Annotated in this window: 34 protein-coding genes; 23 read left to right on the top strand and 11 right to left on the bottom strand. The window is 30.6% G+C overall.

The annotated features are described in order from the left end of the window. The first annotated feature begins 163 nt into the window (after nt 1–163). On the top strand, nt 164–3,109 hold the full coding sequence (locus tag ACLVEP_RS08805) for a glycoside hydrolase family 2 TIM barrel-domain containing protein (RefSeq protein ID WP_412584282.1): 2,946 nt from the start codon (nt 164–166) through the stop codon (nt 3,107–3,109). Then, nucleotides 3,109–3,696 carry a histidine phosphatase family protein gene (locus ACLVEP_RS08800; RefSeq protein WP_412584280.1) on the top strand — a complete coding sequence of 196 codons (588 nt, stop codon included), beginning with the start codon at nt 3,109–3,111 and terminating at the stop codon, nt 3,694–3,696. Before ACLVEP_RS08805 ends, ACLVEP_RS08800 begins: the two co-directional genes overlap by 1 nt. A 35-nt stretch (nt 3,697–3,731) precedes the next feature. Here the strand turns inward: ACLVEP_RS08800 and ACLVEP_RS08795 are convergent, their stop codons facing one another. The 3 genes from ACLVEP_RS08795 to ACLVEP_RS08785 form a co-directional block, all read right to left on the bottom strand. After that, nucleotides 3,732–4,517: a hypothetical protein gene (locus tag ACLVEP_RS08795; RefSeq protein WP_320096973.1), complete on the bottom strand. Its 786-nt coding sequence runs from the start codon at nt 4,515–4,517 to the stop codon at nt 3,732–3,734. Between the two features lie 60 nt (nt 4,518–4,577). Beyond that, on the bottom strand, nt 4,578–5,156 hold the full coding sequence (locus tag ACLVEP_RS08790; protein ID WP_412584277.1) for an RDD family protein: 579 nt from the start codon (nt 5,154–5,156) through the stop codon (nt 4,578–4,580). A gap of 128 nt (nt 5,157–5,284) precedes the next feature. Beyond that, nucleotides 5,285–6,004 carry a 6-phosphogluconolactonase gene (locus ACLVEP_RS08785; protein WP_032091554.1) on the bottom strand — a complete coding sequence of 240 codons (720 nt, stop codon included), beginning with the start codon at nt 6,002–6,004 and terminating at the stop codon, nt 5,285–5,287. 237 nt (nt 6,005–6,241) lie between these two features. Between ACLVEP_RS08785 and ACLVEP_RS08780 the strand changes: the two genes are divergently transcribed. The 4 genes from ACLVEP_RS08780 to ACLVEP_RS08765 all read left to right on the top strand — a co-directional run bounded on the left by ACLVEP_RS08780 (nt 6,242) and on the right by ACLVEP_RS08765 (nt 11,967). Then, nucleotides 6,242–7,612, top strand: coding sequence for a PTS sugar transporter subunit IIC (locus ACLVEP_RS08780; protein WP_412584275.1), 1,371 nt, complete (start codon nt 6,242–6,244; stop codon nt 7,610–7,612). Between the two features lie 152 nt (nt 7,613–7,764). Further along, nucleotides 7,765–8,373, top strand: a complete 609-nt coding sequence (locus ACLVEP_RS08775) for a TetR/AcrR family transcriptional regulator (RefSeq protein ID WP_412584273.1) — start codon at nt 7,765–7,767, stop codon at nt 8,371–8,373. Nucleotides 8,374–8,437: 64 nt separating this feature from the next. Further along, complete coding sequence (locus ACLVEP_RS08770; protein ID WP_412584270.1) at nt 8,438–10,234, top strand: ABC transporter ATP-binding protein; 1,797 nt, start codon at nt 8,438–8,440, stop codon at nt 10,232–10,234. Beyond that, a complete protein-coding gene (locus tag ACLVEP_RS08765) occupies nt 10,234–11,967 on the top strand; it encodes an ABC transporter ATP-binding protein (RefSeq protein WP_412584268.1) in 1,734 nt (577 codons plus the stop codon). Before ACLVEP_RS08770 ends, ACLVEP_RS08765 begins: the two co-directional genes overlap by 1 nt. Nucleotides 11,968–12,133: 166 nt before the next feature. On the opposite strand, the gene ACLVEP_RS08760 is transcribed toward ACLVEP_RS08765, so the two are convergent. Then, complete coding sequence (locus ACLVEP_RS08760) at nt 12,134–13,723, bottom strand: IS1182 family transposase (RefSeq protein ID WP_412582448.1); 1,590 nt, start codon at nt 13,721–13,723, stop codon at nt 12,134–12,136. 190 nt (nt 13,724–13,913) lie between these two features. Here ACLVEP_RS08760 and ACLVEP_RS08755 point away from each other — a divergent pair, with 190 nt between their 5' ends. Together ACLVEP_RS08755 and ACLVEP_RS08750 are read left to right on the top strand one after the other, a co-directional pair. After that, a complete protein-coding gene (locus ACLVEP_RS08755) occupies nt 13,914–15,155 on the top strand; it encodes an ammonium transporter (RefSeq protein WP_412584267.1) in 1,242 nt (413 codons plus the stop codon). 12 nt (nt 15,156–15,167) lie between these two features. Then, nucleotides 15,168–15,512 carry a P-II family nitrogen regulator gene (locus tag ACLVEP_RS08750; protein ID WP_318000830.1) on the top strand — a complete coding sequence of 115 codons (345 nt, stop codon included), beginning with the start codon at nt 15,168–15,170 and terminating at the stop codon, nt 15,510–15,512. Nucleotides 15,513–15,541: 29 nt separating this feature from the next. Here ACLVEP_RS08750 and ACLVEP_RS08745 read toward each other — a convergent pair whose 3' ends face one another. Beyond that, nucleotides 15,542–16,651 (bottom strand): aldo/keto reductase, encoded by a 1,110-nt coding sequence (locus ACLVEP_RS08745; protein ID WP_412584265.1) that lies wholly within the window; start codon nt 16,649–16,651, stop codon nt 15,542–15,544. Nucleotides 16,652–16,768: 117 nt separating this feature from the next. Here ACLVEP_RS08745 and ACLVEP_RS08740 point away from each other — a divergent pair, with 117 nt between their 5' ends. Together ACLVEP_RS08740 and ACLVEP_RS08735 are read left to right on the top strand one after the other, a co-directional pair. After that, nucleotides 16,769–17,659 carry a LysR family transcriptional regulator gene (locus ACLVEP_RS08740; protein WP_412584264.1) on the top strand — a complete coding sequence of 297 codons (891 nt, stop codon included), beginning with the start codon at nt 16,769–16,771 and terminating at the stop codon, nt 17,657–17,659. Nucleotides 17,660–17,750: 91 nt separating this feature from the next. Continuing rightward, nucleotides 17,751–19,691, top strand: a complete 1,941-nt coding sequence (locus ACLVEP_RS08735; RefSeq protein WP_412584262.1) for an oleate hydratase — start codon at nt 17,751–17,753, stop codon at nt 19,689–19,691. Between the two features lie 25 nt (nt 19,692–19,716). On the opposite strand, the gene ACLVEP_RS08730 is transcribed toward ACLVEP_RS08735, so the two are convergent. Then, on the bottom strand, nt 19,717–20,235 hold the full coding sequence (locus ACLVEP_RS08730; RefSeq protein ID WP_412584260.1) for a TetR/AcrR family transcriptional regulator: 519 nt from the start codon (nt 20,233–20,235) through the stop codon (nt 19,717–19,719). A 103-nt stretch (nt 20,236–20,338) separates the two neighbouring features. Between ACLVEP_RS08730 and ACLVEP_RS08725 the strand changes: the two genes are divergently transcribed. Further along, on the top strand, nt 20,339–23,062 hold the full coding sequence (locus tag ACLVEP_RS08725; RefSeq protein WP_412584257.1) for an FAD-dependent oxidoreductase: 2,724 nt from the start codon (nt 20,339–20,341) through the stop codon (nt 23,060–23,062). A 2-nt stretch (nt 23,063–23,064) separates the two neighbouring features. Beyond that, nucleotides 23,065–23,406: a hydrogenase maturation nickel metallochaperone HypA gene (locus ACLVEP_RS08720; RefSeq protein WP_412584255.1), complete on the top strand. Its 342-nt coding sequence runs from the start codon at nt 23,065–23,067 to the stop codon at nt 23,404–23,406. A gap of 33 nt (nt 23,407–23,439) precedes the next feature. On the opposite strand, the gene ACLVEP_RS08715 is transcribed toward ACLVEP_RS08720, so the two are convergent. Next, nucleotides 23,440–24,000 (bottom strand): TetR/AcrR family transcriptional regulator, encoded by a 561-nt coding sequence (locus tag ACLVEP_RS08715; RefSeq protein WP_412584254.1) that lies wholly within the window; start codon nt 23,998–24,000, stop codon nt 23,440–23,442. A gap of 145 nt (nt 24,001–24,145) precedes the next feature. Between ACLVEP_RS08715 and ACLVEP_RS08710 the strand changes: the two genes are divergently transcribed. Continuing rightward, on the top strand, nt 24,146–26,185 hold the full coding sequence (locus ACLVEP_RS08710; RefSeq protein WP_412584251.1) for an FAD-dependent oxidoreductase: 2,040 nt from the start codon (nt 24,146–24,148) through the stop codon (nt 26,183–26,185). Between the two features lie 123 nt (nt 26,186–26,308). On the opposite strand, the gene ACLVEP_RS08705 is transcribed toward ACLVEP_RS08710, so the two are convergent. Continuing rightward, nucleotides 26,309–27,307 (bottom strand): GGGtGRT protein, encoded by a 999-nt coding sequence (locus ACLVEP_RS08705; protein ID WP_022001700.1) that lies wholly within the window; start codon nt 27,305–27,307, stop codon nt 26,309–26,311. Nucleotides 27,308–27,324: 17 nt separating this feature from the next. After that, complete coding sequence (locus ACLVEP_RS08700) at nt 27,325–28,017, bottom strand: iron-sulfur cluster assembly scaffold protein (protein WP_022001699.1); 693 nt, start codon at nt 28,015–28,017, stop codon at nt 27,325–27,327. 399 nt (nt 28,018–28,416) lie between these two features. Here ACLVEP_RS08700 and eno point away from each other — a divergent pair, with 399 nt between their 5' ends. The 8 genes from eno (at nt 28,417) to ACLVEP_RS08660 (ending at nt 36,993) form a co-directional block, all read left to right on the top strand. Beyond that, nucleotides 28,417–29,706 carry a phosphopyruvate hydratase gene (gene eno, locus ACLVEP_RS08695; protein ID WP_412584249.1) on the top strand — a complete coding sequence of 430 codons (1,290 nt, stop codon included), beginning with the start codon at nt 28,417–28,419 and terminating at the stop codon, nt 29,704–29,706. 477 nt (nt 29,707–30,183) lie between these two features. Continuing rightward, complete coding sequence (locus ACLVEP_RS08690) at nt 30,184–31,488, top strand: PTS sugar transporter subunit IIC (RefSeq protein WP_412583089.1); 1,305 nt, start codon at nt 30,184–30,186, stop codon at nt 31,486–31,488. A 77-nt stretch (nt 31,489–31,565) separates the two neighbouring features. Continuing rightward, nucleotides 31,566–32,480, top strand: coding sequence for a MurR/RpiR family transcriptional regulator (locus ACLVEP_RS08685; protein WP_412584247.1), 915 nt, complete (start codon nt 31,566–31,568; stop codon nt 32,478–32,480). After that, nucleotides 32,446–33,381, top strand: a complete 936-nt coding sequence (manA, locus tag ACLVEP_RS08680; RefSeq protein WP_412584246.1) for a mannose-6-phosphate isomerase, class I — start codon at nt 32,446–32,448, stop codon at nt 33,379–33,381. The genes ACLVEP_RS08685 and manA overlap by 35 nt, the downstream gene beginning before the upstream one ends. 94 nt (nt 33,382–33,475) lie before the next feature. Further along, complete coding sequence (locus ACLVEP_RS08675) at nt 33,476–34,195, top strand: putative ABC transporter permease (RefSeq protein WP_412584244.1); 720 nt, start codon at nt 33,476–33,478, stop codon at nt 34,193–34,195. Between the two features lie 8 nt (nt 34,196–34,203). Then, nucleotides 34,204–34,752: a GNAT family N-acetyltransferase gene (locus ACLVEP_RS08670; protein ID WP_412584243.1), complete on the top strand. Its 549-nt coding sequence runs from the start codon at nt 34,204–34,206 to the stop codon at nt 34,750–34,752. 64 nt (nt 34,753–34,816) lie between these two features. Continuing rightward, complete coding sequence (locus ACLVEP_RS08665) at nt 34,817–36,229, top strand: glycoside hydrolase family 1 protein (RefSeq protein WP_412584242.1); 1,413 nt, start codon at nt 34,817–34,819, stop codon at nt 36,227–36,229. A gap of 92 nt (nt 36,230–36,321) precedes the next feature. After that, nucleotides 36,322–36,993: a GTP pyrophosphokinase family protein gene (locus ACLVEP_RS08660; protein ID WP_412584241.1), complete on the top strand. Its 672-nt coding sequence runs from the start codon at nt 36,322–36,324 to the stop codon at nt 36,991–36,993. Nucleotides 36,994–37,020: 27 nt separating this feature from the next. Here ACLVEP_RS08660 and ACLVEP_RS08655 read toward each other — a convergent pair whose 3' ends face one another. Together ACLVEP_RS08655 and ACLVEP_RS08650 are read right to left on the bottom strand one after the other, a co-directional pair. Continuing rightward, on the bottom strand, nt 37,021–38,358 hold the full coding sequence (locus ACLVEP_RS08655) for an MATE family efflux transporter (RefSeq protein WP_412584238.1): 1,338 nt from the start codon (nt 38,356–38,358) through the stop codon (nt 37,021–37,023). 83 nt (nt 38,359–38,441) lie between these two features. Then, the gene (locus tag ACLVEP_RS08650) at nt 38,442–41,003 is read right to left on the bottom strand and encodes a cation-translocating P-type ATPase (protein ID WP_412584236.1); all 2,562 of its coding nucleotides are present in this window, start codon (nt 41,001–41,003) and stop codon (nt 38,442–38,444) included. A 252-nt stretch (nt 41,004–41,255) separates the two neighbouring features. Here ACLVEP_RS08650 and ACLVEP_RS08645 point away from each other — a divergent pair, with 252 nt between their 5' ends. Both ACLVEP_RS08645 and ACLVEP_RS08640 read left to right on the top strand, forming a co-directional pair. Further along, nucleotides 41,256–42,170 (top strand): LysR family transcriptional regulator, encoded by a 915-nt coding sequence (locus ACLVEP_RS08645; RefSeq protein WP_412584234.1) that lies wholly within the window; start codon nt 41,256–41,258, stop codon nt 42,168–42,170. 114 nt (nt 42,171–42,284) lie between these two features. Further along, nucleotides 42,285–43,538, top strand: a complete 1,254-nt coding sequence (locus tag ACLVEP_RS08640) for an IS256 family transposase (protein ID WP_412584232.1) — start codon at nt 42,285–42,287, stop codon at nt 43,536–43,538. Nucleotides 43,539–43,789: the final 251 nt, after the last annotated feature.

Raw genomic sequence — 43,789 nt, 5'->3', positions numbered from 1 at the left:
ATACTATGCACATGTGTCAGATGGTTAATTAAGTAATTTTATAATAAAAAAATATAAAAATATAATAAAAAAATAATATTTATACTTTTTTACCCTATATTATACTTTGTTCCATTTCTATTTTTTTAAGGTTCATTTATGATAGGTTTAGGAGGAAAGAAGAATGGAAATGAAAAATGAATGGGTCAAAGATCCTAAGATTTTTAATATCAATCGTTTAAGTGCAACAGCATCGATTCATAGATATGCAAGCACCAAAGAATTACACAAAAAACAAAGCAGTTTCAATTATTCATTAAATGTTAACTGGAAGTTTCATTATGCGACAGGATTTAATCAATTAATACCGGAATTTTCTGATAAAGATTATTGTGTAGATAATTGGGATGAAATCAAAGTACCAGGACATATTCAATTACAAGGTTATGGAAAACCAATGTATGTCAATCAAATCTATCCTTGGTCAGGGACACAACAAATCATTCCTGGAGAAATTCCTGATAAAAATCCAATTGGAAGTTATGTTACTTATTTTGATAGCTCAGTAATCAAAGATAATGTTGATACTTATATTACTTTCCATGGTGTTGAATCTGCCATGGCTTTATGGGTCAATGGAACATTTGTTGGCTACAGTGAAGATAGTTTTACACCTTCAAGTTTTAATATTACTGATTTGATTGTTAATGGAGAAAATAAGATTGCTGTCAATGTTTATCGTTTCAGCAGTGGAAGTTGGTTAGAAGATCAAGATTTCTGGCGTTTTTCAGGTATCTTTAGAGATGTCGAATTACAAATGGTTCCACATGTTCATTTAAAAGATATCAAAATTTTGACACATTTAAATGAAAAGTATGATCATGCTACTGTTGAAGTAACGCCAATGATTGTAAAAAAAGATACTAAATTTAAGGCAGTCTATACTTTAAAATATAAAGGTGAAGTCATTGGACAAGAAGAAAGAAATGATTGTTTCAGTCCAATTAGTTTTGAATTAGATAATCCTCATTTATGGTCAGCAGAAAAACCAAATCTTTATCAATTGTATGTAGAAATCATGGATGAAAATGGTTTGATTGAATGCAGTCAACATAATGTAGGTGTCAGAGAATTTAAACTTATTGATGGTATCATGTGTATCAATGGAAAGAGAATTGTTTTCCACGGTGTCAACCGTCATGAATTTTCAGCCAAGACAGGAAGAACAGTTTCCTATGAAGATACTAAAAAAGATATCTTGAATATGAAAGCCAATAATATCAATGCATTGCGTACGTGTCATTATCCAAATCAAACATTTGTTTATGATTTATGCGATGAATATGGTCTTTATGTGATTGATGAAGTCAATCTTGAAACACATGGAACTTGGAGTGAACTTTTTGATAAAGCGCATATCTTACCTGATGATAAACCTGAATGGTTAGATATTATCTTAGACCGTGCTAATTCTATGTATGAAAGAGATAAAAACCATCCTTCGATTATTATCTGGTCTTTAGGAAATGAATCTTATGGTGGTAAAAATCTTTATGAAATGTCTAAGTTTATCAAACAAAAAGATACTTCTCGTTTGATTCATTATGAAGGACTTTCACATGATCGTCGTTACAATGAAACAAGTGATATTGAAAGTCAAATGTACACTTTTGCAGTTGATGTTGAAAAATATTTAAAAGAGCATCAAGATAAACCATTTATCCTATGCGAATATGCGCATTCTATGGGAAACAGTAATGGAGCATTATTCAAATATATTGATTTAGAAAAGAAATATCCATTGTATCAAGGTGGATTCATCTGGGATTACATCGATCAAGCATTATATCATGATGGTAAGTTATGTTATGGTGGTGATTTTGGTGAAAGACCAAGTGATTATGATTTTTGTGGAAATGGTATTGTTTTTGCAGACCGTACAAATACACCAAAGATGCAAGAAGTCAAATACTGTTATCAATATATAGATTTTAAAATTAATGAAAATGATATTCATATCAGCAATAATTATTTATTTACTGATTTAAATGAATATCAATTACAAATGGATTTGTTATGTAATGGAAACGTTGTTCAAAGTAAAACAATGACAGTAGATTGTCAACCATTGTCATCAATTATTGTTGAAAATCCATTTAAAGTAAATGATCAAGACCAAGAATGTGCAGTAACAGTTTATTTGAAAAAGAACCATGAAATCTATGCTAAGCAACAATATATCTATGAAGTTAAAAATAAAACACATAACATTCATACAACAAAACACGTAGATATCGTTGAAGACTACTTAAATGTAGGTGTTGTTGGAAAAGATTTTAATGTGATTTTCTCAAAACAAAAAGGTTTGGTATCTTATAAATACCATCAACAAGAATACATCAGAGTACCAGTCAGACCCAATTTCTTTAGAGCATCTACAAACAATGATGTTGAAAACAAATATGGTTATCGCTATGGCAAATGGTTAACTGCAAGTCTATATGCAAAATGTGAGTTTGTTGGTGTTTCAAAAGGTGACTGTTCTTGCAAGATTGAATATGCTTATGATTTGCCAAATCTACAAGATGAAAAAGTTCATTTAGTTTATGAAGTCTATGGTGATGGTGAAATCATTGTTGATATGTCTTATCAACCGGTTGTTTCTGAAATTGAAATGCCTGTATTTGGACTTATCTTCCAATTATATAAAGATATGGAAGAAGTAAATTATTATGGATTTGGTCCAGAAGAAAATTACATTGATCGAAACAAAGGAGCACTTCTTGGAAAATATACTTATCAAGTAACAGATAATTTGACATCTTATCTTTATCCACAAGAATGTGGTAATAGAACACACGTAAGAGAATTGTCGGTTGCAGGTGATAATACAAAATTAAAAATCAAAGGTGAAGATTTTGAATTCACAGCTTTACACTATACACCTTATGAATTAGAAAATGCACGACACAAAGATGAACTTCCAAATGTTTATCAAACCGTTTTATGTATCAATGAAAAACAAATGGGTGTTGCCGGTGATAATACATGGGGTGCTAAGACACATGATGAATTCTTATTAGATAAAGAAAAACATCATTTACGTTTTAGTTTTAAAGGTAAGTTATAATGAGATTTATATTTGTAAGACACGGAAAGACACATTTCAATGAAATCAATCTGACACAGGGTTGGTGTGATTCTCCTTTGTCAAAAGTAGGAATCAGACAAGTTGAAAGTATTACAAAGCAGTTAGAACAATACCAAATAGATAAGGCCTACACATCTCCATTAGGGAGAGCAGTACAAACGGCTAATATTATTCTAAGTAAAAAAGAAGTTGAACCAACTTATGAAGAACGTTTTAAAGAAGTTAATTTTGGAATACTTGAAGGAATATCTACTGAGCTTGTAAGAAAACTCAATATTGAATCACCAAACTGGTTAGAAGACATGGATATGGATTATAGATCTTATGAAGGAGAAGATATTCATGATGTTATTTTAAAACATCATGAAGCTCTTCAAGAAATTATTGATGTTTGTCATGATAATGAAACTATTTTAATTGTAGGACATGGATGTTCATTATATGGATTTATCAAATCATTATTACCTCAACAACCTTTTAAATTTCCTAATAATGCTACGGCGATGATTGTTGATTATGAAGATGGGAATTTCTTTCTTGAAAAAGTTTTAAATCCTACGATATAAAAATAAACAGGTTCACTGATGTGTAGTGAACCTGTTTATTTATTTAATAAAAGTTGAGAATATTTAATACAAATTAAATCAGAAATAAGTTGTAAAGGATAAGGATGACTTGCATAACCGCCTTTACTATTATAACGAATGTAAAAATCGATAAATGGATATTCTATTGACTGATCAGAAGTAATCATACATATTTTTGGTTTTCGTTTATTACTTTTAAATGGTTTAGCTCTTGGAAAAATACGATCAAAATAGGTTCCTGATTCTGAAAAAATAATAATAAGATTATTTTCATCAGCATCAGCGATATAGTCAGCTTGATCTTTGGTATTAAAACAAGAAAAGATGAGTTTTCCACTTGTTTGTAGATCAAACTGCAAATTACAGGCAATACTTTCAGATTGCATATAGCCAAAAGCAGCCACTTTTTGATAAGAACGAATTTCTTGAACAAGTGTATCTATTTGTTTTTCAATATTGTTTTCTAAAAAGTAATTTAAATTAGAAATAACATTTTTAACATAAGAATTAAACATTGAAGAATCACTTTCTTCATAGTCAAATTTTCTTTTTAAATTAGCTGATTCAACAGAAAACTTTGCAATTTGATTTTTTAATTCACTAAAATTTTTTAATCCAATATCACGACAAAAACGAGAAATACTCGAATTAGACACGTAACAAGCTTGCGCTAAGTCAGTTAAGGAGTAATCTTCCAAATCACGCATGTTTTCTATCATAAATTTAGCTATTTTATAATTATTTGAACCTTTCGCTTCATCATTAAGTGTTGATAAAAGTATAATAATTAAATTAAACATGGCGAATCTCCTTTGTGTATATTCGACAGCATTATACCATATCAAATAATGAGAAACAATTTATTGTTTTATTACAACAGTTCTAGCTATTTTATCATGGAATGATTGTGTATTTGGTTGAAAGTATGCATAAATAATAGAACCAATAGTTAAAGCATAAGCAACATATTTTAAAGGGTCAACAATCATTGAAAGTTTAAATAATGGAAGCATTTTTCTAAGATAAGTTGGGATGATAATCATTCCTCCTTCAAGTAATGATGCTCCAAGAAGTTCTCTTAACATCATATCTTTTAAATTGATTGATTCATTATTTTCTTTAACGATTTTGATCTTACATATCTTTTTACCAAGTGTTTGTCCTTTAAAAAAATATGTTGGAATAAATATATAGTAAATAATTCCAATCAAAATGCCATAAAGGCCTAAAGCAAGACCTATAGAAAAATCATAGTGTGTCAAATCAAACATATAAGGTTTCAAGTAGTCATTTCCTCTTAAATAAAATGTAATAGGGATAACGGCCAACATGTTGGTAAGATACCAATCGATAATCATAGCTACAAATCTTCTAACACGTGTTTCGATAATATCCATATTGTTTCTGTTTTTATTATTTTTTATTTTATTTTTTTTCATAAGTAGTCCTCCAAGTTAGAAAAATTATAACAAATGAACAGCTTATTTACTTTTGGTTTTCCAAAAGGTAGAAATCATTTCCAAATATTGGAAATAAAAAAAGAAAGCCGAAGCTTTCTATAAAGATTTTATAATCTTTTGTAATCATCCATATTTAATAAAGATGCTGCATCTTTATCACAAATAACAGTGAAGTTAGGATGTAGTTTTAAAACAGTTGCTGGTAATTCATCTGAAATAGGTGAATCTAACACTTGTTTTAAAATTTGAGCTTTTTCTTTACCAGTAACAATCATTACAAGATGTTTAACTCTCATTAAACTTTTTGGTCCCATTGATAAAGTGATAGGTAAATGGTCTCTTGCTGGATATGTTGGGTTAGCAGCATTTTTTGTTTTACGATCCATTGGATAAGTATAACTATCCATAGGAGTACATCTTGGGCAGTTGCTACAGAAATGTCCATCCCAACCAAGACCAATTAACATAACATCAATACCACCAGCATCTCTGATTTCTTGATCATAAGTTTCCCAATTTTCCATTGTTGTTGTATGGATTCTTTCATCAGGAATATTTGCATCTTTAAAGAATAGTTCTTGCATTTCTTCCCAGTTTGGACCATGTGGTTTATCTTGGTAAGGTGCTTCATCAAAAAGATAATATTGAATATCTTTAAATTTTTCTTGATCTTTAACATAAGGAACCATCATCTTATAAAGATTGATAGGAGAGCGTCCAGCAGTTAAAGAGATGTTGACTCTTTTATCTTGCATCATCGCTCCAAGTAAAATGTGCATTGCACTTTCGCTCATTTTTTGTTCATTTTCTTCAATGATTAACTTCATAATATATCCTCCTATTTTATAAGAAGATATAACTCACACACAATTTCATTATAAAAAATAAAAAGGGAGTGTCAATATAAAAAAATAACTGCAAATAAAAAAAATAAAACAATTTATTTCCACAATTTGGAAAAGTTTTTAAGCAATTGGAAATGTATTTTTTATTGTGGAAATGAAAAGAATTTCGATGGATTTTGATTATATAATAACATCGTAGCAAGAAGGGAGGGAACTTTCATGAATTTCATGGAAAAATTTAATGAACTTGCAAATCGTACACTTGTACCAGTCGCAAACAAATTAGGGAATCAAAGACATTTAGCGGCTATTCGTGATGGAATGGTTGTTGCAATTCCGTTATCTATTTTAGGAGGGGTATGTTTAATTATTTCAACACCACCTTTTAAACCAGAAACACTTCCAAATTGGGGTTTTATTACTGATATGTTAAATGGTTGGTATAATTGGGCACAAGCCAATAAAGCAATGTTGCAATTGCCTTATAATATGACAATGGCATTAATGGGATTATTTATTGCATTTGCGATTGCTTATCATTTAGCAGGAGAATACGAAATGCCTAAATTAAATTCAGCAATCGTATCAACTGCAGTATTTTTAATTGTATCAGCACCAACAACTTCAGCAGTAGCATCAAATCTAATTGTTGATGGAAAAAGTGCAACAGATTTATTATCTTTAGCTGGTAATTACATACCAACGACCTATTTGGATGCTAAAGGTATCTTTACAGCAATATTGGTTTCTATAGGTTGTGTGGAAATTATGCATTTTATGTTTAAAAAAGATATTCGTATTAAAATGCCAGAAGGTGTTCCACCAGCAATCAGTTCTTCATTTGATGCAATTTTACCATTATTTATTTGTGTAATCATTTTCTATGGTCTTTCATTATTTGTTCAAAATATTAGTGGACAACTTTTACCAAGTATGATTATGACAGTATTAGCACCTGCAATTTCAGGGCTTGATTCATTAGTTGGTATTTGTTTAATTACAATGATTGCTCAAACATTCTGGTTCTTTGGATTACATGGAGCAAGTATTACTCAACCAATCCGTTTACCATTTATGCAAATGTATTTGATTGCTAATATTACAGCATTCTCTGCTGGACAACCAATCGTACATTATTTTACTCAACCATTCTGGTCATATGTTATTACACTTGGTGGTGGAGGAGCTACAATGGGACTTTGTATCTTATTGTTAAGATCTAAATCAGCAGAATTAAAGACATTAGGAAAGTTATCAATTGGACCAGCAATCTTTAATATCAATGAACCAATTATCTTTGGTTTACCAATGGTTTTAAATCCATTAATGATGATTCCATTTATTTTTGTACCAGTAATCAATTCAATTATTGCTTATGGATTAATGGCATTCCATATTGTAGGAAAAGGAATTATTGAAACACCTTGGACAACACCAGCACCACTTGGAGCTGCTCTTGGATGTATGGATTTTAAAGCTGCTATTATGGTTATTGGTTTAATTATCTTAGATATGGTTTTATATTATCCATTCTTTAAATTATTAGAAAAACAAAAATTAGAAGAAGAAAATTCAGTACAAACAAATTAAAAAAAAGAAGATTAACTCACACATCAATCTTTTAAAAATTGAATAACTTAAGTATGCTCTAATGAGACCCCAAAATCATTAGAGCATTTTTTATTGATTTTTATTAAATAACAGTGTTATAATAACAGTGTTATTTAATGATGGAGGTAATCATGAGGCAAGAAACAGTGGGAGTTACAGAAAATCTATTAAAAAGTGCAACAGAAGAATTTTTAGAAAAAGGTTTTACAAATGCAAGTTTAAGAAATATATCTGCTAAAAGTGGCGTTAGTACTAATTCAATTTATACGCGCTTCAAAGATAAAGAAGGTTTATTTTCTGCAATTGTTAAAGAAACAGCCGATGGATTGATGGATATTTATTTAGAAAGTATTCAAAAAGCAACCTATAGTCCTAATCTCAATCAAGCTAATCATGAAGGTGAAGAAGGAACGGATTTTGTTTTAGACTATATTTATCAACATTTTACAGATTTTAAGTTGATTTTTTGTTGTTCTACAGGTTCTAAATATGAACATTTTTTAGATCAATTAGGAGAAATTGAAGAATCCTATTATCAAGAACTTGTTGAAAAATATGGGAAAGCGGAATTTACAGTTGATCGATTCTTTATTCATGTTTTTTGTCGAGCAGGATGGCAAACGATGTATGAACTTGTTGCACATGATCGTTCTTATGAAGAAGCTCAATCATTTATGAATAGCACGAAGTTATTTAATGTTGCTGGCTGGAAAGCAGTTATGGGGATTGATGAAAAATAGACAGGGAGACCTGTCTAAAGTTAACATCAAAGGTTAGCAAAAACTAACTAATAGGAGGGATTTTATGAAAGAAAAGAAAGAAAAGAAAGAAAGTACATTATCGAAGTTAATGCATTTTGCAGGAAATCATAAGTATTACGTTTATGCTTCATGTATTTTAGCTGCCATTAGTGCTTTTATTGCTTTAGTTCCTTTTTATGATATGTGGCGTATCATCAAAGAGGTACTAGAAGTAAGACCTAACTTCAATGAAGCAATCCATATTAAAAGTTATGGATGGCATGCTGTTTTATTTGCTTTGCTTGCAATGGTCTTCTATATTGCAGCTTTAATGTGTTCACATAAAGCAGCCTTTAGAGTACAAGCAACAATGCGAACAAAAATGATGGAACACATTATGAAGCTACCTTTAGGCTATGTTGAAAGTCAAGGAAGTGGAAAAATCAGAAAAATTGTGATGGAATCTAGTGCGGCAACAGAAACTTTTTTAGCACATAATGTGCCAGATAAAGTTGTTTCTAAAGCAACGCCAATTGGTTTACTTATTATGATGGCAATCTTTGATTGGCGTTTAGGTTTAATGAGTCTTATTCCAGCAATTATTGCTTTTGTTTTAATGTTTACAGCAATGATGGGTCCTAAGATGGCTGAAGATATGAAACAATATCAAAATGCTTTGGAAACAATGTCATCGGAAGCTGTTGAATATGTAAGAGGTGTTCCGGTTGTTAAAACTTTTGGACAAACAATTTTTTCTTTTAAAAGATTTAAAGAAGCCATTGATGAATATGAAAAATGGACATTAGATTATACAAAAAGTATGATGAAACCAATGGTTTGTTTTACAACTTTTGCCAATGGTATTTTTGCAGCATTGATTATTGCAGCTTATTTATTTGCTGGAAATACTATTACTGATCAATTTATTTTAAATTTATTTTTCTATATTTTAATTACCTCTATTTTAACAACAACTTTAATGAAAGTTGCTTATGCAGGTGAATCACAAATGCTTGTAGAAGATGCTTTAAATCGTATGGATTCTATTATGAAGGTTCAACCTTTACCTGAAAGTAAACAAATACAAGTACCAAGTGATGCTTCTATTGATATAGAAAATATTAGTTTTACGTATCAAGATGCTACAACTAAAGCGATTGACAACTTAAGTATGCATATTAATGCAGGAGAACACATTGCTTTAGTTGGACCAAGCGGAGGTGGTAAAACAACAGTGGCTTCTCTTATTTCTCGTTTTTGGGACGTAAATGAAGGAAGTATTAAAATAGGTCATGTTAATGTCAAAGACATTGATCAAAAAGAATTAATGAATCAAGTATCCTATGTTTTCCAAGATAGTCGATTACTTAAAATGAGTATTTTAGAAAATATTCGTATGTCTAGACCAGAAGCAAGCGATGAAGAAGTTATCCAAGCTTTAAAAGATGCCCAATGTCAAGATATTATTGATAAGTTTCCTGAAGGAGTCAATACGATTATTGGTTCAAAAGGAGTTTATGTTTCAGGTGGAGAAAGTCAAAGATTATCGATTGCTAGAGCTTTTTTAAAGAATGCACCTATTCTTATTTTAGATGAAGCAACTGCTTTTGCTGATCCTGATAATGAAGTACTTGTTCAAAAAGCTTTTGAAAAACTTTCTAAAAATAAAACAGTTATTATGATTGCCCATCGTTTATCAACAATTACTGATGCTGATTGTATTTATGTTTTAAAAGATGGACATGTTGTTGAAAGCGGAAACCATGAAGCTTTATTAGAAACAAAAGGTGTTTATGAACATATGTGGCATCAATACAATCAATCTGTGAAATGGAAAGTACAAAAGGGGGATGAAGAATAATGATAGAAAAATTAAAACATAAATATGCTTTATCTTCTAAAGGAGCACAAGATATGGTAAGAGCTTTTGTAGCAGTGACACTTTCTAATCTTGTTTTAATGCTTCCTGTTGGATTACTTTATTTATTAGCATCTTATTTATTAGATCAACAATTACCTAAAGAAAAATTTACTTTCTTTATCATTGCGATTATTGTGATCTTGATTTGTATTGCTATAACGACAATCTTTCAATATCGTGCTACTTTTTTATCAACTTATATTGAAAGTGGTGTTAGACGTCGTACACTTGCGGAAAAATTAAGAAAATTACCTTTATCATATTTTGGTAAAAAAGATTTAGCAGATCTTACAAATACAATTATGTCTGACTGTGCTCTTTTAGAAACAGCTAGTTCTCATTGGATTCCTGAATTAATCGGAGCTATGATTTCAACAACAATTATTGTTATTAGTTTACTTTTCTTTGATTTTCGTATGGCACTGGCTGCTATTTGGGTCATGCCAATTGCTTTTGCAATTGTTCTTTACTCAAGAAAAGCACTACGAAAAACACATAAAAAAACAAATGAATATCGTATTAATTGTTTAGATGGTATTCAAGAAGGACTAGAAACATTAAGAGATTTAAGATCTAATAATATGTGTGATACATATATGGAATCTCTTAATAAAAAAATCAAAGCCGTTGAAAATCATGCTATCTTTGCGGAATTTACCAATGCTGCATTTGTTTGTAGTGCACAAATGATTTTAAAACTTGGAATGGGAACAGTTGCACTTGTAGGAAGTTACTTGTTAGTAAAGGGTGAAATTACAGTTTTAACATTCTTTATGTTCTTACTTGTTGTGACACGTATGTATGAACCTTTACAAATTTCTTTACAAAACTTATCTGCTATGATTAGTCTTGATACGAATTGTAAACGTATGGATGAAATCTTATCACATGAAGAACAAACAGGTGTTAATACTCTTACAAATGATGGTTATGATATTGTATTTGATCATGTGGCTTTCTCTTATAATCAAAAAGAAAAAGTGTTATCTGATGTATCATTTGTTGCAAAACAAGGAGAAGTTACAGCATTAATTGGACCAAGTGGTGGTGGTAAAACAACCATTTCTCGACTTGCTGCACGTTTTTGGGACACAAATCAAGGAAATATCACTGTTGGGGGAATGGATATTTCAAAAGTTGAACCTGAAAAATTGTTAGAACTTTATTCAATTGTTTTCCAAGATGTCACATTATTTAATAATACAGTCATGGAAAATATTCGTATTGGTAAAAAGGATGCAACTGATGAAGAAGTAATTGCTGCAGCAAAATTAGCACACTGTGATGAATTTGTTGAAAAAATGCCTGATCAATGGAATACGATGATTGGTGAAAATGGTTCAGAATTATCAGGAGGACAACGACAAAGAATTTCAATTGCAAGAGCCTTCTTGAAAGATGCACCAATTATTTTAATGGATGAAGCAACAGCTTCATTAGATGTAGATAATGAATCATTGATTCAAGAATCGATTTCTAAATTGATTGAAAATAAAACAGTTTTAATTATTGCACATCGAATGAGAACAGTAGATGGCGTTGATAAAATTGTTGTTTTAAAAGATGGTGTTGTTGCTGAACAAGGTAAACCAGAAGATCTAAAACAACAAGATGGTATTTATAAACATATGGTTGATATGCAAATGCAATCAAATGCTTGGAAATATCAATAAATTTAAAATTGAAGGGGCTGTAACGAATAAATAGTTTTTATTGTTTATTGAAGAGTTACGGCTCTTCTTTTTTTATTTTCAGTTTCTATTTAAAATGAGAATTACTTTTTTCAAAAAGCTGACGCACTTAAAAAGAACTAACCCTTTTCTTAAAAAAAATTTTATGCTAGTTGCTTTCTTCTGTGCTTACCATCTGCTTTTGTTTATGATATTTTCTTATATTATGTCCTATCGCTACCATGATGATTTCTGTTTTTACACCAGAATTTCCTCTTCGATGCATCTTGTCATACTTCTGGTTCATTTTCCAATCTCCAAATGTTCCTTCCGTTTCATTGCTTCTTTGAAACATCAGTTTTATTCCATCTGCACTTTTTACATTTTTTTGAACTTCTTTTTCATACTCTTCCAGCTGAAAGTTATGTACTATCGTTCTTCCTTCTTTTGATTTTGTACATTTTGATTTCATTGGACATCCTTTACATTTGTGACATCTAAAATGCATATTTATTTTTTCATATTCACTTCTGCTGTCCTGTGTTACTTTTTCAAGTTCAAACTCGTGACCGGCTGGACATATGAAGTTTCCTTCTTCTGTTCTTTTCATGTGCTTCTTATGAAACTTATTTTTTTCATTTGTTTTTTCCTGTGACTTATAATATCCTGAATATTTCATATACAGTTCGATATTGTTTTCTTTACAGTAACTGTAGTTGTCATAGCTTCCGTATCCTGCATCAGCCGGTGTTTTCTTTGGCAATCTCCCATAGGCACTTTTATACTTCTCCATGAATGGAATATATGTTCTAAGATCATTTCCGTCACTGCTGATATAGATATTTCTTATATATCCATCACTTACTCCTATTTGAACATTATATCCTGGCTTGAATACGTTTGTGTGATTATAATAGTCATATTTCATGTGCATGAATGTTGCATCCGGATCAGTCTTTGAAAAACTGTTTCGACTTCCTAAAAGCTCCATATGAATGGCATATTCCCATAACTTTATTGCGTGTTCCTTAAGCTCGTCATATAACCTTTGTATGTCGCTTTTTCTTTTTCCTTTTCCATGAACAAATTCGATATTATAATCTTTCATATATCGTTCAATTCCATCAGCAACAGCAAGCATGTATTCTATGCTTGGTTCCTTAAGAAGTGAATAGTTCAAGGCAATATTCTGTTCTGTAAAATATTTATTGATTTTCTTTAGACAGAGTATTACCTTTTTCCATCTTTTAGTTCGATTCCTGATTGTATTTGCACGCCAAACGAATGTGTTCTTATTGGCGTTGGCTTCATATTTGGTACCATCAATACACAAAACATCCGTATTGATAAAAATCTTTGATTCTATGTATTTATTGATTTCATAAAAGATATCCTCAATTGGCATAGTTAGATCATCATGAATAAATCTTTGAAATGCCTGATGAGATGGCTTCTGATTTTGAGCGATAAACATATATCGGATATCGGTCTTACAGAGTTTACTGAGCTTTCTGGTAGAAACATATCCACTGTCGGCCATAGCCAACATGATGAGTTTAAACATCATAACTCCGTCATAGCCATGAGCATTTCTATTAGTGAAGTCGACATACTTAGCAATATTAACCTCCTCAACGACTTCAATAACAGTTCTACAAATATCATCATGAGCAATATCTTTTTCAAAAGACAAATTAAAATTTAATAGCATATATGGTTGATATGCGTTATAATTCTCAATGTATTCTAGTGTTTTCATCGACAACTATTATACCAAAAAAACGGGCTCATGCCCGTTTTTGCGTTATAGAAACTGTTTTTTTAAATTATTTATTCGTTACAGCCCCTTTTTCTTTATATAAATATATCTTAGTAATAAAATACTTGCGTGATAATAAATAATCATTTATACTGTATAACAAATTCATGGAATATAAGGGGGAATTGACATGATTGATACAGGGGACACAGGATTCATGATGATTTGTAGTGCACTTGTACTCTTGATGACACCAGGTCTTGCATTTTTCTATGGTGGGATGGTGCGAAGAAAAAATGTTGTCAATACCATGATGACATCTATTTTTGTGATTGGTATTGCAACAGTTATGTGGATTTTATTTGGCTATTCACTTGCTTTTGGGACAGATCATTTCGGTGTTATTGGTGATTTAAGTCATTTAGGATTTGTTGGTCTTACTGGTAAAGTTGGGAAATATGCTTCAACAATACCAGATTTAGGTTTTGCAATGTTTCAAATGATGTTTGCAATCATTACACCAGCTTTAATTACAGGGGCAGTTGCTGGAAGAATGAAATTTAAAGCTTTATTTTTATTTATTATTTTTTGGTCTACGCTTGTTTATTATCCAATGGCACATATGGTGTGGGGAATTGGGGGATTTCTTGCTAAAATAGGTTCTGTTGATTTCGCTGGAGGAAATGTTGTTCATATTTCTTCAGGAGTAAGCGCACTTGTTTTGTGTTTAGTTTTAGGAAAGAGAAAGGATTATGGGAAAGCCAATTATCGTATCCATAATATTCCTTTTGTTGTTTTAGGTGCAAGTTTACTTTTATTTGGATGGTTTGGCTTTAATGCCGGAAGTGCTTTAAAAGCGGATGGTCTTGCCATTCATGCTTTTGCGACAACAGCTATTTCTGCAGCATCTGGTATGCTTTCTTGGATGCTTATGGATATTCTTATGGCTGAAAAGCCAACACTTGTAGGGTGTGTGACAGGGCTTGTTGTAGGACTTGTTGCTATTACGCCAGGAGCAGGTTTTGTACCTGTTTGGGCTTCATTGATCATTGGTTTTGTAGGAAGCCCAATTTGCTATTTTATGATTTCTAAAGTTAAACAAAAATTTGGTTATGATGATGCTTTAGATGCTTTTGGTTGTCATGGTATTGGTGGTGTTTGGGGAGGACTTGCGACAGGTTTGTTTACCCAAACTTCTATTAATTCAGTAGCTAAGTGGAATGGCTTATTCTTTGGTGATACGCACCAATTTATTGTACAAGTCATCAGTATTTTAGTAACGATTGTTGTAGCTGTTGTAGGAACACTTATTTGTATTGGACTTGTTCGTTTGTTTATACCTTTAAGAGTTGAAAAACGTGATGAACAAGTAGGTTTAGATTTATCTGAACACAATGAAACAGCTTATCCATCATTTAATGGTTTAGATTAGGAGGAATGGAAAGTGATTAAAATAGAAGCGATTGTACGTGAAGAAAAATTAGAAGATGTTAAAGAAGCACTTTCAGAAATTGAAGTTCATGGAATTACAATTTATCAGGTGATGGGCTGTGGTAAACAAAAAGGATATCTTGAAATTGTTCGAGGACAAGAAGTTGAAATTAATATGCTTCCTAAAATTAAATTTGAAATTGTTGTAAGTGATGAAAATTGGGAAAAGAAGACAATTGAAGCTATTCAAAAAGCAGCTTATACAGGACATCCTGGAGATGGTAAGATCATCAGCTATGATTTAAAAAGTGCTCTTCGTATTCGTACAGGGGAAACAGGAAAAGAAGCAATCAATTAAGAAAAATAGAGTTCAAATTGAATTGAACTCTATTTTAATTTTCTATCATAATTTGCAAATGAATGATTTGCTAAAAAATCATCAGCTTCTTTTACAAGTTGATTTAATTTTTCATCTTCTACTTCTAAACTTGAATCTTTTAATAATAAATGATTTTTAGCTTTTTCAATTGAATAATAATTAAGTTCTGCTGCAAATCCTGGATTAGGTTGAATCATACAACTATTATATGTTTCTAAAAGAGAAGCTAAAGAAATACCATGAGGTTTAATATCTTTATATTGATTAAAATCAATATCTCCTAAAGGGCCACCTTGTTTATAAGCAACTGTTAATTTTTCAATAAGTTCTTTTTCTTCGTTTGATAAAGGTTGAAAGTCTTTCATGCTTTCAATATTTTGTTTGACTTGTGTTAAATTAGACATTCCTGATAAAATAGCAAGAACACCCTCTAATTCACCACAAAAACGTAAAGCAAGAGAAGCATCTGCTGACATGTCACTGTTTTTTGGTGGGTTGGCAAGCATACCACCTTTAACAGGTTCCATAATAATTACTTGTTTTTGATGTTTTCTAATAACTTCATAACATGCTTTTGCTTGAATAAATGTACTATTCCAATCATAGTAATTTAATGCAATTTGAACAGCTTCAATTTCTGGATGTTCGCTTAAAATTAAATCAAGAACATCAGCACTATCATGGAAAGAAATAGCGATATGTTTAATTTTTCCTGCCTTTTTCCATTCTTGCATATGTTCAAACATTTTACAACTTTTAACAACACTGTTGTAATGATGAATATTCATATTGTGCAATAAGAAATAATCAAAGTATTCAACACCACAATTTTCTAATTGTTGATTAAAAATTTGGACAACTTCTTCTTCCTTTTGAATAGAAAAAACAGGAAGTTTAGAAGCCAGCATATAACGATCACGAGGATGACGTTCAACTAAACATTTTTTTATAGCGTTTTCGCTATGTCCATTATGATAAACAAAACTTGTGTCAAAATAGTTGAATCCAGCATCTAAAAAAGTATCAACCATTTGTTTTACTTGATCAAAATCAATATTTGTTGGATCTTCTGAAAGCTGAGGTAATCTCATCCAACCAAAACCTAAATTCTTTTTCATTGAAATCCTTCCTTTCTATGACTTTTCAAATTAATTATAAATTATTCTCTATTGATTAGAATAACCATCTAGGATACAATGTATTTACTAAAAGTAAATACTGAAAGGAGAAAAACCATGTATAATCCTCTTTTAAAAACCTTTGTCTATGTAGTGGAATTTGGAAGTTTTTCTAAAGCAGCACAAAAGATGTATATTACACCAGCAAGTGTCATGAAACAAATAAACGCTTTAGAAGAACATCTACAAATAAAATTAGTGAATCGTACCCATCGAGGAATTAAACTGACAATGCAAGGTGAAAAAGTTTATGAAGAAGCTAAAAAACTTATCAAGAATTCAGATAATTTTTTAAATAAAATTCAAGATAAAACATCTTCTATTATTCGTATTGGTTCTTCATTTTTAAATCCAGCAAAAGAATTTATTGACTTATGGCATAGTATACCAACCTTGGCACAACATTATAAATTACGTGTTGTTCCTTATGAAGATGATCATGATAAAATCATGGAAGTATATCAATCGTTAGGAATAAAATTTGATTTTTTAATTGGTGCCTTTAACTCAAGTCAAATTTTATCTTTTGCTTCTTGTAAACAATTAGGAACTTATGATGTTTGTGTAGCACTTCCTAGAAGTCATCCACTTGCAAAAAAGAAGCAACTAGCAATTACGGATTTATATAATGAAAAACTTTTATGTGTCAGCAGTGGAGATTGTTTAAATATTGATGATTTTAGAAAAGATACGCAAACGTTTTATCCACAAATTATTTTAGAAGATGTTGGATATTTTTATGATATGGATACATTTAATCGTTGTGAAGAAGAAGGATGTCTTTTATTAACACTAGATGCTTGGGATAATATCCATCCTTCGTTAATTACTTTACCTGTAGATTGGAATTATAAAATGCCGTATGGTTTACTTTATCAAAAAAATCCTTCAAAACAAGTAGAAGAATGTTTGAAAGAAATTGATAGTATTATACAAAATAAGAAGTGATAAAAAATATATCATTTCTTTTTTATTGTAAATTTTATCTAAAAAAGGGGAATGCTATGATTGAAGCATAGAAAGAAAGGTAGAATTGTTTATGAATCATAAAAGTTTAACGTTTGTGGCGACAACAGCAGCAGTTGTTTCATCAGCAATGCTTGTTGCTAAAAAAGGAAAGGATAATAAAAAAGATGAAAAGATAAATACGTATCGAAATACGGAATTAGGAAAATATGATAAAAATGAGAAAGGAATTTATTATACAAATGGAAATTATGAAGCTTTTGCTAGAGCTAAAAAACCAGAAGGCGTTGAAAATAAAAATGCGTATTTAATAGGAAGTGGTCTAGCAAGTTTGGCAGCAGCTTGTTTCTTGGTAAGAGACGGTCAAATGCCTGGAAAAAATATTCATATTTTAGAAGCAATGGATATTGCCGGTGGTGCCTGTGATGGTATTTTTGATCCAACAAGAGGTTATATCATGCGTGGTGGTCGAGAAATGGAAAATCATTTTGAATGTTTATGGGATTTATTTAGAAGTATTCCTTCCTTAGAAATCAAAGATGCCAGTGTATTAGATGAGTTTTATTGGCTCAATAAAGAAGATCCAAATTATTCTTTATGTCGTGCAACTATTAATAGAGGACAAGATGCTAAAACCAATGGACAATTTAATTTAAGTCAAAAAGGGTGCATAGAAATTATGAAACTCTTTATGACAAAAGATGAAGATCTTTATGATAAAACGATTGAAGATGTTTTTGATGAAGAAGTTTTTAATTCGACATTTTGGATGTATTGGCGTACTATGTTCGCCTTTGAAAATTGGCATAGTGCTTTAGAAATGAAACTTTATTTTCAACGTTTTATTCATCATATATCAGGATTACCTGATTTTAGTGCTTTGAAATTCACTCGTTATAATCAATATGAATCACTTATTTTACCAATGCAAAAGTATCTTGAAAAACATGGTGTTGATTTTCAATTTAACGTAGAGGTAACAAAGGTTTTATTTGATATTAAACCTGATAAAAAAATTGCTAAGGCTATCGAATGTAAAGTCAAAGGAAAAGAGAAAAAGATTGTACTTAGTAAAAATGATTTAGTTTTTATTACTAATGGAAGTTGTACAGAAGGGACAATTTATGGAGATCAAAATCATGCTCCTAATGGAAATGCTAAAATACGTACAAGTGGATGTTGGAATTTATGGAAAAATATTGCTAAACAAGATAAATCATTTGGAAATCCTGAAAAATTTTGTAGTGATATTCAAAAAACAAATTGGGAATCGGCAACAATTACAACATTAGACGATAAAATCATTCCTTATATTACGAATATTTGTCAAAGAGATCCTAAAACCGGACATGTTGTTACAGGTGGTATCGTCAGTTGTCAAGATTCATCATGGCTTTTAAGTTGGACCATTAATCGACAAGGTCAATTTAAACAACAAGATAAAGATAAAGTCTGCATTTGGGTCTATGGCTTATTTACCGATACGATAGGAGATTATGTTAAAAAGCCAATGAAAGATTGTACAGGTAAGGAAATTACCATGGAATGGTTGTATCATATAGGTGTTCCTGAAGAATTAATTGAGGATTATGCAACAAATAGTGCAGTTTGCATACCAACAATGATGCCTTATATTACGGCCTTCTTTATGCCAAGAAGAAAAGAAGATCGACCTGATGTCATTGTTAAAGATGCAGTTAATTTTGCTTTTTTAGGACAATTTGCACATACACCAAGAGATACTGTTTTTACTACAGAATATTCGGTAAGAACAGCGATGGAAGCTGTTTATGGTTTATTAGATATTGATCGAGGTGTCCCAGAAGTATGGGGCAGTGTTTATGATATTCGTGAACTTTTAGATAGTTCAGTAAAATTAATGGATGGAAAATCTCCATTAGAAATGAATCTAGGTATATTCAATATTTTTAAAAATCCTTTAATAAAGGCTGTTAAAGGAACGGTTATTGAAAAATTACTAAAAGATCATCAAATTTTAAAAGAAAATATGTAAAAAATATTGGTTGAACAATGCAGTTTTACCAAGTGACTTTAAAAACCTCGGGAAACATTTGATATAATATTCTACCTGCTCGTTGAGGGGATAAGTCATATTTACCAAGAATATAGTGTTGATACATGATAGAAGCACCACCACAAAAAACATCTAGTAAAAGAAGATCTTTATCTTCAAATTGGATGTTTTTTATTTTACACATATCGATCACTGTATTATAGGAATATTGATAGATAAAATCTCCTAAAGAATTGATACCGGTATAATCAAAAGCATTTTTTAAATAATGAAGCTCTTTGCTCATTTTAAATAAATTAATAAAAATATCTTCGAAGTTATGATTTTGACTACTATGCATATATTGATCCAAGATTCTTTTATAATTATCATTCATGACATCATATTTATCTTTATAATGACGATAAAAAGAGGATGTTGAAACATGGGCTTTTTGACATATTTCTAAAACTGTAATATCATCAAATGATTTTGTTTGAATAAGTTTATTAAAAGTATTAAATATTTTATTATAAGTTTTCATATTTATCACCACTTTTATTTTATTTATTATGGGATACATTTGCAATATTGTCCCACTTATTTTTTTATACAAGTGATAAAATAATAAATGGAGGAATGTGAATATGGCTAAAAAATTAACTGAAGGAGAAAAACGATGTTTAGAAGCTTATAATGCTTATAAACAAGAAAATCCAAAACCTAGAAAAAATTTGATTAAACTTGTAAAACATATGAATATGTTAAATCCTGTGGCTAATGAAAAATCATGGGAATACATCTTCTTTGATCGTCAATTAAATGATGAACAAGTAGATTTCTTACTTAAAATGAAACTAAGAACGCCTTATTATGTTAAAGATCTTACAAAATTAACAGGTAAGGATTTAGTAGAAACAGCAAAATTTGTTGATGATATTTGTCAGGTAGGTATTTTAGAATATTGTAGTGCTCCTGATGGGGAAGATATGGTTCAACTTCCAGTATTTGCTCCTGGAGCAATGGAAACAACAGTTATGACAAAAGAAAGATCCGATGCCTTTCCAGAAATGGCACCAGCTTTTTTAAATTATGTTTTAGATTTACAAAAGAAGATTTCAAGTTTTGTACCAATGGGAAATGCTTTGATGCGTGCTATTCCCGTAGAAGAAGCAATTGAACATGAAACAAGAAAAGTTAAATACGAAGAAATCTCTTATTGGCTTGATAAAGCAGGGGATAGTATTGCGGTGGCTCCTTGTGAATGTCGAAAATTAAGAGTTATGGTTGATGAAGGAACAGGAGATCTTGAAGGAGATTACTGTATTAACTTAGGGCATTATGCAGAAAGTTGTATTCGAATGGGAAAAGCAAGACGTATTACGCGTCAAGAAGCAGAAGAAATCATTAAAGTTTCTGAAAAACGTGGAGCGGTGCATCAACTTTCAAATATTGATGGTAAAGATTTTTCATTATTTATTTGTAACTGCCGTTGGGATATATGTATGGCTTTAAAAACATCTTGGTATACACAATCGCCAAATCTTTCATCTTCAAACTATGTCGCTCATGTTGATAAAGAAAAATGTGTGGCTTGTGGAGGATGTGTAGAAGTGTGTCCACAAAATGCAGTCAAGCTTGGACAAAAACTTTGTGAAAAATTACCAACAAAAATACATAATAAAGAAATTCCTAATAATCATTTAGTCTTTGGAGCTAAACATTGGCAACCTGATTTTCTTACTAATAGGGATCATGTTGTTCCTGAAACAGGAACAGCACCATGTAAGACAAATTGTCCGGCTCACATTAGTGTTCAAGGTTATTTGAAAAAAGCAGCTCAAGGAAAATATGATGAAGCACTTGCTATCATAAAAAAAGAAAATCCTTTTCCAGCAATTTGTGGACGTGTGTGTTCAAGATATTGTGAACAAGTATGTACAAGAGGGGATATTGATTCACCAGTAGCTATTGATGAAGTCAAACGTTTTATTGCCGAAAGAGAATTAAAGAAAGAAAATAGATATTTACCTGATTTCTATTATGAAAAAGGTAGTGGTGAAAAGATTGGCATTATTGGGGCAGGTCCTGCTGGATTATCTTGTGCTTATTATCTTGCAGTTTATGGACATCAAGTCACTGTTTTTGATAAAAATCCGTTACCTGGAGGAATGATGCAATATGGAATTCCTTCATTTAGACTAGAAAAGGATATTGTTCAAGCAGAAGTCGATGTCTTAAAACAAATGGGCGTAGAAATTAAATGTGGTATTCATGTAGGTAAAGATATCACGCTTGATGATTTAAGAGAAGAAGGATATAAAGGATTCTACGTGGCTATTGGTGCTCAAGGTTCTCGTAAACTTAATGTTGAAGGTGAAAATGCAAATGGAGTTTATGCAGGTGTTGATTTTCTAAAAGAACATGATAATAACTTAGGAAGAGTTGTTGTTATCGGAGGAGGTAACGTTGCTGTTGATTGTGCAAGAGTAGCTATTAGAAATGGTGAGTCCACTGTTATGGTTTCTCTTGAAAAGAGAAATGAACTTCCTGCAAGTGAAGAAGAAGTAGAAGAAGCATTACATGATGGTGTAACAACACAATGCGGTTGGGGACCAAAAGAAATTCTTACTCGTGATGGAAAAGTAACAGGTATTGTCTTAAAAAGATGCACACAAGTAAAAAATAATGTTGGTAGATTCAATCCAATCTATGATGAAGAAGATACTTTAACTCTTGAATGTGATACGATTGTTACTGCTATTGGACAAACAATTGTTTGGGATGATTTATTAAAAGGTTCAAATGTAGAAGTTCTTCCTAATGGAACAGCAAAAGCAGATAATTGGACTTATCAAACAAAACAAGAAGATATTTTTGTTGGTGGAGATACTTATACAGGACCACGTTTTGCTATTGATGCAATTGCCGCTGGTAAAGAAGGTGCTGAAAGTTTACATCGTTTTGTAAATAAAGGACATTCTTTAACTTTAGGTCGAGTAAGAAGAGATAATTTCAAATATTTAGATAAAAATAATATTGAATTTGGAGATTATGATCATAACCCAAGACAACGTGTTAAAATTGATCAAACAAAATATAAAACGGATCAAGATGAAAGAGGTGTTTTATCAGAAGAACAAATTAAAATTGAAACCTCTAGATGTCTTGGTTGTGGGGCAGCACATGTAGATCCAAATATTTGTATTGGTTGTGGATTATGTACAACAAGATGCAAATTTGATGCTATTCATTTAAGTAGAGATCATGATGCTTTTGGTGTAACCTATGAAAAACTTGTTCCAGCAGTTTTAAAAGAAGTTGGTAAAAAAACAGGAAAATCTATTATTTCTAAATTTAAGAAGGATTAATCATGCATGAAATAGGCGCATTAAAAAAGGCAGTTGATTTATGTAATCAAATTGCCGTAGATAATAAAATAGATTCTATTAAAACTATAACTTTAGAAGTAGGAGAACTTACTGGATATTTACCTGTTTTCTTTGAAAAATACTATCCAGTTGTCATTGAAGACTATCCTATTTTAAAAGAAAGTACTTTAAAATGTATTGTTGTTAAAGGACAAGCCACATGCAATGAATGTGATGCATTTTATAATGTTATGAAATGTAAGGGAGTTTGTCCTAAATGTGGTAGTCGACAAAAAACAATCATATCTGGACAACAATTCTTGGTTAAAAATATAGAATATTAATAAAATGGACTTATGAATATTTCATAGGTCCATTTATTTTGTATATATAAAATCATATAATCCATATTTAATAACTTCATCAAATAATTTTTTTACTTTATCTTCATCAATTGAAAAGTTTGAATCATACCATTTTTTTAATATAGCATTCCCTCCGCAAATAATATAACTAAATAATAAATCAGCTTCTTCAATAGAAATGTTACTTTCTTTTAACCAATGATTTATTGTTTTTTGTTTCATATTTTCTTCGATAATTTTTGCAATGTTTTCTTGATTTTCAAAAGAAAAAAGTAAACTAAATAGTTTTTTATTTTCTTTTATTTCTTTGAATAATAAATCGATCATCTTTTTTGAATCAGTATCAAAATTATATTCATTAAAAGATTCTAAAAATTCATTTACTAATTTTTTTTGAAGTGTTTCTAATAAGACAAAAGTATTATCATAATGAGCATAAAATGTACAACGATTAATGTTTGCTTTTTTACAAATATCAGTAACCGTAATATTTTGGAATTTTTTAGTTTCTAATAAATCTAAAAAAGAATTTTCAATATTTTTTAAAGTTTTTTCGATACGTTTATCTTTCATAAAATGTCCTTTCCAACAAATAGGTTGTAAACTGTTGGATATCCTACAGTTCTTAGTTTATTTGATGTTTGTGTCTATTTATAAACAAATTATATAATAAACTTGAAAGAAAACAAACACATGTTGGTTAAATAGGAGGAAGAGGATGAAGAAAGAATATGAAAAGTTGTTTTCACCAATGAAAATTGGAACATGTGAAATTAAAAATCGTTTTATTATGTGTCCAATGGAAGGTACAACAATGATTGGATGGCTCACAAATAAAGGCTATGAAGAAGAAACACACGATTTATTGATTGAAAGGGCAAAAGATGGAGTTGGTTTGATTATTCCAGGGGCTGTTCCTCTTTATTCAATGATGGGGCATAAACCTATTTGGAAACACCCTGAAGCTTTTAAAGGTGTAAAAGAGGTCATGGAAGAAATTCATGGATATGGTTCAAAAGTTTTTTTTCAATTATCAGTTGGGTTAGGAAGAAATTCATTAATGCCTAATGAATTATGGAAAAAGTATAAGTTTGCTAATTTATTTATGAAATTAGGAAAATCCAATGTCAGTGCGGATGCAGGGTTACCAAACGTTTGGAAACCTGAATGGAAAACTAAACAAATGAGTGAAAAGGAAATTAATGAATGCATTCAAGGAATGGCAGAAACAGCTTATTTATGTAAACAAAATGGTGTAGATGGTATAGAAATTCATGCGGTCCACGAGGGTTATTTATTAGATCAATTTACAATGCCTTATACAAATCATAGAATGGATAAATACGGTGGTTCTTTGACAAATAGATACCGATTTGCATGTGAAATCGTACGTGCAATCAAAGCTAAATGTGGATGGGACTATCCAGTTATTTTAAGATATTCTGTGACATCAAAAGTGAAAAATTTTAATGAAGGAATTATTCCTCAAGATCATATTTCTAAAGAGATAGGAAGATCGATGGAAGAATCTAAACAGGCAATTAGGTTATTAGAAGAAGCAGGGTATGATGGCTTTGATGTTGATAATGGAACTTATGATTCTTGGTATTGGGCACATCCACCAGTTTATATGCCATTAAATTGTAACTTAGAAGATAGCATAGAAATAAAAAAATATACAACAAAACCTGTTATTTGTGCTGGACGTATGCAAATTGATGAAGCATCAAAAGCAATTAATGAAAATAAAATTGACGGTATTGGACTTGCAAGACAATTTTTAGCAGATGAACTCTATTTGACAAAGATCAAAGAAGAAAGATATTCTGAGATTAGACCATGTATTTCTTGTCATGTGGGTTGTATGCCTATTGGTATGTGGAAAGATTCTGGTACTGTAGCTGATTTAAAACAGCCAACAGGGGTTTGTGCGCTTAATCCATATACAAGAAATGAAAAGAAATATGCTGTAAAGGTGACAAATAATCCAAAAAGAATTGCTGTTATTGGTGGTGGAATTGCCGGTATGGAATTTGCTTTACAAGCTAAAAAAAGAGGACATACAATTTGTATTTATGAAAAAACAAATCGTCTAGGTGGTGTCTTTAATGAAGCAGCAAGTTTTTCTTTTAAAGAAAAAGATCGAGATTTACTTCAATTTTATATAGAAATGATTGAAAAAAATAATATTGAAGTGCATTATGATACTGAAATCAAAGAATTAAAAGAATTAAATTATGATGGATATGTTATAGCTACAGGGGCTAGTAGTACAAGGAAACTTAATGTTCCAGGTAATGAATATGCGATAAATGCTGTTGATTTCTTAGCGAACAACATGCCATGTAATAATCAAGTTGCTATCATAGGTGGTGGACTTACTGGTTGTGAAATTGCTTATGAACTTGCATTACAAGGGAAACATCCATTTATTATAGAAATGGCAGATGATATTTTAAAAGTACCTGGTTCATGTATGGCTAATACAAGTTTTTTAAGAGATGCATTTAAATTTTATAATGTACCAATTTATACATTAGCTAAAACTATTGCTATTTTACCGGATGCTGTTTTTATAGAAAATAACAACGGACACAAAAAACAATTGAATTGTGATACGATTGTAACATCGATAGGATATGTTAATGAAAAATCATTTGAGAAAAAGAATAATGTACATATCATAGGTGATGCTGATAAAGTAGCAAATTTAAAACATGCTATTTGGCAAGCAAATGACTTAGCAGTTAGAATATAATTTTTAATTATAAATTTTATACCACAAAAAATATCTCAAAGCTGGATATGTTTAAATAAAAAGTGTAAATAAAAAGCCTCGATATAATCGAGACTTTTTTAGATATATTTAAGTAAATATTAATTATTTACAAGCTTCTTCGATAGCAACAGCAACTGCAACAGTAGCTCCAACCATTGGGTTGTTACCCATACCGATTAATCCCATCATTTCTACGTGAGCAGGAACTGATGAAGAACCAGCGAATTGAGCATCACTGTGCATACGTCCCATAGTATCAGTCATACCATAAGAAGCAGGACCAGCAGCCATGTTATCAGGATGTAAAGTACGTCCAGTTCCACCACCAGATGCAACTGAGAAGTATTTTTTACCTTGTTCAATACATTCTTTTTTATATGTTCCAGCAACTGGATGTTGGAAACGAGTAGGGTTAGTAGAGTTACCAGTAATTGATACATCTACACCTTCTTTATGCATGATAGCAACACCTTCACGTACGTCATCTGCACCATAGCAGTTAACTTTAGCACGTGGACCATCACTATAAGCAGTTCTAGATACTTCTTTAACTTCTCCAGTGAAATAATCGAATTGAGTTTCTACATAAGTGAAACCATTGATTCTTGAGATGATTTTAGCAGCATCTTTTCCTAAACCATTTAAGATAACTCTTAATGGATTTTTTCTAACTTTGTTAGCTTTTTCAGCAATTTTGATTGCACCTTCAGCAGCAGCGAAAGATTCATGTCCAGCTAAGAAAGCGAAACATTGAGTATTTTCGTTTAATAACATTGCTCCTAAGTTACCATGACCTAAACCTACTTTACGATCATCAGCAACAGATCCTGGAATACAGAATGATTGTAATCCAACACCGATTGTTTTAGCAGCATCTTCTGCTTTAGTATCACCATTTTTAATTGCCATAGCAGCACCAACTGTATATGCCCAACAAGCGTTTTCGAAACAAATTGGTTGTGTAGATTTTACGATATCATAAACGTTGATACCTTTTTCATCACAAATAGCTTTTGCTTCTTCGATTGATTTGATATCATATTTAGCTAATGCAGCGTTAATTTGATCAATTCTTCTTTCATAACTTTCAAATAATGCCATTTTTTCGTATCCTCCTATTATTCTTTTCTTGGATCGATGTATTTAGCAGCATCGTTGAATCTACCGTAGTTACCTTTAGCAGCTTCTAAAGCTTCATTAGCATCTTTTCCATCTTTAATCATTTCCATCATTCTACCTAAGTTAACGAATTCGTAACCGATAATTTCATCATTTGTATCTAAAGCGATACGAGTAATGTAACCTTCAGTTAATTCTAAGTAACGAGGTCCTTTTAATTTAGTAGAGTATGATGTACCTACCATTGATCTTAAACCTTTACCTAAGTCTTCAAGACCAGCACCTACAGGTAATCCACCTTCAGAGAATGCTGATTGAGTACGTCCATAAACGATTTGTAAGAATAATTCTCTCATAGCTGTGTTAATAGCGTCACAAACTAAGTCAGTATTTAAACCTTCTAATAAAGTTTTACCAACTAATGCTTCACTAGCCATAGCAGCAGAGTGAGTCATACCTGAGCATCCAACAGTTTCGATTAATGCTTCTTCAATGATACCTTCTTTAACATTTAAAGTAAGTTTACATGCACCTTGTTGTGGAGCACACCAACCAATACCATGTGTTAAACCAGAAATATCTTTGATTTCTCTTGAATATACCCATTTTCCTTCTTCAGGAATAGGAGCACATCCGTGTGATGCACCACGATTTACAGTGCACATTTCTTCAACTTCATGTGAATAAATCATTTTTTATTTTCTCCTTTCATCACATTAATGATCACAAACATTAAAAAAGAAATAACGTAAAACTACATAAATTTCTTCCTTCAGGTGAAGGAATTCACCTGAACAAATTATAAGGTGTCGATTAAAGAAAGTCAATGAAACAAGAAAGATAAATAAATGAAAAAAGAAATTTTTTTGTATCTATCAAAGAATATTTTATAAAAAAAGAGACAAAATAGTGTTTAGAGTAGGAAAAAAGTACTCAAAAAGGGTTGACATATACAGTTAGTGTATGCTAACTTATAGACAGTTAGTTACAGCTAACTTCGTGTTAATAAATCATTTTTTATTGATACCAAATCACAAACAAAGATCACAAACAAACACAAACAAAACAAAACGAAAGAAGGAAGTATTAAAATGGATTTAATTCAAAGTATTAAAGCACGCGAAGTATTAGACTCTCGTGGGAATCCAACTGTTGAAGTTGAAGTAAGAAGTGAATGTGGAGCTTTTGGTAGAGCAATCGTACCAAGTGGAGCTTCTACAGGAATTTATGAAGCAGTAGAATTAAGAGATGGAGACAAATCACGTTATTTAGGTAAAGGTGTTTTACAAGCCGTAAAAAATGTAAATGAAGTAATTGCTCCTGAATTATTAGGATATGATGTTTTTGCTCAAAGAGAAATTGATCAAGCAATGATTGATTTAGATGGTACAGATAATAAAGGTAAACTTGGAGCAAACGCTATCTTAGGTGTTTCTCTTGCTGTTGCTAAATGTGCAGCTGATTCTTTAGGTATGCCATTATATCGTTATATTGGTGGAGCAAACGCTCATGTTATTCCTACACCAATGATGAACATCATTAATGGTGGGGCACATGCTGATAACAACATTGATTTCCAAGAATTTATGATTATGCCAGTTTCAGCTCCTACATTTAAAGAAGCAATTCGTATGGGTGCTGAAGTATTCCATAATTTAAAAGCTGTATTACATGATAAAGGATTAAATACTGCTGTAGGTGATGAAGGTGGATTTGCACCTAACTTAAAATCAAATGAAGAAGCTATTCAAACAGTTATTGAAGCAATTGAAAAAGCAGGTTATAAACCAGGTGTAGATGTTAAACTTGCAATGGACGTTGCTAGTTCAGAATTCTATAAAGATGGTAAATATATTTTACCAGGTGAAGGAAATAGAACATTTACTTCAAAAGAATTAGTTGATTTCTATGCTGAATTAGTTGAAAAATATCCAATTATTTCTATCGAAGATGGTCTTGATCAAGATGACTGGGATGGATGGAAATATTTAACTGAAAAATTAGGTAAGAAAGTACAATTAGTAGGGGATGACTTCTTTGTAACAAATACAAAACGTTTACAAGAAGGTATTGCTAAAAAAACTGCTAACTCTATCTTAATTAAAGTAAATCAAATTGGTACTTTAACTGAAACATTAGAAGCTATTCAAATGGCTCAAAAAGCAAACTATACTGCTGTTGTTTCTCATAGATCTGGTGAAACAGAAGATACAACAATTGCTGATATCGCTGTTGCTACAAATGCTGGACAAATTAAAACTGGTTCTGCATCAAGAACAGATCGTATTGCTAAATACAATCAATTATTAAGAATTGAAGATGAATTAGGAAAACAAAGCTTATATGGTGGAGTAGATTCATTCTATCAATTAGATAAATAATTTTGATATTAAAAGATAATGTTATTATATCCCTTTAACGATTAAATCGTAACTTCCCAATTTTAGACTAAATCATATAATGAAATATTATCTTTTAATAATATAGATAAGAAAGGTGATGCAAAGTCACCTTTTTTTGTAAATAAATTACATGCTTTGTTGGACTAAAAGGAATTTATGAAAATAACTCTCTAAATATTATAAAAAGATATACAATTTTTATTCTATATATAAAATAAAGGTTGTCATTTACTTAAATACCTTCCGTATTTTTTGACTACTTGCGGAAATGACACGAAAATCATTTGTCTCAACAAATGATTTTTTTCTTTTTGGTCATGTAAAAAAATTACATTGTTTTTTTTAAGAGAAAAGAATGTTGTAAATAAAAAACAAAAACCAATGTAAGCCTTTAACAACAAAAAAAGTCACGTTATGATAATCGTGTCAAAATTAATTAAGGGGAGGAAAAAAATTATGGACAAAATGGCAGATGTCTTAGGTCGTGCTGGTGCATGGTGCGGTCAAAACAAATATTTATCTGCGATCAAGAATGCGTTCCAAAACTTCATGCCTTTAACTATTGCAGGAGCAATTGGGGTTTTATGGTGTAACGTATTAGTTAATGATCAAACAGGGTTAGGAATTTTCTTTAAACCAATTATGGCTTTAGATTTCTTAAACCCAGCATTCCAAGCTGTTAACTTCTGTACAATCAGTTGTATCACAGTTGGAATTACTCTTGGGATTGCTCAAGAAATCGGTGTTTGGAATATGGGAGCTGAAAAAGCTGGTTATATCCCAGGTTTAGTTGGATTAGCTGCTTGGTTATCAGTTACAAACACTTCACATGTTATTGAAGGAGCTAAAGATCCTTTTACTGGTGTTGCTGGTAATGAACTTGGAGCAACAGGTTTATTCACTGGTATGATCATTGGTGTATTAGCTGTTGAATTATTCTGTTTCTTTGAAAAACAAGATGCATTGAAAATTAAAATGCCAGATCAAGTTCCACCAGGAGTTGCGCGTGCATTCGAAGTTTTAGTACCAGCTACTTTAACTTTAATCGTAACTGCTTGTATTGGATCAGCTTGTTATAACTTAACTGGGTTATATTTAAATGATGTCATCAAAAACAGTATCCAAGGTCCACTAGGTGCTGTAGGGGCAACAATTCCAGGTGTTATGATTATCTATTTAGTAATTATGTTATTCTGGTTAGTAGGTATTCATGGTAACAACATGTTATCTGCAGTAAAAGAAGCATTATTTACACCATTAGCACTTGAAAACGTTGAAAAATTCAACAAAGGTGAAAAACCAACAAACATCATCAATATGTATTTCTTACAAATGTGTGGTGAATTTGGTGGTTCAGGTGTAACTATCGGTTTAGTAATTGCCATCATGATTTTTGGTAAACGTGAAGATAACAAAGCAATCGCCTCATTATCATTAGTTCCAGGTTTATTCAATATCAATGAAACAGTTACATTCGGTATTCCAATGGTATTAAACCCAATCTTAGGTATTCCATTTGTATTTGCATGTTTAGTAACTATCTTAATTGGTTATGTATTAACAGTTATCGGATTCTGTCCAGTTGCTTGTTTAACAGTACCTTGGACAACTCCACCACTTGTATTTGGTTTCTTAGCAACAGGTGCAAGCCCAATGGGTGCAGTAACTCAAGCAATTTTAATTGTTGTATCAACAGTCATCTACACACCATTCTTAATTGCTTACGAAAAATACCAAAACAAACAAGCTGCAGAAGCTTAATAATGAAATTGACAAGGATACGTTGTATCCTTGTCTTTCATTGTATATAAAGGTACAATGAATTTAGAGGTGAGAATATGAGTTTATTATCAACGTTAGAATATCAAAGTGGATTTAGTGATTTGGAAAAGAAAATAGCAAATTATTTAATTGAACATAAAGAAGATGTAATTCATATGAATCTTAAAGAATTAGCTGAGGCAACTTATACTTCCACAGCAACAATTAGTCGTTTTTGTAAAAAAGTAGGAGAAAAGAACTTTAATGATTTTCGTGTACATTTTGCTGAAGTGACACAATATCAATCGTTTGCAACTGTTAATTTTAATAGACCTTTTTTACCAGATAGTTCATATGAAATAATTCAAAATAATATCAGTGATATTTATAAACAAACAATAGATGGTACAAATCAAGTTTTAGATATGAATGAATTAAAAAAAGCAGTAGATTATATTGAAAAAACACAAATCATTGATATTTTTGGATTTGGGGATTCATTTTTAACAGCACAGATGTTTGAACATAAAATGACATATGTAAATAAAATCGTTAATTTAAAACATATTCCAACAGAACAAAACCAACAAGCACTCTATACAAATAAAGATACTGTCGCAATTGTCATTTCATATTCAGGTGAAACAAATGAAATAAAACCTATTGTTGATCGTATTAAAAAAAATGGTGGTGTAATCATTGCGATTACTTCTTTGAATAATAGTTATTTAAGAAAAAATGCAAATATTTGTTTAACAATGTGTTCAAAAGAAAATATTATTAATAAAATAGGTGTTTATTCTTCTAAAATTAGTAGTGATTATATTATTGATTTAATTTATTCTATGATATTTCAAAAACATTATCAGGATTTAATAATTGATAAAGTTTCAATGGGAATCAATGGGATTTACGAAGAAATGAATCGACACATGAAAAAGGGAAAGGAGAATAGAAATGGGACATATTTTATGGGTAGAACCAGTATTTAAAGAAATGATTTGGGGAGGGAATCAACTTAAAGAAAAGTATGGTTATGATATTCCAAGTAATCAAACAGGAGAATGTTGGGCACCTTCAGCACATCCTAATGGTGATAATACAATCAAAGAAGGTGAATTCAAAGGACAAACTTTATCAAAAGTCTTTGCAGAACATCGTGAACTTTTTGGAAATATCAAAGACAAACAATTTCCATTACTTGTAAAAATCATCGATGCTTGTAATGATTTATCAGTACAAGTCCATCCAGATGATGAATATGCAGCACTTCATGAAAACTCATTAGGAAAAACAGAATGCTGGTATGTTTTAGATTGTAAAGAAGATACAAAGATGGTGATGGGACATCATGCTCAAACAAAAGAAGAACTTGTAAGTGCTATTGAAAATGATGATTATGATCATTTATTAAATAAATTTGATATCAAAAAGGGAGATTTCTTCTATATTCCAAGTGGAACAATTCATGCCATCTGTAAAGGATCATTGATCTATGAAGCACAACAATCATCAGATATCACATATCGAGTATATGATTATCATCGAAAAGATAAAGATGGAAATGAAAGACAACTACATGTAAAACAATCCATCGATGTAACAACAGTGCCATATAAACCATATGATCTAGCTAAACAAGTAGAAGAAACAATCGAAAATGGAACAAGAAAAGAACTCGTTTCATCAAATTATTTAACATTAAATAAATATGATATGACAGGATATAATAAAGTCATCAATGATAAACCATTCCAACTTGTATCAATTATTGAAGGACAAGGTACAGTAGAAGGAAAAGAAGTCAAAAAAGGAGATCACTTTGTTGTATGTTCTGATCAAAAAGAAGTTCATTTTGATGGAACAATGACAGTGATGATTTGTACATTATAATAAGGCGTAAGCCTTATTTTTTTAACTTGATTTTTTAGGTTGTTTCAAGTATTCTAAATAATATATTATTTTATAAAATGAAATAGGTGATGTTATGAAAGAATGGTTGATTTTAGCGTTTATATTTTTTATTGGGAGTTTAGCTGGATGGCTTTTAGAACTTATTTTTCGTCGCTTTTTTTCAAAAGCTAATCCATCAAGAAAATGGATCAATCCCGGTTTTTTAGTAGGACCTTATTTACCGCTTTATGGTTTTAGTTTATGTGTGGTTTATTTATTAGCACATATTGATGTTTCATTTATTCATGAAGTGTATTTAAGAAAGACGGTTTTATTTTTATTAATGGCTTTATCAGTTACTTTAATTGAATATTTTGCGGGACTTATTTTTATCAAAGGAATGCATGTAAAACTTTGGGATTATAGTGATGAAAAGTTTAATATCCAAGGGATTATTTGTCCTAAGTTTACTTTCTTTTGGTATTTATTAAGTGCAATGTATTATTTTTTAATTCATCCTAATATTATTCATTCAATTGAATGGCTTGCTGGTAATTTATGGTTTTCATTTTTTGTAGGTTTATTTTATGGAGTCTTTTTAATTGATGTGGGATATTCTTTAAATATTTTAAACAATATTCAAAAATTTGCGAAAGAAAACGATATTATTGTCCAATATGAATCATTTAGAAAACATGTTGATGAATTAAGAAATGAACTTAAAGAAAAAGAACGTTTTATTTTTTCTATGAAATTGGACCATATTTCAATAAAGAAATCATTAAAAGCATATTTTGATAAATATTATAAATAGGAGATATTATGGAATTAGAATTAAAGAAAATAAGTGAAAATGATATAGAACAAGTAAATAAACTTTATTATAGTGCTTTTCCAGCAGATGAAAGAGCTCCTTGGAAAGCATTAATAGAAAAACACAATGAAGGTAAAGGGGAATTTTTATCAATCTATGATCAAAATAAGTGGGTTGGATTAACTTATGTAATTAGTTATCAAAACTTATCTTATGTTTTGTATCTTGCTATTGATGATATGCAAAGAGGACATGGTTATGGAAGTAGTGTCTTACAAATGTTGAAAAAAAGATATCCTCATACCATTATGTTATGTATTGAAGAAGTTGATGAAAAGTATGATAATTATAATCAACGTATCCACCGTAAAAATTTCTATTTAAGAAACGGTCTACAAGAAATGGGCTTTAAATATGTAGAAAAAGATGTTAAATATGAAATGCTTTATGTTGGAGAAAAATTATCAAGTAAAGTTTATGATGAATTAATGGTTGATTATGCAGGACCTGTTTATCATAAATTTAGAGATTATAAAGCAGATGAGTTTTTCGATTAAACATCCATGTGGATGTTTTTTTATTTTGATAGTATAATAAATATAATGTTAGGAGGAAGAAAGAATGTTACACAAAAAATTAAAACCATTTCCTAAAGACTTTCTTTGGGGAGCAAGTACATCAGCTTATCAAGTAGAAGGAGCTAACTTATCACATGGGAAAGGGCCTTCAGTACAAGATGTAAAAAAGGTTCCAGAAGGAACATCTGATTTAACTGTATGTGCAGATTTTTATCATCGTTATAAAGAAGATATTGCTTTAATGGCTGAAATGGGCTTTAAAGTTTATCGTTTTTCTATTTCTTGGTCAAGAATTTTACCTCAAGGAACAGGTGAAGTAAATCAAGAAGGAATTGATTTTTATAATAATGTCATCAATGAATGTCTTAAATACAATATTATTCCATTAGTGACAATGTTCCATTTTGATATGCCACAAGCTTTAGAAGAAAGAGGTGGATGGGAAAAACGCGAATCTATTGATTGGTTTGTTAATTTCGCCAAAGTGATGTTTGAAAACTTTGGAGATCGTGTTAAATATTGGCTTACAATCAACGAACAAAATGTTTTAATTTTATCAGGAGATATCATTGGAACAACAACCCTTACAGGACCAGAAAAATATAAATCTCTTTACCAACAAAATCATCATATGTTAGTTGCTCAAGCTAAAGCAATGGCTTTATGCCATGAAATGGTTGAAGGTGGTAAAATTGGACCTGCACCAAATATTTCTCTTGCTTATCCAGCAAGTTGCAAACCTGAAGATCAATTAGCTGCACAAAATTTAAATGCAATTCGTAACTGGCTATATTTAGATATGGCTGTTTATGGAGAATACAATCATTTAGCATGGGCTTTCATGGAAAAAAGAAATGCAACTCCTCATATTGAAGAAGGAGATATGGAAATTCTAAAAAATGGGCATCCTGATTTCATTGGTTTCAATTATTATTCAACAGCAACTGTTGCTTGGTGTGATGAAAATCAAGAAGAAACATTTGGACATGATCAACAAAAAACACGTATGGAAGAAGGCGTTTATTTAGGTGCTGCCAATCCAAATCTACCTCATACTGATTTTGGTTGGGAAATCGATCCATTTGGTTTTAGAGCAACAATTCGTGAAATGTATTCAAGATATCGTTTACCTATGATTGTTACTGAAAATGGACTAGGTGCTTATGATAAGTTAACAGAAGATGGTAAAGTTCACGATCAATATCGTATAGAATACTTAAGAAAACATATTGAACAAATCCAATTAGCAATTACTGATGGAGCTCAAATGATGGGATATTGTCCATGGTCAGCAATTGATTTGATTTCTACTCATGAAGGTATGGTTAAACGTTATGGATTTATTTATGTTGATAGAGATGAATTTGATTTAAAAACATTAGATCGTTATAGAAAAGATTCATTCTATTGGTATAAAAAAGTCATTGCTTCAAATGGTGAAGACCTTAGTGATTAAATCTTTAAAGAAAAAATCTTTAAAGATTTTTTCTTTTGTTAATGACAAGTTCATTTTTTTAGGTTTTAATAAAGATGAGGTGTTAGAGTAAAATGAGACCAAGTCAAAAAATTAAACAAAATGTTGTAAATCAAATAGCGAAAACAACTTTATATGAAAATGTATCTGAATTAATGAGAATGCAACAAATCTATGAAGCAGGAATCAAAGAAATTCGTACAAAATTAGAAATATTAGATGCTGAATTTAAAGTGAAACATGATCATAATCCAATTCATCATATTGAATCACGTTTAAAATCACCAGAAAGTATTTTAAAAAAGGCAATCAATAAAGACATTCCTGTAACAGAACGTTCTTTAGAAGAAAATATTCATGATATTGCAGGGATTCGTGTTATTTGTAATTATGTCGATGATGTTTATAAAGTAGCACAATTACTTACAGACCAAGATGATATTCGTTTAGTTGAAGTAAAAGATTATATTGCTAATCCTAAAGAAAGTGGATATATGTCTTTACATCTTGTTTTAGAAGTACCTATCTTTTTATCAGAAGGACCTAAACCAATTCATGTTGAAGTGCAACTACGTACAATTGCAATGGATTTTTGGGCTTCATTGGAACATAAACTTAAATATAAAACAGATAATAATGTTCCTGAAGATATTAAAGAAGAATTGCAAGAATGTGCAAAAACAATTGCTGGACTTGATTTAAAAATGCAAAATATTCATAATCGATTAAATTCAAAAGATATTTAAAAAAAGATATCGCAGTTGCGATATCTTTTAATTATGCACTTTTTTCAATTTATTCATTAAAATAATTAGTGTTGGAATTAAAATAATGATGGCAGCAAACCAAGCGATAGGGTTGGCAAAACAAATGGCATTATAACCAAATTTACCAACAAGAGCAAAAGCAACAAAAGCTCTTGCCACTAATTCAGCACCACCTGCAAGCATTGTAAGTGCTGATTTTCCTAAACCTTGAATGGTGTTTCTTGAAACAAACAAAATACCTAAAACAAAATAGAAAATACTATTACAAATCAAGAATTGTTGAGCATCATTAATAACTCCTGTTTCATTGCCGGCAACGAATAATAAAGTAAGATATTTTCCAAAGAAAATCATAAAGATACAGGCTACAATACCATAACCAATGACAAGTAACATCGATTCTTTAATTCCTTTAAAGATACGATCTACTTTTTTAGCACCTAAGTTTTGTCCAGAGAAAGTTGCCATTGTTGATCCCATCATATCCATTGGTTGCGTAAAGAACATTGATAGTTTTTGGGCAGCGGCAATAGCAGCCACTTTTGCTGAACCTAAAGTATTAACGGCACTTTGTAAGATAACAGCACCAACAGCTGTAATTGAATATTGCAATGCCATTGGGACGGCAATATTAATAAGTTTTTTAATAATTGGAAAACTGACAGATCTTGCATGATGATCAAATCTTAAATTTGGATATTTTTTAGCCATATAAATAAAACATAAAACTGCTGAAACACCTTGAGCAATGACTGTTGCAAGGGCGGCTCCTTGAACCCCCATATGAAAATTAATAATCATTGATAAATCTAAGACAACATTAAGTACTGATGAAACAATTAAGAAAATAAGTGGTGTTTTACTATCACCTAAAGCACGTGAAACACTCGCTAAAAAATTATAAGCAATAGTACATGTTAAACCATAAAAAATAATTGAAATATAATCATAAGATTGTTTAAAAATATTTGCTGGTGTTTGCATCCATTGAAGTAATGTTTCTGTTGTAAAGTGTGTTAAGACAGTAAGTACAATTGAAAAGAAGATACATAAGTAAAATGCATTCATAATTGTTTGAAGCATTCTTTTTTCTTCTTTAGCACCAAAAGCTTGGGCAATAGGAATCCCAAAACCAGCAGCAAGTCCTAAAACAAATCCAATAATTAAAAAGTTTAATGAACCAGTTGAACCAACAGCAGCAAGAGCATCTACCCCAACAAATCGTCCAACAATCATTGTATCTACAACATTATAAAGTTGTTGAAAAATAGCTCCCCCAATTAAAGGAATACAAAATGAAATAATCAGTTTTAATGTATTTCCATGTGTTAAATCTTTTTCCATCTAATCCCTCCCTAAAATCCTGTTTCTTTATTATAACATAGAAATAGCAAGGAAAATTTTTAAATTATGAAAAAAGATATTTTCTATTTGTTAGAAATCATTTTTTTTACTTGTATAAGACAAAAGGAAAGAAGTGAAAAAATATAAATGGGGGTCATTTGAAAAATGAACATTTTTTCAATTAAAAAGACTTTTTGCAAAAGAGGAATACATAAAACTAAATGTAATAAAAGAGTACCAGTTAAAAAAGCAAGAATACTCTGTTTATTTGAAAATAATCCAATTTGATAAATTGGTTTTTCATTTCGACTACTTAAACCATGAAGTAAACGTGATAAACAAATTGTCACAAAGGCAAAAGTGGAAGCAGCTCGATCATTTATTTTTAAGCCACAGTAATAACTAGCCATCGTACATAAACCAATAATAATGCCTTCAAAAGAGATCCTAAAAAGTGCGCATTTATTTAAAAGGGCTTCTTCCTTTTTCCTTGGTGGATATTTTAAAACATCCTGATCATTTTTTTCCATCCCAATTGCAATTGCAGGTAAAGAATCGGTAATTAAATTCATGAATAAAAGATGGGCAGGATAAAACGGTGTTGGTAAAATAAATATAGAAGTAAATAACACACAGAGAATTCCAGCAAAATTTCCTGACAATAAATAATAAATAGAATTTTTAAGATGTTCATAGACATTTCGACCAATAATAATGGCATGAACAATGGTTGAAAAATTATCATCTGTTAAAATCATATTGGCAGCATCTTTTGCGACTTCACTGCCTGTAATACCCATAGCTACCCCAATATCGCTTTGTTTAAGAGCAGGGGCATCGTTGACACCATCACCTGTCATGGCAACAACTTTTCCTTTTCTTTGCCAAGCTTCTACAATACGAATTTTATGTTCAGGAGCTACTCGCGCATAAACAGAAATACGAGGCAGAATTTCATCAAGTTCAGAATTATTTAGTAAATCCAATTTTTGACCTTCTAGACATAAATCATTTTCTTCAAAAATACCAATTTTTCTAGCAATACTTTTAGCAGTAATAATATGATCTCCAGTAATCATAATAGGCTTAATACCAGCTTTTTTACATTGAAGCACAGCTTCTTGACTTTCAACTCTAGGTGGATCCATTAAGGAAATAAGCCCAATAAAAGTAAGATGATTTTCATCTTCCAAGGTAAGCTTTTCATGGTTCAATTTTTTATAACCAAAGGCAAGAACTCGTAGACCTTCTTTGGCGAACTCTTGATTTTGTTTTAAAATATGTTCTTTTTGAAAAGGAGATAATGTTATTTTTTCACCATTGATTAAAAGTGTATCACATTTTTTTAAAAGAATATCTGGAGCACCTTTACTATAAAGATGATGTTTTGTAGAAACAGACATCATTTTTCTATTTGAATTAAAAGGTAGTTCGCCTGTTTTTAAAGATTCAATGGTTTTTATTGGAATACTTTGATGAATTAAATCAAGGAGAGCAAGTTCTGTAGGATCACCAATACGTTGTTCTTTGTTTATTTGGGCATTGTTACATAAATAACAGGTCTTTAATAAAATACGATGGTCATGATTTTGTAAATTAAAATGATCAATAAATTGTAAGTTGACATAGACATTTTGAACAGTCATTTTATTTTGGGTTAGTGTACCAGTCTTATCACTACAAATGACAGAAATACAGCCTAAACTTTCTATAGAATGAATATTTTTAATAATGGCGTGTTCTTTGACCATTTTTTGTGTAGAAAGGGAAAGAATGATTGTTACAATAGATCCTAAGGCTTCAGGAATAGCAGCCACGGCCAAAGCAACAGACATCATAAGGGCATCTAAAACATTTTCTCTAACAATAAATAATTGAAGTATTAAAACAATGAAACTAATTATTAAAATAAGAATGGATAATTGTTTATTCAAATAATCCAAATTCTTTTGTAAAGGTGTTTTACGATTTTTTGTATTATCTAATAAAGAGGCGATTTTGCCAATTTCAGTTTGCATACCAATTGCACAAACAATATATTTTCCGGTTCCATGATTTACAAGACTACCAGAAAAGACCATATTTTTTTGTTTAGCAAGAATGGCCTTTTCATTTATTATATCTACAGATTTATTAATACTTTCTACTTCGCCTGTTAATTGACTTTCATTGACTTGAAGATGATTAGCTTCAAGAAGACGACCATCGCCACTAATAATATCACCGGCTTCAATACAGACAAGATCGCCAACGGTTAATTCGTTTGCGTTTATTTCTTGTAATTGATTTTGACGAATAACTTTAACATGAGGAAGAGATAATTTTTTTAAACTTTCTAAGGATTTTTCTGATTTGAGAGTTTGGATTGTCCCTAAAAGGGCATTTAAAACAATAACAGCAATAATAACAAAAGTACTTTCAATTTGATGACTTAATCCAGAAATAATAGCGGCAAAGATTAAAATAATAACGAGTAAATCTTGAAATTGTTTTAAAAAGATCACAAGAGGGGAATCTTTCTTTTTTTCAATAAGTTCATTTTTACCATATTTTTCAATATGTTTTTTTACTTGTATTTCATTTAAACCTTCTAAAGAACTATCAGATTCTTTTAAAATATCTTGAATACTTTTTTGATAAAACATTACAGTTCCTCCTTTTAATAAAAAAGACAAAACTCGTTAAAGATCATTAATCCTTAACGAGTCTTGTCTTTAAGATGTACCAGAATAGAAAAACTATTCGCGTATGTTGATATCATCACACAGCTTGTGAGACTACTCCCTCATTGATTTCATTTTAACAATCTTTCTTTAAAAAGAATGTCGATTTATAAAATGTCAACAATTTTATTTTTATTAAGCTATGATATAATGACAATGGAAAAGGAGAAAAGTATGACATTAGCACAGTTAAGATACGTCATTACAGTTTCACAAGTAGGAACACTTTCAGAAGCTGCTAAGCGTTTATATATTTCACAACCTAGTTTAACAAATGCCATTAAAGAGTTAGAAAAGGAATTAGGTATTACGATTTTTATTCGTACCAATAAAGGAGTTATTTTATCAAGGCAAGGAGAAGAGTTTTTAGGTTATGCCAGACAAGTGATTGAACAAACAAATTTGATTGAAGAAAAATACTTACAAGATCATAATGTTAAACATGAATTTTGTATTTCTACGCAACATTATTCTTTTGCGGTAGAAGCTTTTGTTTCATTGATTAAAGAATATGGTGGAAAAGAATATGACTTTAGAATTAGAGAAATCCAAACTTATGAAATTATTGAAGATGTAGCCAAACTTAAAAGTGAAATAGGGGTTCTTTATCTTAATTCGTTTAATGAAGTTGTTTTAAAGAAAACGTTGAAAGAAAATGATTTAACATTTCATCGTTTATTTATTGCAAAGCCTCATGTTTTTATTGGAAAAGACAATCCTCTTGCAAACAAAACTAAAGTATCTTTAGAGGATTTAAAAGAATACCCACGCTTATCTTATGAACAAGGAGAACATAATTCTTTTTACTTTTCTGAAGAAATATTGAGTACTTTAGAAAGTCAAAAAGAAATTAAAGTATGTGATCGAGCAACACTCTTTAATTTATTAATAGGTCTTAATGGTTATACAATTTGTAGTGGAGTCATTAATGAACAACTTAATGGAAAAGATATTATTGCGGTTCCTTTAGAAGTAGATGATTATATGGAAATAGGCTATATTACGCATAATAAAGCTATATTAAGCCGTTTTGGACAACTTTATATTGATATCTTAAAAGAATATACAAAAAGGAGCTGTAACGAATAAATAGTTTTTACTGTTTATCGGAGAGTGTAAAATAAACTGTGTAAGTCAGGGGCGCGCGACCTGATGAACACAGTTTTTATTTTGTCTATGTTATAATTAGGAGGAAATGAGGATATGAACATGACTAGAAATAAACGTGACCCTAAAAAAGTTGCACTCGCGCAGGCAATCATTGATGCCTATAATCCAAACTCTGTTGAAGATATGAACGATGCTCTCAAAGATCTATTTGGGCCTTTATTTGAATCAATGCTTCAAGGTGAAATGAATAATCATCTTGGCTATGAATCCAATGATAAAGGTATCAAACAAACAGAAAACAGAAGAAATGGTTACACAAAGAAAACACTTAAGACATCACATGGTGAAGTGGAGATTGAATCACCTAGAGATCGTGATGGATCGTTTGAACCAGTACTGGTACCTAAACGTAAAAAAGATGTTTCTGCAATTGAAGAAAAGGTGCTCACAATGTATGCCAGAGGAATGTCGCAAAGAGATATTTCTAAAACTGTTGAAGACATTTATGGTTTTTCTGTATCACATGAAATGATATCTGACATTACTGATGCAATATTGCCTGAATTAGAAGAATGGCGTAATAGACCGCTTAAAAAATGCTATCCATTCTTATTTGTAGATTGTATGTATGTGTCATTAAGACATGATTATGAAGTAAATCAAACTGCTGTATATGTAATTTTGGGGTATGATCTAAGAGGTCATAAAGAAATCTTAGGATTATGGTTATCACCAACCGAAAGCAAGAATCAATGGATGCAGATTTTTGATGAATTAAAAGCTAGAGGATTAGAAGATGTGTTCTTTATTTCTATGGATGGTGTATCGGGTTTAGAGGAAGGTGCAAAAGCTATCTTTCCTAAAGTCGTTGTTCAAAGATGTATTGTACACTTAATAAGAAACTCTATTAAATATGTACCAAGTAAAGACTATAAGAAATTCACACAATCTTTAAAAAGAGTCTATGGTGCTACTAATATAAAAACTGCAAAAACGGCTTTTGAAACATTTCAAAAAGAATGGGCTCAATACCCAGGTGCCATAGATGTTTGGAAACGAAATTTCATACATGTAGAACAGCTTTTTAACTATGGAAGTGATGTTAGAAAAATCATGTATACGACTAACGCGATTGAATCAGTTAATTCTAGTTTTAGAAAAGTCACTAAAAAAGGAACATTTCCTAATGAGAATGCATTGTTTAAACTTTTATATCTAAGAATCAAAGAATTAGAAAACAAATGGGAAAATGGTCATATTAGGAATTGGTCAATGGTATTAAATCAATTGATGATAGATGATCATTTTACAACTAGAATCAATCAATATTTAAGTAGCCAATCTTAACCAAGAAGGATGCAATTGTTCATATATTGCATAACCTTTTATATACTCAAAAAGCAGCAGTATTAAAGATAAGTTTTAACACTGCTGCTTATTAAATACAAGTTCTTTTAGTGACACTACAAGAAATAATCACAAACTTGAATAACCTATTTTTTAGTAATGTTTAAATTACTTACACACTTTTCTTGACAAACCCGTTTATCGAGGAGTTACAGCTCTTCTTTTTTTATTCTTAGTTTCTATTTAAAATG

The sequence above is a fragment of the Faecalibacillus sp. genome, from assembly GCF_047023275.1.
In the GTDB taxonomy this organism is placed as follows: domain Bacteria; phylum Bacillota_I; class Bacilli_A; order Erysipelotrichales; family Coprobacillaceae; genus Faecalibacillus.
The sequence above is the reverse complement of the archived record's forward strand: the minus strand, read 5'-3'. Positions and strand labels throughout refer to the sequence as shown.

Coding starts and splice junctions, on each gene's coding strand:
- ACLVEP_RS08805 (WP_412584282.1), top strand. CDS start 164: ATGGAAATGAAAAATGAATGGGTCAAAGATCCTAAGATTTTTAATATC.
- ACLVEP_RS08800 (WP_412584280.1), top strand. CDS start 3,109: ATGAGATTTATATTTGTAAGACACGGAAAGACACATTTCAATGAAATC.
- ACLVEP_RS08795 (WP_320096973.1), bottom strand. CDS start 4,517: ATGTTTAATTTAATTATTATACTTTTATCAACACTTAATGATGAAGCG.
- ACLVEP_RS08790 (WP_412584277.1), bottom strand. CDS start 5,156: ATGAAAAAAAATAAAATAAAAAATAATAAAAACAGAAACAATATGGAT.
- ACLVEP_RS08785 (WP_032091554.1), bottom strand. CDS start 6,004: ATGAAGTTAATCATTGAAGAAAATGAACAAAAAATGAGCGAAAGTGCA.
- ACLVEP_RS08780 (WP_412584275.1), top strand. CDS start 6,242: ATGAATTTCATGGAAAAATTTAATGAACTTGCAAATCGTACACTTGTA.
- ACLVEP_RS08775 (WP_412584273.1), top strand. CDS start 7,765: ATGAGGCAAGAAACAGTGGGAGTTACAGAAAATCTATTAAAAAGTGCA.
- ACLVEP_RS08770 (WP_412584270.1), top strand. CDS start 8,438: ATGAAAGAAAAGAAAGAAAAGAAAGAAAGTACATTATCGAAGTTAATG.
- ACLVEP_RS08765 (WP_412584268.1), top strand. CDS start 10,234: ATGATAGAAAAATTAAAACATAAATATGCTTTATCTTCTAAAGGAGCA.
- ACLVEP_RS08760 (WP_412582448.1), bottom strand. CDS start 13,723: ATGAAAACACTAGAATACATTGAGAATTATAACGCATATCAACCATAT.
- ACLVEP_RS08755 (WP_412584267.1), top strand. CDS start 13,914: ATGATTGATACAGGGGACACAGGATTCATGATGATTTGTAGTGCACTT.
- ACLVEP_RS08745 (WP_412584265.1), bottom strand. CDS start 16,651: ATGAAAAAGAATTTAGGTTTTGGTTGGATGAGATTACCTCAGCTTTCA.
- ACLVEP_RS08740 (WP_412584264.1), top strand. CDS start 16,769: ATGTATAATCCTCTTTTAAAAACCTTTGTCTATGTAGTGGAATTTGGA.
- ACLVEP_RS08735 (WP_412584262.1), top strand. CDS start 17,751: ATGAATCATAAAAGTTTAACGTTTGTGGCGACAACAGCAGCAGTTGTT.
- ACLVEP_RS08730 (WP_412584260.1), bottom strand. CDS start 20,235: ATGAAAACTTATAATAAAATATTTAATACTTTTAATAAACTTATTCAA.
- ACLVEP_RS08725 (WP_412584257.1), top strand. CDS start 20,339: ATGGCTAAAAAATTAACTGAAGGAGAAAAACGATGTTTAGAAGCTTAT.
- ACLVEP_RS08720 (WP_412584255.1), top strand. CDS start 23,065: ATGCATGAAATAGGCGCATTAAAAAAGGCAGTTGATTTATGTAATCAA.
- ACLVEP_RS08715 (WP_412584254.1), bottom strand. CDS start 24,000: ATGAAAGATAAACGTATCGAAAAAACTTTAAAAAATATTGAAAATTCT.
- ACLVEP_RS08710 (WP_412584251.1), top strand. CDS start 24,146: ATGAAGAAAGAATATGAAAAGTTGTTTTCACCAATGAAAATTGGAACA.
- ACLVEP_RS08705 (WP_022001700.1), bottom strand. CDS start 27,307: ATGGCATTATTTGAAAGTTATGAAAGAAGAATTGATCAAATTAACGCT.
- ACLVEP_RS08700 (WP_022001699.1), bottom strand. CDS start 28,017: ATGATTTATTCACATGAAGTTGAAGAAATGTGCACTGTAAATCGTGGT.
- eno (WP_412584249.1), top strand. CDS start 28,417: ATGGATTTAATTCAAAGTATTAAAGCACGCGAAGTATTAGACTCTCGT.
- ACLVEP_RS08690 (WP_412583089.1), top strand. CDS start 30,184: ATGGACAAAATGGCAGATGTCTTAGGTCGTGCTGGTGCATGGTGCGGT.
- ACLVEP_RS08685 (WP_412584247.1), top strand. CDS start 31,566: ATGAGTTTATTATCAACGTTAGAATATCAAAGTGGATTTAGTGATTTG.
- manA (WP_412584246.1), top strand. CDS start 32,446: ATGGGACATATTTTATGGGTAGAACCAGTATTTAAAGAAATGATTTGG.
- ACLVEP_RS08675 (WP_412584244.1), top strand. CDS start 33,476: ATGAAAGAATGGTTGATTTTAGCGTTTATATTTTTTATTGGGAGTTTA.
- ACLVEP_RS08670 (WP_412584243.1), top strand. CDS start 34,204: ATGGAATTAGAATTAAAGAAAATAAGTGAAAATGATATAGAACAAGTA.
- ACLVEP_RS08665 (WP_412584242.1), top strand. CDS start 34,817: ATGTTACACAAAAAATTAAAACCATTTCCTAAAGACTTTCTTTGGGGA.
- ACLVEP_RS08660 (WP_412584241.1), top strand. CDS start 36,322: ATGAGACCAAGTCAAAAAATTAAACAAAATGTTGTAAATCAAATAGCG.
- ACLVEP_RS08655 (WP_412584238.1), bottom strand. CDS start 38,358: ATGGAAAAAGATTTAACACATGGAAATACATTAAAACTGATTATTTCA.
- ACLVEP_RS08650 (WP_412584236.1), bottom strand. CDS start 41,003: ATGTTTTATCAAAAAAGTATTCAAGATATTTTAAAAGAATCTGATAGT.
- ACLVEP_RS08645 (WP_412584234.1), top strand. CDS start 41,256: ATGACATTAGCACAGTTAAGATACGTCATTACAGTTTCACAAGTAGGA.
- ACLVEP_RS08640 (WP_412584232.1), top strand. CDS start 42,285: ATGAACATGACTAGAAATAAACGTGACCCTAAAAAAGTTGCACTCGCG.